General features: G+C 72.9%; 51 protein-coding genes and 1 tRNA gene. 29 read left to right on the top strand and 23 right to left on the bottom strand.

Features of this window, described 5'->3' with window-relative positions:
* From ACLBYG_RS28285 to ACLBYG_RS28270, 4 genes are all read left to right on the top strand, one after another.
* On the top strand, positions 1-520 hold a 520-nt coding region (locus ACLBYG_RS28285; RefSeq protein ID WP_447683667.1), incomplete at its 5' end, for a methyl-accepting chemotaxis protein.
* Positions 521-662: 142 nt separating this feature from the next.
* Complete coding sequence (locus ACLBYG_RS28280; protein WP_026605341.1) at positions 663-1,079, top strand: FKBP-type peptidyl-prolyl cis-trans isomerase; 417 nt, start codon at positions 663-665, stop codon at positions 1,077-1,079.
* Positions 1,080-1,115: 36 nt separating this feature from the next.
* Complete coding sequence (locus ACLBYG_RS28275; protein ID WP_447683666.1) at positions 1,116-2,486, top strand: Wadjet anti-phage system protein JetA family protein; 1,371 nt, start codon at positions 1,116-1,118, stop codon at positions 2,484-2,486.
* Entirely contained in the window at positions 2,479-3,105 is a 627-nt protein-coding gene (locus ACLBYG_RS28270) for a DUF4194 domain-containing protein (RefSeq protein WP_447683665.1), read from the top strand. The genes ACLBYG_RS28275 and ACLBYG_RS28270 overlap by 8 nt, the downstream gene beginning before the upstream one ends.
* Positions 3,106-3,274: 169 nt before the next feature.
* Here ACLBYG_RS28270 and ACLBYG_RS28265 read toward each other — a convergent pair whose 3' ends face one another.
* Positions 3,275-4,951, bottom strand: coding sequence for a methyl-accepting chemotaxis protein (locus ACLBYG_RS28265; RefSeq protein ID WP_447683664.1), 1,677 nt, complete (start codon positions 4,949-4,951; stop codon positions 3,275-3,277).
* Between the two features lie 171 nt (positions 4,952-5,122).
* On the opposite strand from ACLBYG_RS28265, the gene ACLBYG_RS28260 reads away from it, so the two are divergent.
* Positions 5,123-8,560, top strand: coding sequence for an SbcC/MukB-like Walker B domain-containing protein (locus ACLBYG_RS28260; RefSeq protein ID WP_447683663.1), 3,438 nt, complete (start codon positions 5,123-5,125; stop codon positions 8,558-8,560).
* A 70-nt stretch (positions 8,561-8,630) separates the two neighbouring features.
* Here the strand turns inward: ACLBYG_RS28260 and ACLBYG_RS28255 are convergent, their stop codons facing one another.
* Positions 8,631-8,846, bottom strand: a complete 216-nt coding sequence (locus ACLBYG_RS28255) for a hypothetical protein (RefSeq protein WP_042674010.1) — start codon at positions 8,844-8,846, stop codon at positions 8,631-8,633.
* 413 nt (positions 8,847-9,259) lie between these two features.
* Between ACLBYG_RS28255 and ACLBYG_RS28250 the strand changes: the two genes are divergently transcribed.
* Genes ACLBYG_RS28250 through ACLBYG_RS28240 form a run of 3 tightly spaced genes read left to right on the top strand, consistent with a single transcriptional unit; the run spans position 9,260 to position 11,400 of the window.
* Complete coding sequence (locus ACLBYG_RS28250) at positions 9,260-10,390, top strand: S1C family serine protease (RefSeq protein ID WP_447683662.1); 1,131 nt, start codon at positions 9,260-9,262, stop codon at positions 10,388-10,390.
* The gene (locus tag ACLBYG_RS28245) at positions 10,387-10,635 is read left to right on the top strand and encodes a hypothetical protein (RefSeq protein WP_020095812.1); all 249 of its coding nucleotides are present in this window, start codon (positions 10,387-10,389) and stop codon (positions 10,633-10,635) included. The genes ACLBYG_RS28250 and ACLBYG_RS28245 overlap by 4 nt, the downstream gene beginning before the upstream one ends.
* 3 nt (positions 10,636-10,638) lie before the next feature.
* A complete protein-coding gene (locus ACLBYG_RS28240; RefSeq protein WP_020095813.1) occupies positions 10,639-11,400 on the top strand; it encodes a J domain-containing protein in 762 nt (253 codons plus the stop codon).
* Positions 11,401-11,538: 138 nt separating this feature from the next.
* Here the strand turns inward: ACLBYG_RS28240 and ACLBYG_RS28235 are convergent, their stop codons facing one another.
* Positions 11,539-13,008, bottom strand: coding sequence for a D-alanyl-D-alanine carboxypeptidase (locus tag ACLBYG_RS28235; protein ID WP_091924950.1), 1,470 nt, complete (start codon positions 13,006-13,008; stop codon positions 11,539-11,541).
* A gap of 338 nt (positions 13,009-13,346) precedes the next feature.
* Between ACLBYG_RS28235 and ACLBYG_RS28230 the strand changes: the two genes are divergently transcribed.
* The 5 genes from ACLBYG_RS28230 (at position 13,347) to ACLBYG_RS28210 (ending at position 18,549) form a co-directional block, all read left to right on the top strand.
* Complete coding sequence (locus ACLBYG_RS28230; protein ID WP_447683661.1) at positions 13,347-13,691, top strand: phasin family protein; 345 nt, start codon at positions 13,347-13,349, stop codon at positions 13,689-13,691.
* A gap of 205 nt (positions 13,692-13,896) precedes the next feature.
* On the top strand, positions 13,897-14,283 hold the full coding sequence (clpS, locus tag ACLBYG_RS28225; protein WP_447683660.1) for an ATP-dependent Clp protease adapter ClpS: 387 nt from the start codon (positions 13,897-13,899) through the stop codon (positions 14,281-14,283).
* A gap of 38 nt (positions 14,284-14,321) precedes the next feature.
* A complete protein-coding gene (gene clpA / locus ACLBYG_RS28220; protein WP_447683659.1) occupies positions 14,322-16,808 on the top strand; it encodes an ATP-dependent Clp protease ATP-binding subunit ClpA in 2,487 nt (828 codons plus the stop codon).
* 92 nt (positions 16,809-16,900) lie between these two features.
* Complete coding sequence (locus tag ACLBYG_RS28215) at positions 16,901-17,185, top strand: hypothetical protein (protein WP_020095819.1); 285 nt, start codon at positions 16,901-16,903, stop codon at positions 17,183-17,185.
* Between the two features lie 65 nt (positions 17,186-17,250).
* Complete coding sequence (locus ACLBYG_RS28210) at positions 17,251-18,549, top strand: flavin monoamine oxidase family protein (RefSeq protein ID WP_447683658.1); 1,299 nt, start codon at positions 17,251-17,253, stop codon at positions 18,547-18,549.
* A gap of 61 nt (positions 18,550-18,610) precedes the next feature.
* Here the strand turns inward: ACLBYG_RS28210 and ACLBYG_RS28205 are convergent, their stop codons facing one another.
* The 3 genes from ACLBYG_RS28205 to egtB are packed head-to-tail and all read right to left on the bottom strand — an operon-like array spanning position 18,611 to position 21,964.
* A complete protein-coding gene (locus ACLBYG_RS28205) occupies positions 18,611-19,675 on the bottom strand; it encodes an adenylate/guanylate cyclase domain-containing protein (protein ID WP_447683657.1) in 1,065 nt (354 codons plus the stop codon).
* A 27-nt stretch (positions 19,676-19,702) separates the two neighbouring features.
* Positions 19,703-20,677: an L-histidine N(alpha)-methyltransferase gene (gene egtD / locus ACLBYG_RS28200; RefSeq protein ID WP_100253524.1), complete on the bottom strand. Its 975-nt coding sequence runs from the start codon at positions 20,675-20,677 to the stop codon at positions 19,703-19,705.
* A gap of 18 nt (positions 20,678-20,695) precedes the next feature.
* Positions 20,696-21,964, bottom strand: a complete 1,269-nt coding sequence (egtB, locus tag ACLBYG_RS28195) for an ergothioneine biosynthesis protein EgtB (RefSeq protein ID WP_447683656.1) — start codon at positions 21,962-21,964, stop codon at positions 20,696-20,698.
* 294 nt (positions 21,965-22,258) lie between these two features.
* Here egtB and murI point away from each other — a divergent pair, with 294 nt between their 5' ends.
* Entirely contained in the window at positions 22,259-23,134 is an 876-nt protein-coding gene (gene murI / locus ACLBYG_RS28190; protein ID WP_447683655.1) for a glutamate racemase, read from the top strand.
* 113 nt (positions 23,135-23,247) lie between these two features.
* Positions 23,248-23,979, top strand: a complete 732-nt coding sequence (locus tag ACLBYG_RS28185) for a cache domain-containing protein (RefSeq protein ID WP_447683654.1) — start codon at positions 23,248-23,250, stop codon at positions 23,977-23,979.
* A 59-nt stretch (positions 23,980-24,038) separates the two neighbouring features.
* Here ACLBYG_RS28185 and ACLBYG_RS28180 read toward each other — a convergent pair whose 3' ends face one another.
* Complete coding sequence (locus ACLBYG_RS28180) at positions 24,039-24,230, bottom strand: hypothetical protein (protein ID WP_020095826.1); 192 nt, start codon at positions 24,228-24,230, stop codon at positions 24,039-24,041.
* Between the two features lie 424 nt (positions 24,231-24,654).
* Positions 24,655-24,867: a hypothetical protein gene (locus ACLBYG_RS28175; protein ID WP_447683653.1), complete on the bottom strand. Its 213-nt coding sequence runs from the start codon at positions 24,865-24,867 to the stop codon at positions 24,655-24,657.
* A gap of 242 nt (positions 24,868-25,109) precedes the next feature.
* Between ACLBYG_RS28175 and ACLBYG_RS28170 the strand changes: the two genes are divergently transcribed.
* The 4 genes from ACLBYG_RS28170 (at position 25,110) to ACLBYG_RS28155 (ending at position 27,463) form a co-directional block, all read left to right on the top strand.
* Positions 25,110-25,322: a hypothetical protein gene (locus tag ACLBYG_RS28170; RefSeq protein ID WP_447683652.1), complete on the top strand. Its 213-nt coding sequence runs from the start codon at positions 25,110-25,112 to the stop codon at positions 25,320-25,322.
* A 106-nt stretch (positions 25,323-25,428) separates the two neighbouring features.
* On the top strand, positions 25,429-25,686 hold the full coding sequence (locus ACLBYG_RS28165; RefSeq protein ID WP_042673854.1) for a hypothetical protein: 258 nt from the start codon (positions 25,429-25,431) through the stop codon (positions 25,684-25,686).
* A gap of 133 nt (positions 25,687-25,819) precedes the next feature.
* On the top strand, positions 25,820-26,461 hold the full coding sequence (locus ACLBYG_RS28160) for a DUF47 domain-containing protein (RefSeq protein WP_042673855.1): 642 nt from the start codon (positions 25,820-25,822) through the stop codon (positions 26,459-26,461).
* A gap of 15 nt (positions 26,462-26,476) precedes the next feature.
* Positions 26,477-27,463: an inorganic phosphate transporter gene (locus tag ACLBYG_RS28155; protein WP_020095831.1), complete on the top strand. Its 987-nt coding sequence runs from the start codon at positions 26,477-26,479 to the stop codon at positions 27,461-27,463.
* Positions 27,464-27,493: 30 nt separating this feature from the next.
* Here ACLBYG_RS28155 and ACLBYG_RS28150 read toward each other — a convergent pair whose 3' ends face one another.
* The 4 genes from ACLBYG_RS28150 to ACLBYG_RS28135 form a co-directional block, all read right to left on the bottom strand.
* Positions 27,494-27,835 carry a GCG_CRPN prefix-to-repeats domain-containing protein gene (locus tag ACLBYG_RS28150; RefSeq protein WP_447683651.1) on the bottom strand — a complete coding sequence of 114 codons (342 nt, stop codon included), beginning with the start codon at positions 27,833-27,835 and terminating at the stop codon, positions 27,494-27,496.
* Positions 27,836-27,907: 72 nt separating this feature from the next.
* Complete coding sequence (locus ACLBYG_RS28145; protein ID WP_042673859.1) at positions 27,908-28,171, bottom strand: GCG_CRPN prefix-to-repeats domain-containing protein; 264 nt, start codon at positions 28,169-28,171, stop codon at positions 27,908-27,910.
* A gap of 181 nt (positions 28,172-28,352) precedes the next feature.
* Positions 28,353-29,726, bottom strand: coding sequence for a sensor histidine kinase (locus ACLBYG_RS28140; protein WP_447683650.1), 1,374 nt, complete (start codon positions 29,724-29,726; stop codon positions 28,353-28,355).
* Positions 29,726-30,460 (bottom strand): response regulator transcription factor, encoded by a 735-nt coding sequence (locus ACLBYG_RS28135; protein ID WP_354455823.1) that lies wholly within the window; start codon positions 30,458-30,460, stop codon positions 29,726-29,728. Before ACLBYG_RS28135 ends, ACLBYG_RS28140 begins: the two co-directional genes overlap by 1 nt.
* Positions 30,461-30,611: 151 nt before the next feature.
* Here ACLBYG_RS28135 and ACLBYG_RS28130 point away from each other — a divergent pair, with 151 nt between their 5' ends.
* Positions 30,612-31,691 carry a tartrate dehydrogenase gene (locus ACLBYG_RS28130; RefSeq protein ID WP_447683649.1) on the top strand — a complete coding sequence of 360 codons (1,080 nt, stop codon included), beginning with the start codon at positions 30,612-30,614 and terminating at the stop codon, positions 31,689-31,691.
* A 33-nt stretch (positions 31,692-31,724) separates the two neighbouring features.
* On the opposite strand, the gene ACLBYG_RS28125 is transcribed toward ACLBYG_RS28130, so the two are convergent.
* The gene (locus ACLBYG_RS28125) at positions 31,725-32,780 is read right to left on the bottom strand and encodes a zinc ribbon domain-containing protein (RefSeq protein WP_056525360.1); all 1,056 of its coding nucleotides are present in this window, start codon (positions 32,778-32,780) and stop codon (positions 31,725-31,727) included.
* A gap of 211 nt (positions 32,781-32,991) precedes the next feature.
* On the opposite strand from ACLBYG_RS28125, the gene ACLBYG_RS28120 reads away from it, so the two are divergent.
* The 4 genes from ACLBYG_RS28120 (at position 32,992) to ACLBYG_RS28105 (ending at position 34,390) form a co-directional block, all read left to right on the top strand.
* On the top strand, positions 32,992-33,453 hold the full coding sequence (locus ACLBYG_RS28120) for an anaerobic typically selenocysteine-containing protein (protein WP_020095838.1): 462 nt from the start codon (positions 32,992-32,994) through the stop codon (positions 33,451-33,453).
* Positions 33,454-33,475: 22 nt separating this feature from the next.
* Positions 33,476-33,877, top strand: a complete 402-nt coding sequence (locus ACLBYG_RS28115; protein ID WP_447683648.1) for a thiol-disulfide oxidoreductase DCC family protein — start codon at positions 33,476-33,478, stop codon at positions 33,875-33,877.
* 4 nt (positions 33,878-33,881) lie between these two features.
* On the top strand, positions 33,882-34,097 hold the full coding sequence (locus ACLBYG_RS28110) for a hypothetical protein (RefSeq protein ID WP_012317770.1): 216 nt from the start codon (positions 33,882-33,884) through the stop codon (positions 34,095-34,097).
* A 158-nt stretch (positions 34,098-34,255) separates the two neighbouring features.
* The gene (locus ACLBYG_RS28105) at positions 34,256-34,390 is read left to right on the top strand and encodes a hypothetical protein (protein WP_267965754.1); all 135 of its coding nucleotides are present in this window, start codon (positions 34,256-34,258) and stop codon (positions 34,388-34,390) included.
* Positions 34,391-34,857: 467 nt separating this feature from the next.
* Here ACLBYG_RS28105 and ACLBYG_RS28100 read toward each other — a convergent pair.
* Together ACLBYG_RS28100 and leuC are read right to left on the bottom strand one after the other, a co-directional pair.
* Positions 34,858-34,942: transfer RNA gene (locus ACLBYG_RS28100), tRNA-Leu, on the bottom strand.
* A gap of 67 nt (positions 34,943-35,009) precedes the next feature.
* Complete coding sequence (gene leuC / locus ACLBYG_RS28095; protein ID WP_020095841.1) at positions 35,010-36,422, bottom strand: 3-isopropylmalate dehydratase large subunit; 1,413 nt, start codon at positions 36,420-36,422, stop codon at positions 35,010-35,012.
* A gap of 244 nt (positions 36,423-36,666) precedes the next feature.
* On the opposite strand from leuC, the gene ACLBYG_RS28090 reads away from it, so the two are divergent.
* Both ACLBYG_RS28090 and ACLBYG_RS28085 read left to right on the top strand, forming a co-directional pair.
* Positions 36,667-37,632 carry a 2-hydroxyacid dehydrogenase gene (locus ACLBYG_RS28090; protein WP_447683647.1) on the top strand — a complete coding sequence of 322 codons (966 nt, stop codon included), beginning with the start codon at positions 36,667-36,669 and terminating at the stop codon, positions 37,630-37,632.
* Positions 37,629-38,540: an AprI/Inh family metalloprotease inhibitor gene (locus ACLBYG_RS28085; RefSeq protein WP_447683646.1), complete on the top strand. Its 912-nt coding sequence runs from the start codon at positions 37,629-37,631 to the stop codon at positions 38,538-38,540. The genes ACLBYG_RS28090 and ACLBYG_RS28085 overlap by 4 nt, the downstream gene beginning before the upstream one ends.
* A gap of 42 nt (positions 38,541-38,582) precedes the next feature.
* Here ACLBYG_RS28085 and ACLBYG_RS28080 read toward each other — a convergent pair whose 3' ends face one another.
* The 4 genes from ACLBYG_RS28080 to ACLBYG_RS28065 form a co-directional block, all read right to left on the bottom strand.
* The gene (locus ACLBYG_RS28080) at positions 38,583-39,197 is read right to left on the bottom strand and encodes a cytochrome b (protein WP_447683645.1); all 615 of its coding nucleotides are present in this window, start codon (positions 39,195-39,197) and stop codon (positions 38,583-38,585) included.
* 66 nt (positions 39,198-39,263) lie between these two features.
* A complete protein-coding gene (locus tag ACLBYG_RS28075; protein WP_020095845.1) occupies positions 39,264-39,830 on the bottom strand; it encodes an NAD(P)H-dependent oxidoreductase in 567 nt (188 codons plus the stop codon).
* A gap of 184 nt (positions 39,831-40,014) precedes the next feature.
* Positions 40,015-40,701 carry a class I SAM-dependent methyltransferase gene (locus ACLBYG_RS28070; protein WP_447683644.1) on the bottom strand — a complete coding sequence of 229 codons (687 nt, stop codon included), beginning with the start codon at positions 40,699-40,701 and terminating at the stop codon, positions 40,015-40,017.
* On the bottom strand, positions 40,677-41,840 hold the full coding sequence (locus tag ACLBYG_RS28065; protein WP_447683643.1) for a glycosyltransferase: 1,164 nt from the start codon (positions 41,838-41,840) through the stop codon (positions 40,677-40,679). The genes ACLBYG_RS28070 and ACLBYG_RS28065 overlap by 25 nt, the downstream gene beginning before the upstream one ends.
* A gap of 137 nt (positions 41,841-41,977) precedes the next feature.
* Between ACLBYG_RS28065 and ACLBYG_RS28060 the strand changes: the two genes are divergently transcribed.
* Positions 41,978-43,189 carry a DNA topoisomerase IB gene (locus tag ACLBYG_RS28060; protein ID WP_447683642.1) on the top strand — a complete coding sequence of 404 codons (1,212 nt, stop codon included), beginning with the start codon at positions 41,978-41,980 and terminating at the stop codon, positions 43,187-43,189.
* A 35-nt stretch (positions 43,190-43,224) separates the two neighbouring features.
* On the opposite strand, the gene ACLBYG_RS28055 is transcribed toward ACLBYG_RS28060, so the two are convergent.
* A complete protein-coding gene (locus ACLBYG_RS28055; RefSeq protein WP_020095849.1) occupies positions 43,225-43,911 on the bottom strand; it encodes a LuxR C-terminal-related transcriptional regulator in 687 nt (228 codons plus the stop codon).
* A gap of 212 nt (positions 43,912-44,123) precedes the next feature.
* Complete coding sequence (locus ACLBYG_RS28050; protein ID WP_447683641.1) at positions 44,124-45,020, bottom strand: GGDEF domain-containing protein; 897 nt, start codon at positions 45,018-45,020, stop codon at positions 44,124-44,126.
* A 74-nt stretch (positions 45,021-45,094) separates the two neighbouring features.
* On the opposite strand from ACLBYG_RS28050, the gene ACLBYG_RS28045 reads away from it, so the two are divergent.
* Positions 45,095-45,451 (top strand): hypothetical protein, encoded by a 357-nt coding sequence (locus tag ACLBYG_RS28045; RefSeq protein WP_447683640.1) that lies wholly within the window; start codon positions 45,095-45,097, stop codon positions 45,449-45,451.
* Here ACLBYG_RS28045 and ACLBYG_RS28040 read toward each other — a convergent pair.
* Both ACLBYG_RS28040 and ACLBYG_RS28035 read right to left on the bottom strand, forming a co-directional pair.
* Positions 45,423-45,812, bottom strand: coding sequence for a hypothetical protein (locus ACLBYG_RS28040; RefSeq protein WP_020095852.1), 390 nt, complete (start codon positions 45,810-45,812; stop codon positions 45,423-45,425). The two genes, ACLBYG_RS28045 and ACLBYG_RS28040, sit on opposite strands and share 29 nt — an antisense overlap.
* Positions 45,813-45,961: 149 nt before the next feature.
* A complete protein-coding gene (locus ACLBYG_RS28035) occupies positions 45,962-46,192 on the bottom strand; it encodes a hypothetical protein (protein WP_026605348.1) in 231 nt (76 codons plus the stop codon).
* Positions 46,193-46,511: 319 nt separating this feature from the next.
* Here ACLBYG_RS28035 and ACLBYG_RS28030 point away from each other — a divergent pair.
* On the top strand, positions 46,512-46,751 hold a 240-nt coding region (locus ACLBYG_RS28030), incomplete at its 3' end, for an AAA family ATPase (protein WP_447683639.1).

Genomic DNA, 46,751 nt, shown 5'->3' with positions numbered 1-46,751 from the left:
CGTGGCGCGGATCGGCGACGTGGTCGGGCTGATCTCGACCATCGCGGGCCAGACCAACCTGCTGGCGCTCAACGCCACGATCGAGGCGGCGCGCGCGGGCGCGGCCGGCCGCGGCTTCGCGGTGGTGGCCACCGAGGTGAAGGCGCTGGCCGAGCAGACCGCCCGGGCCACGGAGGAGATCGCGGGCCAGATCGGGCGGGTCCAGGCCTCGACCGGACAGGCCGTCGCGGCGATCGGGACGATCACGGCCCGGATCCGCGACATCGACGGCGTGGCGACCACGATCGCGGCGGCGGTGGAGCAGCAGGGCGCGGCAACCCGCGAGATCGTCCGCAACGTCGGCCAGGCGGCGCAGGGCGCGGCCGCGGTCACCGGCCACGTCGCCGGCGTCGCCGCGGCCTCCGGCGCGACCGAGGCGGCGGCGGGCGAGGTCCTGGGCGCGGCCGCCGCCCTGTCGGCCCAGGCCGCGCACCTGACCGAAGAGGTCGGCCGCTTCCTCGACGGCGTCCGGGCCGCCTGAGCGCGCCCCCAAGCGCGCCTCCAAGCGCGCCGTGGGGCGCCCTTTGGGGGCGCCGCGGCCGCCTCCCTGGCCTGGACGGGTCCGAGGCGATAGAAGGCCTCCCGACGGCCGGCGCGCACGGCGCCGGCTCCAGGGAGAAACCATGCCTCGCCTGTCCCCCCTCTTCGGAGCCGCGTTGATCGCCATGACCACAGCCGCCAATGCCGAGACCGTGACCACCCCGTCGGGCCTCAAGTATCAGGACGAGGTCGTCGGCACCGGGCCCGAGCCGAAGGCCGGCCAGACGGTCACCGTCCAGTACACCGGCTGGCTCGACGAGGGCGGCAAGAAGGGCAAGAAGTTCGACTCGTCCCGCGACCGCAACCAGCCCTTCAGCTTCCCCCTCGGCGCCGGCCAGGTGATCAAGGGCTGGGACGAGGGCGTCGCCACCATGAAGACCGGCGGCAAGCGCACCCTGATCATCCCGCCGCAGCTCGGCTACGGCGCCCGTGGCGCCGGCGGCGTGATCCCGCCGAACGCCACGCTGATCTTCGACGTCGAGCTCCTCGGCGCGAAGTAAGCGCCACGGCTGCGCGACGGCGGGAATTTCGAGACGATGCTGTTCGCGCAGCTGTCCGACGAGCTGTTCAAGCCGCTGGCCTCGCCGAGCCGCGGCTTCAACGCGGCCCTGCTCCTGCACCTGCACCGGCGCGTCCTCGGGGCCGAGCCGGTGCGCAAGGCCGAGCTCCTGGCCGAGATCGGCGACTTCGCCGCCGGCTGGAGTGACCCCGAGGTCAGCGGCGGCGAGCCGATCTCGGCCGACCCGGCCGAGCGCCGCACGGCGCTCTACCGGCGCCTCCTCGACACCGGCTGGCTGATCGAGCGCCGCGAGCGCTACGTCCCGGTCGCGGAGTTCGACCCCGAGGCCCGCCTCCTCCTGGAGGAGCTGTCGCGGCTGGAACGGGGCGAGACCCGCTCCTACGGCGGGGCCGTGCTGGAGGTGCTGGGCGGGCTCGAGAGCGCCCTGTCGGACCCGGCGAACCGCTCCGAGGCGCTGTCCAACGCCGCGCGGGGCGCGGCCGCCTTCCTGTCCCACGTGCGCGGCCTCGCGGCCGGCATGCGCAAGGTCGAGGAGCGCATCCTGCGCGAGCCCGACCGCGCCAAGACCTTCCGGCTGTTCTTCGAGGATTTCGTCGAGCGCCACCTGATCAGCGACTACCGGACGCTGCACACCCGCTTCAACCCGTTCCGCTTCCGCGCCAGCGTGGTGCGCGAGGCCGGCCGGGCGCTGCGCGACGCCCTCACGGTCCGGGCCCTGGCCGAGGGCCTGATCCGCGAGGGGCGGAGCGCCGATCTCGACACGGCGCAGCGGGCCGTCCGGGCGGATCTCGCCCAGATCCTCGCGGTGTTCGAGGGCCTCGACAACCACCTCGACGCCGTCGACGCCGTGGTGGCGCGCCTGGAGCGCCGGATCGCCTCCGCGCTGCACGTGATGGACCGCCCGGACCCGAGCGGCGTCGAGCGCGTCGCCGCGATGCTGCGCGCCGTCGGCGGGTCGGAGATCGCCCCCGAGGTGCCGGGCGACGTCTCGCTGCTGCGGCCGCCGATCGGGCACGCGCATCTCCAGGCGCCGCGCGCCCGCAAGTCGGCCATCGACATGGAGCCGCTGCCCGACATCGAGGACGACCCCGTGGTCGACGCCTTCGCGGCCGCCAAGGCGGAGTTCCGGCGCCGCACCACCGTGACGCCCGAGAGCATGAGCGCCTTCGTGGAGGCCCGGCTCGGCAAGGCGGTGCGGCTGCGCGGGTCGCAGATCGTCATCGCGGGCGTCGACGACTTCATCGTGTTCCAGCGCCTGCGCGAGATCGACGTGCTGTTCGACGCCAAGCTCGGCGCGCGCTACGCCCTGACCCGGCTGCCCGAGCGCGTGGTCAACGGCTGGCTGGACTGCCCGGATTTCCTGCTGGAGCGCCGTCCCCGTGCTTGAGGGCTTCCGCGCGATCATCGACGGCGACGAGCCGCCGCCGCCCGGCGCCCGGGCGCCGGACGCCGAGGAGCTGTGCCGCGCCCTCCAGGTGCTGCTGAAGGGGCAGGTGATCTACGCCGAGACGCAGGGCATCGGCCGCTCCTACGAGCTCGCCCGGCACTACGTGCCGTTCTTCACCGACTACTTCGCCTGCCTCGGCTACGCGCTGACCGTGTCGCACCGCGACCAGATGGTCTCGCTGAGCCCGGCCGCCGACGCCCCGCGCCACGACATCGTCTCGGAGCGCCTGCGCAAGGACGAGACCCTGGTGCTGCTGGCGCTCCGGCTCCTCTACGAGGAGGGCCTGCGCGACCACCGGGCCGGAACGGACGGGATCGTCGACTGCACCACCGACGAGATCGTCGAGAAGATCCGCGCCGTGGCGCGCAACGAGCCCCCCGAGGAGGGCCGGCTCGCCGACATCCTGCGCCTCTACGCCAAGCGCGGCGGCCTGCGCCTCGGCGAGCGCGACCGGGTCGAGCGGGTCACGCCGCTGTCGCTCCTGCCGGGGCTGACGGTGCTGGCCTCCGACGCCTGGATGGAGCGCCTGCGGGCTTGGTCCGAGGCCGGCGAGGCCTGATTTCGCCGTCCGGTCGACCAGTTCGGCGCCGTCTTTGCGAGCGGAGCGAAGCAATCCAGCCAGCGCCACGATTGCCGGCGTCGCGCTGCCCTGGGTCACTTCGCTGCGCTCGCGATGACGGAGTGAGATACGTCAACCGCGACGTGCGGCCGAACCCACGTGACCGAGCTCAGGCCGCCCGGACCGTCGCCAGGAAGTGCTCGACCTCGCTGCCGAGATGGGCCGCCTGGCGGGCCATCTCGGAGGCCGAGGCCAGGACCTGCGCGGCGGCCGCGCCGGTCTCCTCGGCGGCGCCGGCGACGCCGCTGACATTGACGGTCACCGACTCGGTCCCGGTCGCGGCCTCGGCGACGTTGCGGACGATCTCCTGCGTGGCCGCGCCCTGCTCCTCCACCGCCGCCGCGATGGAGTTGGCCATGCCGCTGATCTCGCGGATGCGGCCGGCGATGCCGTCGATGGCCTGGACGGCCTGGCCGGTCGAGCCCTGGATCTGCGCGATCTGGGCCGAGATCTCGGCCGTCGCCTTGGCGGTCTGGTCGGCCAGCGCCTTCACCTCGGTGGCGACGACCGCGAAGCCGCGGCCGGCGACGCCGGCCCGGGCCGCCTCGATCGTGGCGTTCAGCGCCAGCAGGTTGGTCTGGCTGGCGATCGCCGAGATCAGGTCGACCACTTCGCCGACCCGGCGCGCGCCGGTGCTCAGGGCCTGGACGAGGTCGGCCGTGGCGGCGGCCTCGCGGACGGCGGCCTGCGCCAGGTCCGCCGAGGAGCCGACCTGGCGGCCGATCTCGTTGACCGAGGAGCCGAGCTCCTCGGCGGCCGCCGCGACCGTGGTGACGTTGGAGGAGGCCTCCTCGGCGGCGGCCGCCGCGCTGGTCGACTGGCCGGCCGTCTGCGTCGCCGTCGCGGTGAGGCTCTGGGCCGTGGACTGGAGCTGCGTCGCCGCCGACGTCACCGAGCCGACGATGCCGCCGATCGCGGATTCGAACCGGTCGGCGAGTTCGCGCGTCGCCTGCCGGCGCTGCGCCTCGGCGCCGGCCCGGGCCTGCGCGGTCTCGGCCTCGAGGGCGCGGGCGTGCAGCAGGTTCTCCCGGAACACCGCGACGGTCGCCGACATGGCGCCGATCTCGTCCCGCCGCGCCGCGTAGGGGATCTCGGCCTGGGTGTCGCCGTCGGCGAGCCGCCGCATGGACAGCGTCATCCCGGAAAGCGGCCGCGACACGCCCGTGAAGGCGTACAGCATGGCGCCGAGCGCGATGACGAGGCTGACGAGCAGGCTCACGACGGTCGTCCGGACCGCGTCGGCCTGGCTGTCGCGGGCCGCGCGTCCGGCCGCCTCGCCGTTCCGGATGTTCAGGTCGGCGAGGGCGCGGGTCGCGCTGGAGGCCGCGAGGTAGTTGGCGTTCATCGGCCCGCGGAAATAGGCGAGCGCCTGGTCGTGCTGGTCGGCCGGGAAGGCGCGCAGACGCGTCCAGTCGGCCTGCTGCACCGCCAGCTTGGCGAGCAGGTCGTCGTAGATCCCCTGCTCCTCCTTCGACGCCACCAGGCTGCGGTACGCCTCGGCCTTCGCCTGGCGGTTCCGCATCATCTCGTCGGCGTTCTTCAGGCTGGTCTCGCGCTCGGCTTCGGTATCTGCCGTCACGTAGCGGAACTGCCACAGTCGCGAGCGCATCACGAGCGCGTTGATCGCCTGGGCCTCGTTGATCGACGGCACGGCGTTGTCGATCAGCTCCGCGAGCCGCTGGTCGACAGCCTGCATCTTGTAGAGGGTCACGCCGCCCTGAACGATCGCCGCCAGGAGCAGGAGGGCGAAGAGGCCGCTGAGCTTTGCTTTGAGACTGAGACGCATCGGTCGGTTCCGGTCGTGCAGGCGAGACCCGCAGGACATGAACAGTTTGTGCTAACAGGGTTATAACCTGAGGTAGGATCAGGCTTCACGGGTTCGCGTGTGTCGGCTTGCATACGCGGCTGAGTCCGGCCAACTGGGCCGCTCATTCCCCGCCACCGACCCACCGATACCGTGTACGTCCTCACCGACATCGCCATCTCGAACTGGTACCTGATCCGCCGCGAGCAGATCCGCCTGCGCGGCGCCGCGGCGCTGGTCGGGCCGACGGGGGCCGGGAAGTCGACGATCTTCGACGCGGTCGGCACGGTGCTGGCCGGCAACAACGCCAGCCGCCTCGCCCTCAACGCCTCGGCCTCCGGCCGCAGCGCCCGCACCGTGCGCGACTACTGCCTGGGCTGGATCAGCGACCCGGCGGAGGGCGGCCGCCCGACGCGGGAATCCTGCGAGACCGTGCTGGTGCTGGTCTTCGAGAACCCCGATTCCGGCCGCGTGGTCTCGGTCGGCCTCGCCCTGGCGGCCCGGGCCGCCGAGCCGAAGGAGACCGTGCTGTCGCGCTTCATCGCGGTCGGGCACCGGTTCGAGGTCTCCGACTACGCCCGCACCGCCCCCGGCGGCACTTACACGGCGCCCTGGAGCGAGATCGCCGCGGAGCTGCGCGCCCGCGCGTCGAGCTTCACCGAGTACCGCACCTCCGGCGAGCGCTTCACGGCCGACGTGCTGGCGACCCTGCGCGAGGGCGCGCCGGCGCCGGAGCCGCGCCACTTCCTGCGCAGCTTCGCCAACGCGGTGGCGTTCAAGCCGATCTTCGACACCAGCGCCTTCGTGCGCGCCTTCGTGCTCGAGCCGGAGCCCCTCGACGTCGAGCGCGTGCGCCACTCCATCGCCAACTGGCGGCGCCTCCGGGAGACCATCGCCGAGCTGGAGACCCGGCTCGGGCGCCTGCGGCGCCTGCGCGACCGCTACGAGGCCTGGGGCGAGGCGGTCCTCGCCGCCGCGACGCACGAGCTGCGGGCGGCCAGCGCCGATCTGCGACGCCGCAGCCTCGACCTCATCGCCGTCCGGGGCCGCCTCCGCGAGGGCGCCGACACCCTGCGCATCGCCCGCGAGCGCGTCGCGGCGAGCCGCGGCTACGTCCGCGAGATCGACGGCGAGATCGCCGAGAAGAAGGCGCTGGCCGCCGCGGGCGCCGCCGAGGGCCGGCTCGCGGCCTCGACGCTCGGCCTGTCCATGCTGGAGCGCGACCGCAAGGAACTGATCGGCCGGATCGGCGACCTCGTCGCCCTCGTCGGGCAGATGGCCAAGCTCCAGCCGGTCGCCCCGATCCTGCGCCAGAGCTGCCCGCAGGCGGCCCGCCTCGCCGAAGCCTGCGCCCGGGCGGGCCTGCGCCGGGACGCCTCGCCCGAGGAGATCCTGCGCCCCGACGGCCCGCTGGCCGAGCTGGCCGACGGGCTGGCGCGCCTGCCCAACTTCGACGAGGCCCTGGAGCGGGCCGCCGAGGACGCGGCGCTCAAGGCCCGCGCGCAGGAGAGCGAGGCCGAGCGCACGGCGCCGCGCACCGGCGGCGGCCCGGCGGCGCGGCTGTCCTCCGACACGGTGGCGTTCCGCGGCGAGCTAGAGCGGCGCGGCATCGACGCGCTGCCGATCTGCGAATTGGCCGAGATCGTCGACCCGACCTGGGGGCCGGCCCTCGAAGGGCTGCTCGGGCGCGCCCGCGAGGCCCTGGTGGTCGCCCCGGACCGGCTGAGCGAGGCGCTCGGCGTGCTGCAATCCGGCCGCGACCGCTTCAGCCGCTGCATCCTGGTCAAGACCACCGACACCGCCAAGCAGCGCGCCCGCCGCTACGACGACGGTCCGCTCACCGTGATCGAGACCAGCGACCCCCACGCCGAGGCGTTCCTCGGCGTGCGGCTCGGCGGCTACGACCTCGCCCGGGACGATGCCGAGCTGGCGCGCCTGTCCCGGGCCGTGGCGCCGAGCGGCCGGACCACGGCCGGCATGGCCTACACGGTCACCCGCAGCGTCGACCTGCTGATGACCCGCGGCCATCGCGGGCCGACCGCCGACAGCCGCCGCGCCCACGAGATCGCCGTCGCGGAGGCGCGGCGCCTGCGCGGCGAGGCCGCGGTCCTGCGCGAGGCCGCCCGGACGGCCGCCGCGATCCGGGCCCGCGTCGCCCGGGGCCTCGACGCGGTTGAGGCGCTGCGGGCCGAGCTCGACGGGCTGGAGGGGCGGCGGCGCACGCTCCAGACCGAGCGGGAGGGCATCGAGAAGCGCGACACGGCCGGGCTCGCCGCCGAGATCGCCGCGCTGACCACCGAGCGGGTCGGCTACCTGCGGGAATTGTCTGAGGAGCTGGAGCCGAAGCTCGACCGCCTGCTCGCCGACGAGGCGGCCCTGCGCGCCCGGATGGGGCCTATGCGCGAGGCCGTCCGCGCCGCCCTGTCGGCCCGCCGGGCGGCCCTGCGCCAGCTGAGCGCGGGCGACGCGGCGCGGGTGCGCCTCGCCCGCGCCGAGCCCTTCGACCTCGGCGCGGTCGCCGAGGCGCGGCGGGCGCTCGCCGGCCTCGACGGCAAGGCGGCCGGGGCGCGGGTGAGCGCCGAGCGCGGCCTCGCCCGGGATTCCGCCGAGGCCGCCCGCTCGCACGGGCGGATCGCCGAGCGCGAGCTTGCGGAGGCCTGCGCCGCCTGGCGGGTGGAGAACCCGCTGGCCTCGGGGGACGCCCCGGCGATCGACGGCTTCGCCTGGGTGCGCCGGGAATACGAGGCGGTCGAGGGGCACGAGCTGCGCCGCTACCGGGCGCAGGCCGAGCGGGCCGAGTCCGAGATGCGCCGCCTCATGACCGAGGACCTGCTGACGCGCCTCGCCGACCGGTTCGAGCGGGTCCATGCCCGGCTCGCGGCCCTGAACGAGCGGCTCTCGGCGCGCAGCTTCACCGGCCAGACCTACGCGTTCGAGGCGGCGGTGGACCGCCGCTACGCCGCCGTCCACGCGCTGGCCACCGAGACCGCCCGCTCGCCCGAGGCCGCGCAGGCGCTGCTCGCCGGCGAGGCGGAGGGGCCGATGGCGGCCGCGCTCGAGGAGATCACCGCGCTGATCGCCGGCGCGGACGACGCGGCGCGGCTCGCCGATTACCGCAACTACTTCGTCTACGAGATCGGCATGCGCGACCGGGCGGGCAACCGCACCACGATGTCGGCCCGGGCGCTGCGCGGCTCCGGCGGCGAGGCGCAGGCGCCGTTCTACGTGGCGATCGCCGCGTCGCTCGCCAGCGCGTACTACCCGGGCGACCGGCCGGGCGACGAGAATCCGGGGCTCGGCCTGTGCCTGCTCGACGAGGCGTTCTCGAAGCTCGACGTGCGCAACAGCCAGGCGCTGGTCGATCTCTACCGCGCCTGGGGGCTGCAGCTGCTGATCGCCGCGCCCGAGGACAAGCGCACGACGCTGACCGAGGTGATGGACACGATCGTGACGGTCTACAAGAGCCCGGATCTGACCTCGGTCCGGATCGAGGCCGAGCACCCGCTCGAGGCGGCCCGGCGGGCGCTGCACGCGATCAACCCCGACCAAGTCGGGATCGAGGGCTTCCGCCAGTCGGACGCCGCGGAGTGAGCCCGCGGGGCACCGGGGCGGGGCTTCGCGCCGCCGTCCCCGGTATCCCCGTTCTCCGGGAGATCGATCGTCAGTTCAGGTAGGTGCGGATCCAGTTCGGCGAGAGGATCTCGCCCTCTTCGGTGATGATCCAGGGCTGCTTGGCCGGGTCGGCCAGGGCGCCGGCCGCGGCGGCGATCGCCTCCCGCAGGGTCCGGTAGCGCTCGGGCTGCGCGAGCGGGGCGCTCGCCGGGGCCGTGCGCCAGATCGTCAGATCCGCGGGCCGTTCCAGAGCTTCGGTTTCCATGGGTACTCGTCCTTCCGAACCGTTTTGGACCGTTCAGATCGCCGCCGCCGGGCTCTGCCGAGGGGCTGCGGCGATCGATGGTCTGAGCGTCAATGCAAGCATCTCTGCGGCAGCTTTGCGATCAATTCGGGCGGTTCTCGAAACCAGCGTCCGGTGCCGAGGCACGAGTTCGGGCGCGGTTCGGTGTTCCATGTCCGTATTGAGCGCGACTGAGCTGCCCTGGACTTGCGAGAATTGTGGCTCCTGAATGATGACCATTCCGTTAGCCAGTCTGCGCCGGTCGCCGACGTGCGCCAGAACACGTCAGGGGCCTGTCGGCGGCGGCGCCTCTCTGTGTTGACGCCCCGATCCTGAACGCGCACTTAAGGCTCGGCCCGTCGGGGCCCGCCTACGCGCTTCTCTCGGAGTCACCCGTGCCGGATCGTACCGTGCGCATCGTCCTCGCCGCGGTCCTGGTCCTGCTGGCGCTCTACGTCGCCCAGCCCTACCTGCAGCCGCTGCTCTACGCGGCCGACACGCCCCGGGCGATCACGGCCCGCGGCGATCTGGCGCCGGCCGAGTCCTCGACGGTCGCGCTGTTCGAGCGCGCGAGCCCGTCCGTCGTTCACGTTTTCGCGCAGGGCGCCGCGCAGAACCGCGACCTGCTCGACCTCGACGACCAGGGCGGCGATCAGGGCGGGACGCAGACCGGCACCGGCTTCGTGTGGGACGGCGCCGGTCACATCGTCACCAACACCCACGTCGTGCAGAACGCCGCGCGGAGCGGCGGCTCGGTCTCGGTCCGGATGAGCGACGGCGAGGTCGTGCCCGCCACCCTCGTCGGGATGGCGCCGTCCTACGACCTCGCGGTCCTGCAATTGGGGCGGGTGCGGACCATGCCGCCGCCGCTGGCGATCGGCACCTCGGCCGATCTCAAGGTCGGGCAGTCGGCCTTCGCCATCGGCAACCCGTTCGGCCTCGACCACACGCTGACCACCGGCGTCATCAGCGCCGTGCGCCGCCGCATGCCGACGAGCGAGGGCCGCGAAGTGTCCGGCGTCATCCAGACGGACGCGGCGATCAACCCGGGCAATTCCGGCGGCCCGCTCCTCGATTCCGCCGGCCGGCTGATCGGCGTCAACACCGCCATCGTCTCGCCCTCCGGCGCCAGCGCCGGCATCGGCTTCGCGATCCCCGTCGACGTGGTGAACCGGATCGTGCCGGAGCTGATCAAGGCCGGCCGCGTGCGCAATCCTGGCATCGGCATCATCGCCGCCCAGGAGGCGGCCACCGCCCGGCTCGGCATCGACGGCGTGGTCATCGTGCGGGTGCTGCCCGGCTCCCCGGCCGCGCAGGCCGGTCTGCGCGGCGTCGACCCGCAGACCGGCGACCTCGGCGACGTGATCGTCGAGGCCAACGATCGCCCGGTCCACCGCCTCGCGGACCTGACCGCGGCCATCGAGGAGGCCGGTCTCGGCGCCGGCGTGACCCTCAAGGTGGAGCGCGACGGCCGGATCCGGCAGGTCCGCGTCACCACCGCCGAGGTCGCGGAGAACCGGCGATGACGCGCGCGGCCCTCCTCCTGACCCTGATCCTCCTGGCCGCCGCCGCGCGCGCCGGCGAGGCGCCGACGCGCGCGCGCCTCTGCCCGGAGAACCTGCCCGAGGGCGTGCGCCTCCCGCCGCAGCCCGGCTGCGACGCGAGTGTCCGCCCGCCGACGCCGCGCCGGCCGGGCCACTTCGATCTCGGGGACGGGACGAGCATCCAGATCGGCGGGAGCGCGTCCGCCCTCTACGGCGTGCGGCGCTGAGCGATGGTGCTGTTCGCCGGCCTGCTCGCCTGCCTGACCCTGTGGTGGCTGTCGAAGAACTCGGGCGGCCTCGGCCGGAGGCTCCGCGGCGGTCTCCGGGCTGGCCTCGGCGCCGCCCTCGGGCGGGCGCGTCTGCCGACCTTCGGCGCCTTCGCGCTGCTCGCGGCCGGGTTCCTGCTCCTGCGCGGGAACTTCGTCCTCGCGGCACTGCTCGGGCTGAGCGGCGTCTGGATGATCGAGGGTCAGGCCGCCATGACCGCGCGGCTGCGCCGGCTGATCCGGCCGGGATCCGGCGAGCGCCCGCGCGACCCGGAGGACCGCCGCTTCCGCACGGTCCTGATCGACGCCCTCGTGCGCCCGGACGGCAGCCTGCGCACGGGCCGCGTCATCGCGGGGCCGGGCGCCGGCGCGTGGCTCGACAGCATGCCCACCGGGGCTGTGGTCGAGCTGCTGCGACTCTGCCGGATCCGCGACGCCGCGGGCGCCGCCCTGCTAGAGCCGTATCTCGACCGCCGGTCGCCCGGATGGCGTGTAGACGCTGAGGGCGATCGCGACCCGCGGCCGCGCCGTCCGCCGCATCCAGGGGCGATGACGCAGGAGCAGGCGTACGAGATCCTGGGGCTTCAGCGCGGGGCGACCGCTGAGGAGATCCGGTCGGCCCACCGGTCTCTCATGAAGCGCGCCCACCCCGACCAGGGGGGCAGCGCCGAGGGCGCGGCGCGCGTCAACGCGGCCCGGGACAGGCTTCTGAACCGACATCGCTGAACTCCACGCGCGTTGTCAGAGAGTTACCGATCGTCGGCCGCGGACGAACTCGGTCGCGGCCGTTCCGTATCCGGCGCGCGGGCGCGCCGGTGGCTCGCGAAACGCGGCGCGCGGGCGCGCCGGCGGGTCTCGCGGGTCTCAGCTCCGGGTGGCGAAGCAGCTGAAGCCGCTGCGCTTCAGGGCCGAGCAGGCCTCCTGGGCGGAATCCTGCTCGGCGAAGCCCGAGAAGCGAGCGCGGAACAGCGTGGTGCCGCCGTGCTCGACCTTGACCGTGTAAGGCGCGGCCTTCGACAGGCTGCCGCCGACCTTGGCGCGCGCCTCCGAGAGCATCGTCCGGGCCTTGGACTCGTCGTCCATGGCGCCGAGCTGGATCACCCAGGCGGTCGGGACGACGCGGGCGCCGGAGACCGCCTTCGGCGGCTCGTCGCGCTCGAGGGAGGCCACCCGGGCCGTGGACTTGGACGCGCCCGGGAAGGGCGGCTGGGCGTTGCCGCCGCCGGCATAGGCCTGGGCCGCCTTCGGGATGCCCTGCGGGCCGGGCTTCCAGGTGCCGCCCGGCGTCGTCGTCTTGGCGGGGGACAGGTCGAGGGGCTCGCCGGTGGTGCCGGTCGTCTCGACGTCCTCGTCGTCCGCCGAGGCGACCTGCGTGCGGGTCCGCGAGACCGCGTCGGCGACGACCGCCGGGCGGGCGCGCTCGGCGACCTCGGTAACCGGCGCCGAGATCCGGGCGCCGGCATAGGCGCGCGGCAGGCTGGCGCGGACGAGGTCGGCCATGATCCGGTCGCGGCTCGCGCCGGACTTGCCGCCCAGCACGATCGCCACGATCTGGCGCCCCTCGGACTTCGCCGCGGTCATCAGGTTGAAGCCGGAATCTCGGGTGTAGCCGGTCTTGATCCCGTCGACGCCCTGGACGTTGCCCAGGAGGCGGTTGTGGTTGCCGATCACCCGGCCGCGGAACGCGAAGGACCGGGTCTGGAAGTAGCGGTAGTAGTGCGGGAACCGGTCCTGGATCGCCCGCGCCAGCACGGTCAGGTCGCGCGCGGTGGTCAGCTGGTCCGGATCGGGCAGGCCCGAGGCGTTGGCGTAGTGCGTGCGGCTCATGCCGAGGGCGTGGGCCTTCGCGGTCATCATCTGGGCGAAGCGCTCCTCGGAGCCGGCGATGTTCTCGCCGATGGCGCAGGCCACGTCGTTCGCCGACTTCGTCACGATCGCCTTGATGGCGTCCTCGACCGAGATGGTCTGGCCGGGGCGCAGGCCGAGCTTGGACGGCGCCTGGGCGGCGGCGTGGGCCGAGATGGTCAGGTCGGAATCGAGGGCGAACTTGCCCCGCTCCATCTGCTCGAACAGCATGTAGAGCGTCATCACCTTGGTGATCGAGGCCGGGTGCCGCAGGGCGTCCTCGTTCACCGCGTGCAAGGTCTTGCCGCTCTTCACGTCCACGACCATCGCCGCGTAGGGCGGGTTGTAGCCGCCGCCGGCGCGGGCATGGTGGTGGTGCCGACCGCGCCGGGCGTCGGCCGGTGAGGCCATGGCCGTCAGGACGGCGGCGGCCAGGATCGCGGCCGGGAGCGCTGGAATCGTCCGGGAGCGGCCTACTACGCTACGCATCACGCCTGATTGCCTCGCGAGACCGGATCTGGCCGGTCGTATCCCCTGCAGAGCCTTCCGCCGATCACGTGGCCCCGCTGCATCAGTGGAGAGTTAGGCAAGTGCAGTTACAGGCCCGTTAATGCGATCGCGGCGAGTGCCGGATCGTGCCGGTCCGGCATCCGCTTACCGGCCGTTCCCGACCCGCTGTTGCCGGTCGGCCATGCCGTGCCGGTTGCGGCCGGCCGCTCTTACAGGCCCGAGCTTGACGCTGGCTGTCGTGCCGCACACTCTCGCGGCGATCCGAAACTGTCGGTCGCGGATGGCGGGCCGGCTCGGCGGCGGACCGGAGATCGGCGATGCAGAGACCCCTTGCCCTCCCCCTGAGCCCGGTCGCCTCCGGCTTCGGGACGCCCCTGCGGCGGTTCGGGATCGCGAGCCGCGCGGCCCAGACCCTCGGCATCGAGTATCTCGACTCGGTCAAGAAGGCCCTCGACGATCTCGGGGCGACCTGGGGGGCGCTGGCGGCGGCCCGCAGCCCGACCGAGATCCTGGCGGTGCAGGCCGCGTACCTGCAGCGGGCCGGGGAGCGCGCCGCGGCCCGCTCGGCCGCCGCCGGCGACGCGATGCTGGGCCTGACCGGCGCGTTCCTGCGGCCGAAGGCGGTGGCGCCGGCCGCGGCCCGTCCCGGCCCGGCGCGCTAGCGGGTCGGCCATCATGCATCGGGGACGCGCGGTGCAGGGCGGACAAGTGCGCACAGGCGTCTGGCGAAGTCGGCTCACCGTCTGTAGATTAACCGGCGTGGAGCTGAGCGCTGCTCCCGGCAGGCCAGGATCAGGATCGGCCGTGAGGGCCGGCGGCGCCCGCTCCGAGCAAGGGATCGGTTCGACGCACATGAGACAGGTCCCCATGCAGGGCACCGCGAGTTCGACCAGGGAGCACCGGCCGGCGCGTATCGCGGTCACGGCATCCGGTTCGCGCACGCCCGGGGGCGACGACCGGTCCAACACCGCGATCATCACGCGCACGAAGCCGCGGACCAAGCGGCCGAGTCTGTACCGGGTACTCCTTCTGAACGACGACTATACGCCGATGGAGTTCGTGGTCCTGGTGGTCGAGCGGTTCTTCAACAAGAGCCACGAGGACGCCTACCACATCATGATGCACGTGCATCAGAACGGGGTCGGCGAGTGCGGGGTCTTCACCTACGAGGTGGCGGAGACCAAGGTGACGCAGGTCATGGACTTCGCACGCAAACACCAACATCCTCTCCAGTGCGTTATGGAAAAGAAATAGGCGCCGCTCGCGGTAGGCACGAAGGACAGAGGCCAGCTTTGCCAAGCTTCTCACGCAGCCTAGAACAAGCCCTCCACCGCGCCCTGGCGCTCGCCGGGGAGCGCCGGCACGAATACGCGACGCTGGAGCATCTCCTGCTCGCCCTGGTGGATGACCAAGATGCGGCCGCGGTCATGCGCGCCTGCAACGTCGAGATCGACACGCTCAAGCGCAGCTTGGTCGACTACGTCGATACCGAGCTGTCCAACCTCACCGGCGACGGCCGGCAGGACGCCAAGCCCACGGCCGGGTTCCAGCGCGTGATCCAGCGCGCCGTGATCCATGTCCAGTCGTCGGGCCGCGAGGAGGTGACCGGCGCCAACGTGCTGGTGGCGATCTTCGCCGAGCGCGAGAGCCACGCCGCCTACTTCCTGCAGGAGCAGGACATGACCCGCTACGACGCGGTCAACTACATCAGCCACGGCATCGCCAAGCGGCCCGGCGCCTCCGAGGCGAAGCCCGTGCGCGGCGCCGACGAGGAGGGCGCGTCCGAGCGTCCGAGCGACGAGGGCGATCCCCGCGGTGCCAAGAAGAAGGGCGACGCGCTCGACGCCTACTGCGTCAACCTCAACAAGAAGGCGCGCGACGGCAAGATCGACCCGCTGATCGGCCGCCATTCCGAGGTCGAGCGCACGATCCAGGTCCTCTGCCGCCGGCAGAAGAACAACCCGCTGCTGGTCGGCGATCCCGGCGTCGGCAAGACCGCGATCGCCGAGGGTCTGGCGCGCAAGATCATCCAGCACGAGGTGCCGGAGGTGCTCGCCGACGCGACCGTCTTCTCCCTCGACATGGGCACGCTGCTCGCTGGCACCCGCTACCGGGGCGACTTCGAGGAGCGCCTCAAGCAGGTGATGAAGGAGATCGAGGCGCACCCGAACGCCATCATGTTCATCGACGAGATCCACACGGTGATCGGCGCCGGTGCGACCTCGGGCGGGGCCATGGACGCGTCGAACCTGCTCAAGCCCGCCCTGGCGTCCGGCACGCTGCGCTGCATCGGCTCGACCACCTACAAGGAGTACCGCCAGTACTTCGAGAAGGACCGCGCCCTGGTCCGCCGGTTCCAGAAGATCGACGTCAACGAGCCGTCGATCCCCGACACGATCGAGATCGTGAAGGGCCTGCGGCCGTACTTCGAGGAGTTCCACAAGCTCAAGTACACGACCGAGGCCGTGAAGGCCGCGGTGGAGCTGTCGGCCCGCTACATCAACGACCGCAAGCTGCCCGACAAGGCGATCGACGTGATCGACGAGACCGGCGCCTCGCAGATGCTGGTGCCGGAGGCGCGCCGCAAGCGCACCATCGGCATCAAGGAGATCGAGGCGACCATCGCCACGATGGCCCGGATCCCGCCGAAGACCGTCTCCAAGGACGACGCGGTGGTGCTCCAGCACCTGACCGAGAACCTGAAGCGCGTGGTCTACGGACAGCCGAACGCCATCGAGGCCCTGACCTCGGCGATCAAGCTGGCCCGGGCCGGCCTGCGCGACCCGGACAAGCCGATCGGCTCGTACCTGTTCGCGGGCCCGACCGGCGTCGGCAAGACCGAGGCCGCCAAGCAGCTCGCCGCCTCGCTCGGCGTCGAGATGCTGCGCTTCGACATGTCGGAGTACATGGAGCGCCACACGGTGAGCCGCCTGATCGGCGCGCCCCCCGGTTACGTGGGCTTCGACCAGGGCGGCCTGCTCACCGACGGGATCGACCAGCACCCGCACTGCGTGCTGCTCCTCGACGAGATCGAGAAGGCGCATCCGGACCTGTTCAACATCCTGCTGCAGGTGATGGATCACGGGAAGCTGACCGACCACAACGGCAAGCAGGTCGATTTCCGCAACGTCATCATCATCATGACGTCGAACGCGGGCGCCTCGGACCTGGCCAAGGCGGCCTACGGCTTCACCCAGTCGAAGCGCTCCGGCGACGACGTCGAGGCGATCAACCGGCTGTTCGCGCCGGAATTCCGCAACCGGCTCGACGCGATCATCTCGTTCGGCCATCTGCCGAAGGACGTGGTGGCGAAGGTGGTGGACAAGTTCGTCCTCCAGCTCGAGGCGCAGCTCGCCGACCGCAACGTCACGATCGAGCTCTCCGACGAGGCCCGGGACTGGCTGGTGGAGCACGGCTACGACGACGCGATGGGCGCGCGCCCGATGGCCCGGCTGATCCAGTCGACCATCAAGACGCCGCTCGCCGACGAGGTGCTGTTCGGCAAGCTCAAGGACGGCGGCGCGGTCCGCGTGGTCGTCCGCAAGCCGGAGGACGGCGAGGCCAAGGCCGGCGCCAAGGACAGCCTGGGCTTCGACTTCCCGGCGGGTCCCGTGACGCCCAAGCCCGAGAAGGACGTGACCAACGCCGCCAAGCGCCACAAGCGCGCCAAGCCCCGCACCGCGGCCCGGAAGAAGACGCCGAAGGACAACAAGGGCGGCGGCGGCAGCTCGGGCGGCGGCGTCCGGACCGTGCCGAAGGTGCCACTCGTGCGCGCCTAATGGTGTGCAGGCCGGCCGGCGGCCTTCCGGACTCGGGGGCCGCCGGTCTATGACCGCCGCGACGCGCATGCGCCGCGGCGAGGAGGCGCCCGATGACTGACAACCTGCACGAGGGACCTCTGTCCCCCGTCGCGCAGCCGGCGCCCCCCAAGAAGCTCACCCGGCGCGAGGAGCGGCGCCGGCGTCGCCAGCGGCGCCGCCGCGGCGAGGAGGTGCTGGCCTGGGTGCTCGTGCCGTTCATCTGCTTCGGCATCTACTGGGGCATCGCCGCCGGCTTCGACTTCTTCGGCACCTCGCCGGGCCAGGTCTGGGACCAGCTGATGCAGGTCAAGGCCATGATGGAGAAGCGTTCGGGTCCCCAGGGCGCGCGCGGCTAGCGCGCCGCCGCGGGTCCCGGCGCGCGGGAGGCGACGCCTCCGGACGGTTCCGAGCGGGCGCGCCCATGACACCGACCCGTCGATCGCTGCTCGCCGCCCCCCTCCTGGCGATGCCGGCCCTCCGGGCCCGCGCCGGCGGCGGATCCGTGGTCGTCGTCGGCGCCGGGGCCGCGGGGCTCGCGGCCGCCGCCCTCCTGCGGGCGGCCGGGCAGAGTTTCACCCTCGTCGAGGCCCGGGACCGGATCGGCGGCCGCGCCTTCACCGACCGGGCGCTCGGCGCCGCGTGCCGGTTCGACGCCGGCGCCGAGTACATCCACTGGGCCGAGCGCAATCCCTGGGCGCCCATCGCCCGGGCGGCCGGGGCGCACGTCGCCCGCGAGGACGGCTGGGCGCGGCGGCTCGTCGTCGACGGCCGTCCCGCCACCGTCGCCGAGGCGGCGCAGCGGCGCGCCGGCTTCTCCGGCCTCGACGCGCTGCTCGCCCCGAAGGGCGGCGACCCGTCCCTGGCGGACGCGGCCCGGGCCGGCGGCCCCGACGCCGCCCTGGCGGCGGCCGGCCTGAGCCGGCTCTCCCTCGGCGAGGATCCCGAGCGGGTCTCGGCCGTGGACTACGACCGGCTCTGGTCCGGCTCCGACCTCTGGATCGACGGCTACGGCGACCTCGTGGCGCGGCACTTCGCCGACATGCCGGTCAGCCTCGGCTGCCCCGTGCGGGCGATCGACTGGTCGGGCCGCGGGGTCCGGGTCGAGACGGCGCGGGGCACGATCGCGGCCGCCGCCGCCATCGTCACGGTGCCGGTCGGTGTGCTGAAGGCCGGGGCCGTGGCGTTCGCGCCGGACCTGCCGGACGCCGCCCGGACGGCGCTCGACGGCCTGTCGATGGGCGCCTACACCAAGATCGGCCTGCGCCTCGACCCCGCGCGCCTCGACGGCGCCGACCTCGGCGACGCGGTCTCGGTGGCGACGGGCGGCCCGACGATCTACTTCGAGATGCAGCCCTTCGGCCGGTCCCTGGCGGTGGCCAATCTCGGCGGCGACCTCGCACGCGACCTGTGCCGGGCCGGCGAGGCGGAGGCGGTGGCGCTCGCCACCGAGCGCCTGGTCGCGGTCCTCGGCGGCGGCGCCCGCAGCGCCGTCCAGGCCGGGCGCCTCGCCGGCTGGTGGACGGACCCGCACGCCCGGGGCTCCTACTCGATCGCCGCCCCCGGCCACGCGGAGGCCCGCGACCGCCTGCGCGCGCCGGTCGGCGGGCGCGTGTTCTTCGCCGGGGAGGCACTGGCGGGCGGCGGCGCCATGACGGTGGGCGGGGCGACGCTCGACGGCGAGCGCGCGGCCCGCGCGGTGCTGAAGGCGCTGGGCGCCTGAGCGGCCCGTCTCGGCCATCCGTGTTGGCCATCCGTGTTGGCCATCCGTCTTGGCGGCCCGCTCAGGCGGTCGCGGCGCGGCTCGGCAGCGGTCGCGCGGGTGCCGCGACGGTGGCCCGGCGCCGGATCGCCGCCACCTCCAAGGGCTCGGCGCGGCCGCGCAGGGCGTGGGCTCCGAGATCCTCCGCCACGAGGTCGTCCGGCAAAGGGCCGAGCCGGGCGAGGAGGTCGGCCGAGACGAGGACGTCGACGCCCAAGGTCTTCGACAGGGCCTCCAGCCGGGCCGTCGTGTTCACGACGTCGCCGAAATACGCGATCTTGTGCCGCTCCAGCCCGATCTCGGCGGTCACGACCGGACCGCAATGCAGCGCGGCGCGGAACTGCGGCACCTGCCCGAAGCGGCCGCGCCAGCTCTCCGCCTCGGCGGCGAGGCGCTCCTGGAACGCGAAGACGCAGCGCAGGCAGGCGGCGTCGCGCAGGCCCCGCTCCATCGTCCAGGTCACCAGCGCCAGGTCGCCGACGTAGTCGTCGATGGAGCCGCGGGCGCGCGCCACCGGCAGCGCCAGGGCGTTGAACACCTGCCCGAGATAGGCCTGCGCCGCCCGGTCGCCGTGGCGGTCGGCGAAGCGCGTCGATCCGGTCACGTCGAGGAAGAGGAAGATCCGCTCCTCGCTGATCGGCCGGTGGTAGCGCCCGATCAGCAGGTTGGCGAAGACGCCGGGGCCGATCAGGTCGCGGACCCGGAACACGAATACCACCAGGGCCGAGATGCCGAGCGCGTAGAGCAGGCCGGACTGCGACATCAGCATCGCGTTCCGCTCGCTGTACATGAAGCGGAACAGCTGGTTCAGCACCGTGCTGGCGACCGCGTTCCCGACCACGATCAGCGCGATGTAGAGCGCCACGGTGGCGAGCAGGAACAGCGGCGTCGCGAGGCCGCGGATGCGGTCGCGCAGGCGCGGCGCCAGCAGCTGGCGCTCGTAGAGCAGGATCGGCGTGCCGATGATCGCGCCGCGGATCGCCGTCCCGGTCAGCGGGGCGATCCCGAAGATCACCCCGTAGAGGAGCCCCGCCAGGGCCCCCAGGGCGGGCGCCACCAGCAGGAACCAGCGCGGGCCGAAGCGCATGGGTTCGCGTGCCCCGCCCGGCCCCGCTCAGTCCAGCCGGAGCGCGTGGACCGAGAACAGCTGGTCCGGGTCGGTCCAGACCGTCAGCCACGTCCAGCCCGCCCGCTCGGTCAGCGCGCGGAACGTGGCCGGCGTGTATTTGTAGCTGCTCTCGGTGTGGATCGTCTCGCCCGCTGCGAACGCGAAGGTGTCGGCGCCGACCCGCACCGCCTGGGCGTCGCGGGCGACGAGATGCATCTCGATCCGCGAGGCGTCGGTGTTGAACACCGCCCGGTGGCTGAACGCGCCGGGCTCGAAGCGGCCGGCGAGTTCCCGGTTGATCCGGGTCAGGAGGTTGAGGTTGAAGGCCGCCGTCACGCCCTGCGCGTCGTCGTAGGCGGTCTCCAGCACCGCCGGGTCCTTCACGAGGTCGACGCCGACGATCATGTGGGCGCCCGGCCCCAGGATCCGCCCGAACCGGCGCAGCAGCGCCTCGGCCTCGTGCGGGTCGAAGTTGCCGATGGTCGAGCCCGGGAAGAACCCGGCGCGCGGCAGGCCGTTCAGGCTGTCCGGCAGGTCGAAGTCTCGGGTGAAGTCGGCCACGACCGGCTCGACCCGCAGGTCCGGGAAGTCGCCCCGCAGGACCTCCGCCTGCCCGCGCAGGAACTCGCCGGAGACGTCCACCGGCACGTAGGCCGCGAGGGTGTCGAGGTGGCGCAGGAGACGGCGCAGCTTCACGGTCGAGCCGCTGCCGAACTCCACCAGCGCCGCGTGGGCCGGCAGAAGCGCGGCGATCTCGGGCCCGCAGGCGTCGAGGATGCCGATCTCGGTCCGGGTCGGGTAGTACTCCGGGAGCCGGGTGATCGCCTCGAACAGCGCGGACCCGGCCTCGTCGTAGAAGTATTTCGGCGACAGGGCCTTCTGGGGCTTGGACAGGCCCGCGCGGACGTCGTCGAGGAAGCTCAGCGGCGGCGCGTCCAGCGTGACCGGCGTCGCGTCGGCGAAGGTGGGCTTGATGGTCAAGGGCGGCTCCGGGGCGCGTCAGGCGGCGTCGGCGAGGCGCAGGCCGGTGAACTGCCAGCGCTGGTGCGGATAGAAGAAGTTGCGGTACGGCAGCCGGGCATGGCCCTCTGGGGTCGCCACCGACGAGCCCCGCAGCACGAACTGGTTGGCCATGAACTTGCCGTTGTACTCGCCAAGAGCCCCCGGGAGCGGCCGGTACCCCGGGTAGGGGACGTAGGCGCTGCGGGTCCATTGCCAGACGAGGCCGAAGGCGTCCGGCAGGCCGCCGTCGCGGGCCGCGACCTCCCACTCGAACTCGGTCGGCAGGAAGCGGCCGGCCCAGCGGGCGTAGGCGTCGGCCTCGTAGTAGCTGACGTGGGTGACGGGGGCGTCGAGGTCCACCGGGCGCTCGCCGCCCAGCGTCATGGTCGCCCACCCCTCCCCGTCCCGGCGCCAGTAGCCGGGGGCCTCCCAGCCCTCCGCCGGCCCGGCATACCAGCCGTCGGAGAGCCACAGCTCCGGCTTGGCGTAGCCGCCATCCTCCATGAAGGCGAGCCACTGGCGGTTCGTCACCAGCGCCCGGTCGAGGCGGCCGGCCGGGATCAGCGTCTCGTGGCGGGGCGACTCGTTGTCGAACGAGAACCCCTCGCCCGCATGCCCGATCCACGCGATCGCGCGGTCGAGGGTGACCTGGCCGGCCTGCGCCGCCGCCTTCGGGAAGCGCCAGTCCAGGTCGTAGGCCGGGTTCAGTGGGTTCTGCGCGAAGGCGTGCAGGATGTCGGTGAGGAGGAGCTCCTGGTGCTGCTGCTCGTGGTAGAGGCCGATCTCCAGGATCGGCAGCACCGCCTCGAGCGCGCGCTCGGAGGCCTGGCCCAGCAGAGCCTCGACCGCCCGGTCGATATGGGCGCGGTAGGCCGCGACCTCCGCCATGGTCGGGCGGGTGATCATGCCGCGCTGGATGCGCGGCTGACGGGGACCGGCCGCCACGTAGTACGAGTTGAACAGGTAGTGCAGCCGCGCGTCGTAGATCGCGTAGCCCGGCAGGTGCTCCCGCAGCAGGAACTGCTCGAAGAACCACGTGACGTGCGCCCGGTGCCACTTGGTCGGGCTGGCATCGGCCATCGATTGGACCTGCTGGTCTTCCGGCGAGAGCGGAGCGGCGCGGCGCTCGGTCTCGCTCCGGACCTGCCGGTAGGCGGCGATCCAGGCGGCCCGGTCGATCGGCCGGGCCGTGACGTGCGGCGGCGGGAAGGCCGGTGCCGCGGGGTCGCGTCTCTCGTCCGGGCGCAGTGCGGCTGTCGCTGCCATGACGATGATCCCTTTTTTCGGGCCTGACCGAGAACCGTCTTCTCGACCCCGGCCGGCGCGCAGAAGATATGTTCCGGCCGTGTTCCGACAACCTCTGCAAGAGCGGACGCGGCGGCTTCGCGTGCGCCTGGTCGGCGCGCGGTCGCCGCTCGGCCCACCGGGCCTCTTCGCCGCGTCGGCGCGCCGGTTAACGGAACGGGTTGGGGATCACGGGTCTTTCTCTCACCGCAGTGACACCGCCTTAACCCTCGCTGCCGAGATTTTGGGACGCTCTTCGAGGAGTCCGGGGTTCTCATGCGGATCGATCTGATGGCCGGGGCCAGCCTGTCCGCCGCCGCTCTGCGCTGCGCCGCAGAGCCGACCATCCTGGTGTTCGATTCCGGCCTCGGCGGCCTGACCGTCCTCGACGCGGTGCGGCGCGCCCGCCCGGATGCCCGCTACGTCTATGTCGGCGACGACGCCGCCTTCCCGTACGGCCGACTCTCGGAGGCGACCCTCGTCGCCCGCGTCCTCGCCGTGATGGAGCGGCTCGTCGCGACCCACCGGCCCGACCTCGTGGTCATCGCCTGCAACACCGCCTCGACGCTGGTGCTCCCGGCGCTGCGCCAGCGCTTCACGACGCCCTTCGTGGGGGTGGTCCCGCCGATCAAGCCCGCCGCCGCGGCGACGCGCTCGCGGCTCGTGACCCTGCTGGCGACGCCCGGCACGGTGGCGCGCTCCTACACCCACGACCTGATCGCGACCTACGCGGGCTCCTGCGCGGTGACGCTGGTCGGCTCGCAGAACCTCGCCGGCTTCGCGGAGACCGAGCTCGCGGGCGCGCCGGTGGACGACGCCACCCTCGCCGCCGAGATCGCCCCCTGCTTCGTCACCGAGGCGGACGGGCGGCGCACCGACGTGGTCTGCCTCGCCTGCACCCACTATCCGCTGCTGCTGCCGCGCCTCCAGGCGGTCGCGCCCTGGCCGGTGACCTGGATCGACCCGGCGCCCGCCATCGCCCGGCGCGTCGTGCAGCTGATCGGCCCCGTCCCCCGCGAGGCGGACCGGCACGGCTCGGCGCTCGGCGCCTTCACGGCCGGCACCTGCCTGACCGACGCCCTGCGCGCGGCCCTCGCCGCCCGGGGCATCGGCGACGTCGCCGTCGAGGCGGTGCCGCTGCCGATGCAGTGAGGCAGTGCGGCGTCTCTCGCCCTGTCATCCCTTGTTCGGGTGATGACCGGTTCAGGCTGACAGGTCTCTCATTCCACCGGTTCGACACGTCATGTTGAAAGCGGGAGAGGCCGATGGCGTCCAGGGCTTCGAGACTGGCGATCCTCGCGCTGCTCGGACTGGGACCGGTCGCGCCGGCCCGGGCCTGCGGTGACGGTGAGGCTCCGGTATCCTGCGACGATCCGAGCCCGAATGGCTTCGCCTCCTGGATGCTCGGCCGCGTCGATCGGGCCCTGAAAGCCGACCGGACCCGGGCGCTCCAGGACTTCACCGACGGCACGCGCGGGTTCCGCACCGCCGACTCCTACGTGTTCTGTATCGATGCGGACGGCGTCATGACCGCCCACCCGAACCCGATCCTGAAGGGGCACGACGTCCGCGACCTGCACGACCGGACCGGCCACCACTTCATCCGCACGATGCTGGACACGGCCAGGCCCGGCCAGATCTCAGTGATCCGCTACCTGTTCCCCAAGCCGGGCAGCACCGTCGAGGAGCCCAAGACCACCTACTACACCCAGGCCGGGGACCAGACCTGCGCGGTCGGCGTGTACGACGCCGACGCCGCGGCCCCGACGGTCGCGACGCCCGAGGGCCGCGTCGCCCTGCTGCGCCAGAAGCTCGACGGCCAGATCCCGAGCAGTGCCCGCGCGGACTGGACCGCCTTCCTGGAGGCCCTGAACGCGCAGGGCGACGAGAAGGCGACGGCGATCGCCGAAGCCCGGCGCGAGCTGAGGGCGGCCGCGAGTGCGCTGGATCAGGCCGGGCTCGGCGCGGCGCGCGGCGGCGCGGCGCGCGGCGAGTAGGCGGGGCGGCCGGGGGCGGCTCGGGCGCCGCGTCGGGGTCGCCTGTCAGGCCGTGCCCGTCACCGCAGGATCTGGGCGCCCGCGATCTGCGCCGTGGCGACCGGGGCCGCGTCGGCCTCGGCGGGCACGACCAGATGGACGAACAGCATGCCGGCCGCGACGATGAGCGCCAGGGCGAGGATGCGCCACAGTTCCAGGATCGGCTCCTGCGCCGGGGCATCCTGAATCGCTCGGTTCGTCTCGCTCGGCATCGCTTTCGCTTTCCCGCCTGTGACCCTCCGGATCGGACACCCGGAGGATGAACGCTTGGTAAAATCCGCCCCGATCGGCCCGGCCCGCCGAGGCGGGCTCGGCGGGGAGCGGGGTCCGGCGTCGGGATCGTCGCCGCCACCGCGAGGCAGAGGGAGCGGGCGCTGGCGATCGCCTCGCCGACCGGGGCCGTGTCGCAGCGGAATGGGGCCGCAGCGGGACGGGCCCGGTCCCGCGGCGTGCGGTGCCGCACCCGCTGACGTTGCGGCCGGGGCGCGGTCCCGGTCACGAGGCCGAGCGCGGAGGCCGCACCCCGTCGTCTCGGATCCACCCGCACGTCCAGGAAGCGAGTGGGACGGGCTCGGGTGAGACGTCGATGGCCGGCGCGGATCCGGGCCGGTCCCGGCGCCCGCAGGTCCGGTCGACCTAGGCGACGGCCGGCAGGGCCGCGACCTCGCAGCTGTCGGCGCGCAGGCGCCAGTCGACCACCCGGGCCCCCGCGCAGAGCAGCGCCTTGGCCTGCCAGACGGCCGACACCTCCGACTGTGCCCGGACCAGGATCGCGCGCTGCCGCACCCGGTGCTCGTGGCCGGTATCGTCCGCGACGGTCTTGTAGAAGGTGACGCGATAGAGGCGCATGGTCCGGGCTCCGGTTGGGCGCGGGGATCGTGGGAGACCGGGGCCGGGCGCGCATTGATCCCGCGCAAGGACGGGACGCCCGCCACGAGCGCGGGCGTCGCGGGTGGGCGCAATCAGTTGTCGACAGTTGAATACCCAGCGATACAGGGCGTTGATTACATTCGCGGGAATGGTCTAGCTTCATCAGCAATCGTCCGCAGTCCGGAAAGGTCCGCGGCGGGGCTCCAGACCGGGAGTGCCTGATGTTCGAGAGCGTGTTCTGGGGTGCGGTACTCGTCGCGCTGATCGGTTCGGCCGCGCTGGTGGCGATCGGCGCCAGCGTCCAGCCGCGGTTGGGTCGCAAGATGGAGATGGACGCGCGCCTCGCCGATCCGCGCCGCACCTTCGGGCGCAAGCGGCGCTGGGCGCGTCCGCCGGGGACGATGCGGCGACCCGGCCTGCTCCCCATGCGGTGACTAGCGCTGCACCAAAGACGTACATCTCCCGCCGCCGGCGCGCGTGATAGCTACCTGTTCACTGCGGAAATGCAGTGTTCACGCCGGGCTGGAGGGATCGGTACTGATGAGCGTGCGTCAGATTTGTGATCAGGTTCGGATCGCCGAGCAGGCCTTCACCGCCGCGCTCGGCAACATGAAGGCCGCAGGCCTGCGCGAGTCGCTGACCCGCGAGCTCCAGGAGATGGAGAGCGCCGAGATCGACGCCGGGCAGGACGCGGCCGCGGCGCGGTCGGCCTCCTGGAAGCGGGTCAAGATGCTGCACGGGCTCGGCTACCCGGTGGATTTCGGCTGGCTCCACGCCGCCGCCAGCCCGGTCCGCTGAGCGGCGCCGGCCGGCGCCGCCCCGCCGGCAGATTGTTTGCCGGCTCCCGGATCGGGTCGGCGCTCTCGCCCGTTGTGCCTGCCGGGTGCCGTCGCACCCGGCCGCCGCGCCGACCTCTCGATCCGGACACGCCATGCTGGCTTGGTTTCGCGCCCTGATGCCGCGGGAGGACCGGTTCTTCGATCTCTTCGAGCGTCACGCGCGGACGCTCGAGGACGGCGCGGCCGCCCTGCGAGGACTTCTCGACGGGACTCAGGCCGTCCCGGCGGCCTACGCGGCGATCGCGGCCCACGAGGACGCGGCCGACGGGATCACCCGCGAGGCGCTGCTGGCGGTCCGCCGGACCTTCATCACGCCGTTCGACCGCGGCGACATCCAGGCCCTGGTCGGCTCCCTCGACGACGCCATCGACCAGATGCTCAAGACCGCCAAGGCGGTCCAGCTCTTCGAGGTGACCACCTTCGAGCCGGCGATGCGCGAGATGGGCGCGGTCATCCAGGAGGCCGCGCAGGTCACCGCCGAGGCGCTGCCGAAGCTGCGGGCCCTCGGCGAGAACGCCGCCGCGCTGAACAGCCTGACCGAGCGCGTCATCGAGCTGGAGGGGCGGGCCGACGACCTGCACAATGACGGGCTGAAGGCCCTGTTCAAGGCCTCGGGGCGGGACCCCATGGCCTTCCTCGTCGGGTCCGAGCTGTACGGCCACCTGGAGAAGGTCATGGACCGGTTCGAGGACGTGGCGAACCAGATCAGCAGCATCGTCGTCGAACATGTCTGAGCCGCAGGTCGCCGCGTGACGCTCCTCGTCGTCCTCATCGTCCTGGCCCTGGTCTTCGACTTCCTGAACGGGCTGCACGACGCCGCGAACTCCATCGCCACGATCGTGTCGACGCGGGTGCTGGCGCCCCGCTACGCCGTGTTCTGGGCGGCGTTCTTCAACTTCGTGGCCTTCCTGGTCTTCGGCCTGCACGTCGCCGGCACGGTCGGCTCGGGCATCATCGACGTCGCGACGGTGGACGACCGGGTCATCATGGGCGCGCTCGGCGGCGCCATCACGTGGAACCTGGTCACGTGGTACGCCGGCATCCCGTCCTCCAGCTCCCACGCCCTGATCGGGGGCCTGCTCGGCGCCGGCATCGCCAAGGCGGGGGTCGGCGTGATCGTCTGGCCCGGCGTCATCGCCACCAGCGCCGCCATCGTCCTCTCGCCGGCCCTGGGCTTCGCCCTCGGGCTGCTGCTGATGCTGGCGGTCTCGTGGATCTTCGTCCGCTCGACGCCGCACGCCGTGGACCGCGTGTTCCGGGGCCTGCAGTTCGTCTCGGCCTCGCTCTACTCCCTCGGCCACGGCGGCAACGACGCCCAGAAGACCATGGGCATCATCGCGGCCCTGCTCTACGCCCACGGCGAGAGCGGGGCGTTCCACGTGCCCCTCTGGGTGGTGCTGTCCTGCCAGACCGCCATGGCCCTCGGCACCCTGATGGGCGGCTGGCGCATCGTCCACACGATGGGGTCGAAGATCACGCGGCTGTCGCCCATGCAGGGGTTCTGCGCCGAGACCGGCGGCGCCGCGACGCTGTTCGCCGCGACGGCCTTCGGCATCCCGGTCTCGACCACCCACACGATCACGGGCGCCATCGTCGGCGTCGGCGCCGCGCGCCGGGTCTCGGCGGTCCGCTGGAACGTCGCGCAGGGCATCGTGATCGCCTGGGTGATCACGATGCCGGCCGCGGCCCTTGTCGCGGCCCTGACCTACGCGGCCTCCGGCCTGGTCCTGCCGTAGCCAACGGGCGCGGCCGGATCCGCCCCGGACTCACCAGCGATGGTGCCAGCCGCCGTGGTGCCAGCCCCCGTGCCAGCCTCCATGCCATCCCCCATGCCATCCCCCATGCCAGCCGGCATGGCGGAAGCCGCCCCAGTTATAGCCGCCGCCCCACGCGAAGCGTCGGTGCCAGCGGTAGCCGTAGTGCCACCGGTAGCCGACGCGCGGATAGACCGGGACGTAGACGAACGGCCTGTAGCCCAGATTCGGCCGGCACCAGCCGTAGACGTTGCGGTGGAAGCCGGGCCCGCAGCCGTCGCGCGCCTCGGCGCTCGAGCCGGCCAACAGGACCCCCGCGGCGAGCGCCACGGGCAGGACGAGAGTGCGGATCATGACTCGACTCCGGGAGTGTCTCCACGGGGGGCCGGACACGGAACGGGGGACGCGATCGGGCGTCCCGGCGTCTCAGTTCGGCCAGCAGCGGCGGCCGTAGGGGCCGATGTGGAAGCCCGCCGGGCACGAGCGGCCGCGGATGTAGCCGCCCCACTGGCCGCCGGTGCGGCAGCCGCCGTACGGGCCGCGATGGCCGTAGGGACCGCAGCCGCCGTAGACCTGGATGATCCGGGCGCCGTCGGCGCCGTCGGAGACGGCGTCCTGCACCAGCGGCAGCGCCGAGGCGGGCACCGCGAGGCTCACGAGGAGGGCGGCGGGAGCGAGAACCTTCAGCATCGGTGATCTCCTTCTGCTCGATCGGGCAGCGCGGCCCGGGGCCGGCTGCCGCCGCCGGGACGGAGGATCCGCCGCGGCGTGTGAGCGAAGGTTCGTCCGCGCGCGCTGCCCGGATGTGACCGGGGAGCGCCGTCCTGTAACGATGTGTAACGGCCGGTTGCGGGCCCGTTGCGGCCCGCCGTCAGGACAGGCTCGGCAGGGTCACGACGAGCCGCGCGCCGCCGTCCGCGCCGGCCTCCGCCACCACCGTGCCGCCGTGGGCCTCGGCGATCTGCCGGCTGATGGCGAGGCCCAGACCGGTCCCGCCGGTCTGCCGGCTGCGCGAGCGCTCGACTCGGTAGTACGGGCTGAACACCGCCGTCCGCTCCGCCTCGGGAATGCCAGGCCCGTCATCCTCGACGACGATCCGGCACACCGTCCCGGCCCGGCTCACCGCCACCGCAACCGAGGAGCGTCCGAACTTGACGGCGTTCCCGATCAGGTTGGCCACGACCCGGCGCAGGGCGACCGCGTCGCCGGCCACGGTGGCGTCCCGCACCTCCTCGCCGGTCAGGCTGATCGTGGCGCCCTGGGCGGCGTGCTCGGCCACCTCGACGGCGACGAGATCGGCGAGATCCACCGGCGCCCGGGTCGCCTCGACGGCGGTGCCGCGGGCGAACCCCAGGGACGCCTCGATCAGCTCGGTCATGGCGTCGAGATCCGCCACGAGCTTGTCCCGGAGCAGCGGCTCCGCCACCACCTCGGCGCGGAGGCGCAGCCGCGTCAGATAGGTCTTGAGGTCGTGCGAGATGGCGCCGATCAGCAGCGAGCGCTCGGCCATGAGGCCGGCGATCCGCTCCTGCATGCCCTGCACTGCCTGGGCGAGACGCCGGATCTCGGGCGCCCCCCGGGGCGCGCTCACCCGCTCCGGGGCGCGGCCGTCGAACCGGGAGACCGCGTCGGTCAGGCGGCGCAGCGGCGCGAGTTCGTGGCGCGTGCCGACCAGGACGAGACCGGCCGCCGCGGCGCCGAGCACAGCCACCCAGAGGCTCAGCGGCTGGCCGAACAGCCACGGCATGAGCGAGCGATGATGCTCGGCCGCGCTGATCACCGCGTACCGGCCGTCGGGCAGCCGGTAGGTCGCCAGCGCGAGGCGTCCGACCGGCCCGGCGCGCTCGGCCTGCGCGATGTTGGCCGGATCGACGCCGCGGCGCAGCAGGGCGGCGTCGGTGTAGGCCTGGACGCGGTCGGCCGGCTCGGCCGTCATCCGCCGGATCCGCGCTTCCAGGCGGGGCTCGCGGATCAGGTCGACGGTGTCGGGCGGCGCGTCGACGATCTCGGCCCGCAGCACCTCGCCGCTGACCGCCTTCAGGATGGCCGGCCTCTGGGCGGGATCCGCGTCGCGCAGCAGCATCATGATGCCGGCGGCCTGGTCGACCCGCGGGAAGCGCGAGCCCGCGGGCAGCCGCTCCTCCCGGCGCTGCCAGTGATCCAGGGCCACGGTGGCGAGGACGAGCAGGGAGAGGGCGCCGAGCAGGAGCAGCATGATGCGCCCGAGGAGCCCGACGCGGCCCATCACGGTGTTCCGGAGCGGACCGGGGCGGCCAGGATGTAGCCGGCATTGCGCACGGTCTTGAGCAGGGACGCGGCCTGACTGCCCGAGGCGTCGAGCTTGTGCCGCAGGCGGCTGACCTGGACGTCGATGGTGCGGTCGAAGGCGTCGGCGGTCCGGCCCCGGGTCCAGTCGAGGAGCTGGTCGCGCGAGAGCACCCTCTGCGGCCGGGTGACGAAGCAGTGGAGCAGGTCGTACTCGGCGCTGGTCAGCGGGATCTCGGCGGCGGGATCGCCGGTGATCACCGTGCGGGCCGCGAGATCGACGACGAGGTCGGCGACACTGAGACGCTCGGAGGCGGCCGCGGCGGGCTGGCCGCCGACGCCGTGGGCCCGTCGCAGGACCGCGCGGATCCGGGCCAGCAGGACCCGCGGGTTGAACGGCTTCGAGACGTAGTCGTCGGCGCCCATCTCCAGGCCGAGGACACGGTCGATGTCCTCGTCCTTGGCGGTCAGCATCACGACGGGCGGGCCACCGGCGTCGCGGAGGCGGCGGCAGATGGAGAGGCCGTCCTCGCCGGGCAGCATCCAGTCGAGGACGACGAGGTCGGGCGCGGGGCCCGCCGCGATCAGGCGGTCGAGGGCCGCGCCGCCGTCGAGGGCGACGGCGCGGAACCCCTCGCCCTCCAGGTAGCCGGCGAGCAGGGCGCGGATGTCGGGATCGTCCTCGACGATGGCGATGGTGGTGCCCTCGTGCATGGGGCGAGCATAGGGGCGGCCGGCGGCACGGCAACGCGAAACTGCACAGTGTCACAAAACGTTACACGTCCCGATCCGGACACCGAGCCCGCGCCCACCGTCACGCGCTCGCTTTCTCGTCTCGCCCCTGAAGACACACGAGAAGACACCCATGACGAAGACCTACACCATCGCGGCCATTCCGGCGGACGGCATCGGCGTCGAGGTCATCGCCGCCGGCATCGAGGTGCTCGACGCGCTGGCCGAGAAGACCGGCGCCTTCGCTTTCCAGTTCGACCATTTCGATTGGGGCTCGGACTACTACAAGAGGCACGGCGCGATGATGCCGGCCGACGGCCGTGACCAGATCCGGAACCACGACGCGATCTTCTTCGGCGCGGTTGGGGCGCCGGACGTGCCCGACCACATCACCCTCTGGGGCCTGCGGCTCGCGATCTGCCAGCCCTTCGACCAGTACGCCAACGTCCGCCCGACCCGGATCCTGCCGGGCATCACCAGCCCGCTGCGCAACGTCTCGGGTCCGGAACTCGACTGGGTGATCGTGCGGGAGAACTCGGAGGGCGAGTACGCCGGCGTCGGCGGCCGGGTCCACCAGGGCCATCCCAACGAGGTCGCCACCGACGTCTCGATGATGACCCGCTCGGGGGTCGACCGGATCATCCGCTACGCGTTCGAGCTCGCCCGCTCCCGTCCGCGCAAGCTGCTCACCGTGGTCACCAAGTCCAACGCCCAGCGCCACGCCATGGTGATGTGGGACGAGATCGCCGCCGCGGTCGCGAAGGACTTCCCGGACGTGACCTGGGACAAGATGCTGGTCGACGCCATGACGATGCGCATGGTGACGAAGCCCGAGACCCTCGACACGATCGTGGCGACGAACCTGCACGCGGACATCCTGTCGGACCTCGCGGCGGCGCTCGCCGGCTCGCTCGGCATCGCGCCGACCGCCAACATCAACCCGGAGCGGACCTACCCGTCGATGTTCGAGCCGATCCACGGCTCGGCCTTCGACATCGTCGGCAAGGGCATCGCCAACCCGGTCGCGACCTTCTGGACGGCGTGCCAGATGCTGGAGCACCTCGGCGAGAAACCGGCCGCCGACCGGCTGATGCGCGCGGTCGAGCGGGTCACCGCGGATCCGAACCTGCACACGCCGGACCTCGGCGGCACGGCGACGACCCGTCAGGTCACCGACGCGGTCATCGCGGCGATCTGGGGCGACAACGCCTGAGGCGTGCCCGGGTGCCCGGGTGCCCGGGCGGCCTCAGGGCGCCTCGCTCGCGAGATCCGGGCTCCGGGTGCCGCAGGCCCGGCAGAAGCGCTCGAAGGTGCTCTTGCGCTGTGCGCAGGATGGGCAGTGCGCGAAGATGCCGAGCCCGCAATGGGGGCAGAAATTCGTGCTCGCGTCGTCGAGGGCGATCGGCCGCTCGCAGCCCGGGCACGCCTTCTTGGCGAGGCGCGCCAGGGCCTGGTCGGTGGCGATCTCGGTCCGCCGCTCGGCGTCCGGGCGCGCCTCCACCACGGCCTGCCGGGCGCGGTAGGCGTGCAGCGCGTTGATCGCCGCCCGGCCCGCGACCAGGGTGACGATCACGCCGACGCCGTACTGCACGTAGCCGCCGTAGCTCGGCATGTAGGGCACGAGCTCGACGAAGAACGCGAAGGCCGCCGCAAAGGCGAAGCCCCACACGAAGGGCCAGTTGCGGGTGCGGCGGCGCTTGAGCAGGAGCCATCCGGCGAGGGCCAGCAGCGGCAGCGTCAGGGCGAGGCGATAGCCGAAGACGCGCAGCTCCTGGCCGCGCTCGGCCGCGTCGAGGCGCGTCTGCGCGGCGGCCCGCAGATCGGTGTCCACGCGCAGCTGCGCCGCCTCGCGCTCCGACAGGTCGAGTCCCGTCCGCGCCAGGGCCGCGAGCCGCTCCTCGATGGTGCGCTCGGCGGCCTTCAGCGCGTCGAGCTGCTGCGTGCGCGCGATGAGCCCGGGATCCTGGTCGACCCGCTGCGTGGCGTCGCGGGTCTTCAGCCAGTTGGCGAAGGTCTCGCGCGCGCCCTCGGAGGCGGCCTGCGCAGCCTCGAGGGCGAGCTGGTCCTGCTCGACCGTCCGGCGGTTGTCGTCCTGCTCCCGGCGGATCTGCTTGAGGGCCTCGGCCGACGCCGTGCCCTGGTCGGTGTCGAGGAACTGGTCGAGAGTGTAGCGGTGCTCAACCTGCGGCAGATCGCCGACGACCAGCGAGCCGAGCCCGATCAGGAACCACGCGAAGACCAGCGCGACGAGCCAGAGCGCCAGCGTGAACCAGCGCTCGGAGAGCCTTGAACCGGACCGCACGCGAATCGACCTCACTCAAAACCGAAGCGGGTCCTTATACCGCGTGACGCCCCCGGGATATGCCGGCTGATCCGGCGGCGGGACCCGCGGGCGCGATCGCTGGCATCCGCCCGGGTGCGGCGTTGCGCCCGGGAACGTCGCGGACCGCGCCGCCTTTCCCGCCGGTGTGCTCGGCGGAGCGCGCTGCCTCTCCAATCGGGACTGAACCCACATGCTGACACTCGCGCGCGGATCGGCGACGCTCCTGGCTCTCTCCGCTGTCCTGGCCGCAGGGCCGGCCCTGGCTCAGGGCAAGCCCCTGCCGCCGCCCGCCACAGACGCGATGCCGCCCGTGGAGCTGACGATCAGCCTGAAGGACGGCAAGCCGGTCTGCGACCCGGCCGAGCTCAAGCTTCCGGCCGACACCAACGTCGCGCTGAAGATCGTGAGCAGCGCCGACGCGCCGGTGACGATCACCGCGCCCGGGCAGTTCGAGAACGGCCTCGTGCTGCACGCCGACGGAGACCTCGTGCATGTCGCCAGCGAGAAGGGCTACACGGTCAAGCAGAACGGCAAGGGCACGCTGCGCCTGCGGACGATGAAGGCCGGCCAGGAGGAGTACGCCTGCACCAGCACGCGCAACGCCGACGCGCCCTTCAAGGGCAAGCTTGTCCTGAGCCCGCCCGCGAACTGAGCCCCTGAGCAACGGCGCGGCCATGGCCGAGGATCGCTCCGACGGGCGGCTCAGCGTCTACTACGACGGCGGCTGCCCACTGTGCCGGGCCGAGATCGGCCAGTATCGCCGGTGCGCCGGCGCGGACCGGCTCGCCTTCGTCGATGTCGGCTCCGGGGCGCCCGAGCCGGCGCTCGGCGCGGATCTCGACCGAGCCCGGGCCCTGCGCCGCTTCCATGTCCGGACCGCGGACGGGCAGCTGATCTCCGGCGCCGCCGCGTTCGCGCGCCTCTGGCAGACACTGCCCGGCTGGCGCTGGCTCGGCCGCCTGGTCGACCTGCGCGTCCTCGGTGTCCGGCCGATTCTGCCGGTCGCCGAACTGGCCTACCGGCTGTCGCTGCCGCTGCGGCCGCGCCTGGCCCGGCTGATGGCCCGCCTCCGGTGAGCCGATGGCGACCCGCTGCGTCCACTATGTCGGCTTCCGGGACGACCGGTACTGGAACGCCTACCGGATCTTCGGCGGTCCGCGCGTGATCCACCGGCGCTGGGATTTCTACGCGACCCGCGACGTCGGACCGGACGACGTGGTGGTGTTCGCCGAGGGTGACGAGACGCAGCCCGTCGCGGACAGGAACGCCACGGACCTCGACGAGCGCTGGCTGTAGCGGTCACGCGGGGCGTGCCCCTGCCGGGAAATGGGCTCCCGCGGATGCCGCCGCGTCTCCGTGCCGGAGGAAACCCCAGCACCTTAAGAGGTATTGCGCCCCCACAACAATTCGCGAGAGTAGCGGTGAGCTTCCACTCGCAATCGAGGAGGTCCGCGGTGGTCGAGATCCGTATATCGGAGGACAACGACGGCCGCTGGACGGTCTACGCGCCGGGGCTGGTGGTCACCGATCTGACGCACGAGGAAGCCCAGGCGTTCGCGGCGAGCTACCGGCGCGTCACCGCAGCGTGATCGGGAGAAGCCGGCGCGGCCGTGCCGGCGGGTTTGCGTGGATCCCCGGAGGGACGTCACGCCGCCGCGCGCACGGCGCTGTCGCAGCGCGGGGCACGAAAAAACCGCCGCGGCCGGAGCCGGGCGGTTCGAGGTGATCTCGCTGGGGGAATGTCGAGACCTCGTCTACGCGCGGGGAGGCAGCGCGGTTCCGGTCTCCAGGTCGAACGGTGCCCCCTGAGGCCCGGACGACCACTCCTACCGCCGTGCCTCCTCGCCGCCCCGTGATCGCATGGCTCGCCACAGCCGAGGAAACGGCGGCACAGCGCCGGGGCCGGTCGGTCGAACGGGGCGACCGATACGCGGACAGTGGGTCGGGCTTTGACGGCCCGAGAGGCGGGACGGGCGCCCGCATCCTCGGTCCGCAGATCCCGCACCCCAGAAACAACAAAGCCCGCCATTGCGTTGGCGGGCTGCTGTCAGGCATTTGGTGCCCAGGAAAGGACTCGAACCTTCACCTCTCGCGAGACTGGTACCTGAAACCAGCGCGTCTACCAATTCCGCCACCTGGGCTCGCCGTCGGCCATCGGCCGGCGACGGCTCCGTTTAGGCAACGGAGCCGCCGGCGTCAATCGCGATTTCAGCCCTGCGGCCACTCCCGGATGTCGACGAAGTGTCCGGTGACCGCTGCGGCCGCCGCCATGGCCGGAGAGACGAGGTGCGTGCGTCCGCGGGGACCCTGGCGGCCCTCGAAGTTGCGGTTCGACGTCGAGGCGCAGCGCTCGCCCGGACGCAGCTTGTCCGGGTTCATGCCGAGACACATCGAGCAGCCCGGCTCGCGCCAGTCGAAGCCCGCCGCCTTCAGGATCTTGTCGAGACCCTCGGCCTCGGCCTGCGCCTTCACGAGGCCGGAGCCCGGCACGATCATCGCCGAGACGCCCTCGTGCACCTTCCGGTCGCCGACGACCCGCGCGACCTCGCGCAGATCCTCGATGCGGCCGTTGGTGCAGGAGCCGATGAAGATCCGGTCCAGGGTGATGTCGGTGATCCGGGTGCCCGGCGTCAGGCCCATGTAGGCGAGCGCCTTCTCCTTCGACTGCCGCTTGTTCTCGTCGGCGATCTCGGACGGGTCCGGGATGCGGCCCTGGATCGAGATCACGTCCTCGGGGCTCGTGCCCCAGCTGACGATCGGCGGCAGGTTGGCCGCGTCGAGGCGCACCTCGCGGTCGAAATGCGCGCCCGCGTCGGTGACGAGGCTCTCCCAGTAGCGGCGGGCCGCGTCGAAGGCCGCGCCCTTCGGCGCCTTCGGGCGGTCCTTCACGTAGGCGAAGGTCGTCGCGTCGGGGGCGACCATGCCGGCGCGGGCACCGCCCTCGATCGACATGTTGCAGATCGTCATCCGGCCCTCCATCGAGAGCGCGCGGATCGCCTCGCCGGCATACTCGATGACGTGGCCGGTGCCGCCGGCAGTACCGATCTCGCCGATGATCGCCAGGATGATGTCCTTCGCGGTCACGCCGGGCGGCAGCGTGCCATCGACGGAGACGCGCATGTTCCGGGCCTTGCGCTGCACCAGGGTCTGGGTGGCGAGCACGTGCTCGACCTCCGAGGTGCCGATGCCGTGGGCCAGCGCGCCGAAGGCGCCGTGCGTCGAGGTGTGCGAATCGCCGCACACGATCGTCTGGCCGGGCAGCGTGAAGCCCTGCTCCGGGCCGATGATGTGGACGATGCCCTGGCGCCGGTCGAGGGCGTCGTAGAACTCGATGCCGAAGTCTCGCACGTTCTCGGCGAGCGCCTCGAGCTGCGTGCGGCTCTCGGGATCCTCGATGCCCTGCGAGCGGTCCGAGGTCTGGACGTTGTGGTCCACGACGGCCAACGTCTTCTCCGGATGGCGCACCTTGCGGCCGGCCACGCGAAGACCCTCGAAGGCCTGCGGGCTCGTCACTTCGTGGACGAGGTGCCGGTCGATGTAGAGGAGGCTGGAGCCGTCCGGCTGGACATCGACGACGTGGTCGTCCCAGATCTTGTCGTAGAGGGTGCGCGGGCTGGTCATCGGTCTTCGTCTTCGGCGATTGGGGTCGGTGCAGAACTCTCGCGATGATGCGTGGTCCTTAGTAGGCATCGCGCGCGGTTTTCGAAAGAGGCGAGCCCTGTGCCGGCCGAACGGCCGCCCGGCTGATCCGCGCGGTTGTCACCGCCGGCCACTCCTGCGCGCTGGCGCCCCACCCCGCACAGGCTCTATGCCGGGACGGGGGAGGCGGCCGACACCGACGCGCGGCCGAACGTGGGAGTGAACGATGGCTGAGGCCCCGGTCGAGATCCTGTTGCTCCGGAAGATGCACCCGTTGGTGGAGAAGGCCTTCGCGGGGCGGTACGGGGTCCACCGGCTGGCGGAGGCCGCGAACCCGGAGGCCCTGCTCGCCGAGATCGGCCCGCGGATCCGGGCGCTCTGCGTCGGCGGCGGGGTGGACGGGGCGCTGATGGACCGGCTGCCGAACCTCGAGCTGATCGCGAATTTCGGCGTGGGCTACGACGCCGTCGACGCCGCCGGGGCGCAGCGGCGCGGGATCGTCGTCACCAACACGCCGGACGTCCTCACCGACGAGGTCGCCGACCTCGCCCTCGGCCTCACCCTCGCCACCCTGCGGCGGATCCCCCAGGCCGACCGCTACCTGCGGGACGGCCACTGGCCCAAGGCGCCCTTCCCGCTCACGGCATCGCTGCGCGGGCGACGGGTCGGCATCCTCGGTCTCGGCCGGATCGGGCGGGCGATCGCCCACCGCCTGGAGAGCTTCGGCGTCGCGATCGACTACCACGGCCGCAGCCGGCAGGCCGACATACCCTACACGTATCACGATACGTTGATCGGCCTCGCCCGCGCGGTCCACATCCTCATCGTGGTGGCGCCCGGCGGCGCCGACACGCGCAACCTCGTGGACGCGGCCGTGCTGGAGGCGCTCGGTCCCGAGGGCATCCTGATCAACGTCGCCCGGGGCACCCTGGTCGACGAGGCGGCGCTGACCGCGGCGCTGAAGGCGGGCACGATCCTCGGCGCCGGCCTCGACGTCTTCGAGAACGAGCCGCACGTGCCCGCGGATCTCGCCGCCCTCGACAACACGGTGCTGCTGCCGCATGTCGGGTCGGCCTCCGAGCACACCCGCGCGGCGATGGCCCAGCTCGTGGTCGACAACGTCGTCTCGTGGTTCGAGGGACGGGGTCCGCTGACGCCCGTCGCCGAGACACCCTGGAGACCGACCGCGTGAGACAGGCTAAGGCCGCCCTGCTGGCCGCATCGGCGCTGATCGCGACCGCCGCGATCGTCCGGCCGGCCGCCGCCCAGGACGTGCCCGCCGCTACCGACGAGGCCGCACCGCCGTCCCCTCCGCCGGCCGTGGAGACGCTCGCGGTGCCCCCGGCTCCGACCGCGCCGCCGAGCCTCCCCGAGAAGCTCGGGCAGGTGCCTGGAACCTGGGACCTGTCGCGGGACGGCACCAACCGCCGCTGCGTCATGACGCTGGTGCTCGACAGCGGCGAGGCGGGGCAGCGGCTGCGCTTCCCGGCCGGATGCCGACGGGCCCTGCCGGTCCTGAACAGCGTCGCCGGCTGGCTCTTCGTCGACGGGGCCGTCCGCCTCGTCGATCGCAACGTCCGCCCGGTCCTCGATTTCGCCAAGCGGCCGGACCAGCGCAGCCTCGTCGCTCAGGCCGAGGGCGGCGAGCGCTACAGTCTCGTTCCCCTCGACATCGTCGCGATGCGGCCGGCCGACGCGGCCGCCGCGCCCGAGACCGCGCCGACGGATCCGGCGAGCCCGGCCCCCTCCCCGCTCCAGACCGCGGCCCCGGTGCCGGCCGAGCTGCAGCCGCCGGCGACCGCCTCGGCCGCGACCGCCTCGGCGGGGCCGGCGCCGGGCCTCTACGCCCTCGACCGCTTCCAGCAGCGCGATACCTGCCGGATCAACCTCGACGGGGTCGGCGGCGGCGTGCACATCGTCCCCGGCTGCCACGACAGCGGCCTGGAGGTGTTCGATCCGGTGCGCTGGCGCTACGCGAAGGGCCGGATGACGCTGACCGCCAAGCGCGGCCACAGCATCGACCTCGTGCCGAGCGGCGACGGCCGGTGGCGGCGCGATCCCGAGGTCGGCACCACCTTCGTCCTGCGCCGCGTCGATTGAGCGCACCGAGCGACGACGGCCGCGCGCTCGATGACGGGCGCGTCAGCGCGACGAGCCGCGCCCGTCCTGGACCGGCAGCATCCGCTCCAGCAGACCGTCGCGGCGGATCACCAAGTGCCACGCCGTGCCGGCGACGTGCAGCAGGACCAGGGCGTAGACGAGCCACTGGCCGAACACGTGGATCGACTCGAAGATCTTCTGCGTCGCGTCGTCCTTCGGCAGTCCCGGGATCGTGAACAGCCAGAAGTACGGCGTGTCGCGCCCGGACAGCGCGCTCAGCAGGTAGCCGCTGATCGGCATGATCAGGAAGATCGCGTAGAGCAGGAAGTGGTTGACGCGCCCGATCAGCGTCAGGAGCCGGGGCGCCTGCGGGTCCGGCGGCGCAGGCCGGATCATCCGCCAGAGGATGCGCACGACCACGATCGCCAGGATCGTCAGGCCGACCGACTTGTGCAGCACGAACATGCTGCCCTTGGCGGGTGTCGGCGGCATGCTGATCGCGACCCAGGCGAGCGGCAGCACCGCCAGGACGAGGGCGGCGTTCAGCCAGTGCAGCGCCTGCGAGACCGGATGGTAGCGCGGCAGTCCGGATGCCGTGACGTAGGTGGCGGGCAGCGCGGTCGGCGCCTTGCCGGCCGTGAGCGGAGAGCCTGACATGATCCCTCACGGAAGAGCGTGGTCCCCTCCGATCTAGGGCCCGCCTCAGGCCGGGGGAGTCTCCCGTCAGCCGGATGCGCCGGACGAGGCCGTCCGCGACACGTCGAGCAGGGCTGCGAGTTCCGCGGCCGCGGCGCGCAGCCGGATCGCCACGGTCTCGTCGACGATGCGGCCATCCACCAGGTCGTCGGACCCGGCATAGACCGAGGTCGGCGCGACGTGGGCCGCGAAGAAGCCGAACAGGGGTCGGAGCCCGTGCTCGACCACCAGGGCGTGGCGCAGGCCCCCGCCCGTCGCGGTCAGCGCCACCGGCATGCCGATCATCCGGGCCGGGTCGACGAAGTCGAAGACGTGTTTGAACAGCCCGGCATAGCCGCCCTGGTAGACAGGCGTCCCGACGATCAGCGCGTCCGCCGCCTCGATCGCCTCGACGAGGCGCGCGGCGGGCGCCGAGAGGTCGTCCCGCTGCGTCGCGCCGAGGCCCGGGCCGGCATCCATCAGGTCGTACACGGCGAGGTCGATCCCGCGCAGGCGACCGAGTTCGGCGCCGAGGGCCTCGACCAGGATGCGGGTGCGCGAGGGTCGCTTGGCGCTGCCCGAGAAGGCGACGACGCGGGCACGGCTGGGCTTCACACTCGACTCGACACTCACCACGAAACCTTCCGCCGCAGCACGCCCTGATCCGGGACTCCGAACACCCTGGCGCATGCGCGGCACGCGACGCGGGTCGATTCGACGGTAACGCATTCCCGCGCCGGATAAAGCCTTGGCGCGGCCGCGCGGGCGGCGGTCCGGCGGGAGCGTCTCGGCGGATCCGTCATCCGCGGAGCCGCCAGACGTGGCTGCGCTTGATCTCGGAATCCTCCAGCGCGCGCGAGACCGGAACCTCGTAGGTCGCGAGGCAGTCGAGGCGGTCCCGCGGAAGGTAGGTGCGGCCCGGATCGCCGATCAGCACGGTGACGCCGCGCGCCTGCAGGTGAACGAGCCAAGCGGTCACGGCCTCGGCGAGGTCGCGCTCGTAGAACACGTCGGCCGCCAGGACGAGGTCGGCCCGGGGATCCGTGGCGAGGAGATCGTCGGCGATCGCGGCGACGCGGTCGCCGACGCCGTTGGCCGCGGCGTTCAGCCCGATCGCCGCGACGGCGAAGGGGTCGAGGTCGCTGGCGACGACGTGGCGCGCCCCGGCGCGGGCCGCCGCGATCGCGACGAGGCCGGACCCCGAGGCGAAATCCACCGCGCGCGCGCCGTCCGCGACGTCCGGGTTGTCGAGGACGTAGCGGGCGAGCGCCTGGCCGCCCGCCCAGGCGAACGCCCAGAACGGCGGCGGCAGCCCGATCGCCTGCAACTCCTCCTCGGTCCGCTGCCAGAGATCGGTCGCCTCGTCGGCGACGTGCAGGCGGATCTCGGGCGCGTGGGGGACGGGCAGCAGGCGGGTGTTGGCGCGGATGAAGCCGGCGGGATCGTCCGGTGCGCGCACGGTCAGGCCTCCAGCAGGTCGCGCCATACGGCGCGGACTTGGTCGGTCACCGCGGTCTCGGTGAAGCCCCCGGTCTCGATCCGCGCCCGCGCGGCCGCGCCCAGGCCGGCGACGAGACTGGCATCGCCGCTCAGGCGCGCCAGCGCGGCGGCCAGAGCCGGCGCGTCGTCCGGGGGAACGAGCAGGCCCTCGACGCCGTCGCGCACGAGGCTGCGGCAGCCCGGGACGTCGGACGCGACCAGCGCCCGGCCGCAGGCGGCGGCCTCCAGCAGCGTCCGCGGCAGGCCCTCCCCGCCGCGCGAGGGCAGGCAGGCGACGTGGTGGCCGGCCCAGACCCCCGCGACGTCGGTCGTCGGCCCGTGCCAGACGATGCCGTCGCGGCTCCAGGCGCGCAGGGTGTCGGCGCCGATCGCCCGCCGGTTCGACGGGTCCGGCGCGCCGTACAGCGCCAGCTCCACCGGCGCGCCCTGGCTCCGGGCGAGGCGGACGGCCTCGACGGCGACGTCGATCCCCTTCGACCACAGCATCCGGGCGACGACGGCCACCCGTAGCGGCGGCATCGGCGGCAGCGGCTGCGGGACGAGGATCGCGGGATCGACGCCGGCGCCGCCCACCACGGTCACCGACCGGTCGAGCGGGTCCAGGCCGAGGGCCAGGGCGTCGTCGGGGTTCTCGAAGAGGAAGCGCGTCCGCGACGAGGCCAGCGGCCCCCGGATCAGCGCCCGCAGGGCGAGGCGCGCCGCCCGGCCGAGGCGGTCGCTCCGGGCGCCGACGAGGCCGAGGCCGGTCAGGGCGAAGACGCGGGACGGGATTCCCGCCATGGCGGCGGCCGTGCCGCCGACCAGGATGCCGCGCAGGGCGATGCAGTGGACGATGTCGGCCTTCAGCGCCTTCAGGATCGCGGCGAGCTGCCCGGCCGCGTAGCCCGCGGCCATCGGGTTGAGGCTCGCCCGCTCGGCCTCCAGGTTGACGACCTGCGCGCCGGTCGCCTCGATGGCGGCCCGGTGGAGGCGGACCCGCGTCACCACCGCGACCGAGAGACCCATGCCGACGGCGGCGCGGGCCATCGGCAGGAAATGCGAGGCGAAGAACCAGTCCTCGGTCACCACGAAGACCAGGCGGCGCATCGGAACGGGCAGGTTCCCGGGTTCGGCATCGGACTGCATCCGTCCCCTCTAGCACGGCGGCGGGGCCCGTCCTGCGACGGATGTGCAGGCCCGGAACGGCGATCCCGTGCCGCCGGTTGTCCAAGGCCTTCTCGCCGGGCGAGGCAGCCCGGCGGCGTCGATGGGAGGGGCTGTTCATGGCGTGCGTCGAGACGGCGGAGAGCGGCGGAGACCTCCGCGCCGCGGCCGAGGAGGCCGGGCTCGTCTACGTCGATGACGGCCGGCCCGGGCTGACCCGCCGCCGCAGCGGCGCCGGCTTCCGCTACCTCGACGCGAAGGGCGCGCCGGTGCGCGACAGGGCCGTGCTGGCCCGCATCCGCGGCCTCGCGATCCCGCCGGCCTACACGGATGTCTGGATCTGCCCCCGCCGCAACGGCCATATCCAGGCGACGGGCCGCGACGCCAAGGGGCGCAAGCAGTACCGCTACCACCCGGATTTCCGGCAGGCGCGGGAGGCCAACAAGTTCTCGCGGATCATGGCCTTCGCGGACGCGCTGCCGGGCATTCGCCGGCGCGTCGACGCCGACATGAGGCGGCCGGGCCTGCCCCGCGACAAGGTGCTGGCCACCGTGGTCCACCTGCTCGAGACCACGCTGATCCGCGTCGGCAACGACGATTATGCGCGGACCAACAAGAGCTACGGCCTGACGACCCTGCGCGATCCCCATGTCCGGATCGAGGGTTCGGCCCTGTCGTTCCGCTTCAAGGGCAAGAGCGGCAAGACCTGGGACGTGTCGCTGAAGGACCGGCGGGTCGCCCGGATCGTCAAGGCCTGCCAGGACCTGCCCGGCCAGGAGCTGTTCCAGTATCTCGACCCGGACGGCACCCAGCGCGACGTCACCTCCTCGGACGTGAACGCGTACCTGCGTGAGATCACCGGCGAGGACTTCACCGCCAAGGATTTCCGGACCTGGGCCGGCACGGTGCTGGCGGCGCTGGCGCTGCGGGAGTTCGAGAGCTTCGACAGCGAGGCCGGGGCCAAGCGCAACATCCGCGCGGCCATCGAGAACGTCGCGGGCCGCCTCGGCAACACGCCGACGATCTGCCGCAAGTGCTACATCCACCCGCAGATCCTCGACTGCTACCTGGAGGGCGGCCTGCTCCTGCAGGTGAAGGACGCGGTCGAATCGGAGCTGAGCGAGGACCTGTCGAGCCTGCGGCCCGAGGAGGCGGCGGTGCTGGGACTCCTGCAGGCGCGCCTCTCTGCCGCCGAGGACGCCGTCAAGGCCGGAGGTCGGGTCAAGCCGGCGGGCGCGCGGAAACGCGGGGCGAAGGCACCAGAGCGGTCCAAGAGCGGGACGACGGCCAAGCGCGCGTCCGGAGCCCGGAAGGCGGCCGCGGCCGCTTAGGGGGGCGGTCTCGCCGAGACCGCCCGATCCCCCTCTCAGTGCCGGGACTGGTTGTCGTTGCCCGAGGACCGGTTGTCGGTGCCGCGCCGAACCTGATCGCTGGAATCGACCACGGGGGCCAGGCCGAGCTGGCGGGCCAGCGAGACGAGGTCCTTGAGCCGGCCGGTCTGGGTCTTGCGCCGCAGGTTGAGCCGGTGGGTCTCCACCGTGCGCACGCTGAGCGCCAGCCGCCGCGCGACCTCCTTGTTGCTGAACCCGGAACTCAGAAAGCGCAGCACCTCGGCCTCGCGGGGCGTCAGCCCGAGGCTCTCGCCGGCCTCCGGCGGCATCGCCACCGGCTGCTCCGGCGGGACCAGCACGTCCGAGCCTTCCGCCAGGGCGAGCAGCGCCGCGCCGAGGTCCCGCGGCGACTTGGAGCGCGCCACGAAGGCGTCGGCGCCCGCCGCCAGCAGGGCGCGGAGGTCGTCCGCCGTCAGCGCGCCGAAGGCGACCAGCGTGCGCAGCGCCGGCTGGCGCTCCTTCAGGGCGACGATGCGGGCGATCCCGTCGGCCAGCCGGATCTCGTCGAGGAAGACCAGGGCGACGCTGCTGCCGGCGTCGGCGCGGTCGAGATCGGCCTCGCCGATGGTGTGGAATTCGGGCATGTGCTCGAGGGTGGCGCGAACCGTCGCGCTCAGGTCCTCCGGCTCATCCAGGATCAGGACGCCAACGGCCGTACTCATGACCTCGCACCTCTCTCTCCCGGCTTGATACAGGCGGCCGGGATCGAAGGCGAAGTTCCAAGATCCGTTCCAGCAACAACTCGCGAATATTAAGCTTTATATTGGCCGAATCGCTCCCCAGAAACGGATACTCGGCGAATCAATGCGCCGATCTGGGACGACGGTGGGACACCGCTCGACGGACTGTGCCGATCTGGGACGGGCGGTCCGGCTCAGCCCGCGACGGCGCGGATACCCTCGCTGTGATCCGGCACCACCCGGTTCCGGCCGCCGCCCTTCGCCGCGTAGAGCGCGACATCGGCCCGCTTGACCATGGCCTCGACGCTGTCGCCGTCGCGCCACGTGCTGACGCCGAAGCTGCAGCTCAGCGCGATCGGACCCCGCGTCCCGTGGATCCGCAGGGCCTCGACGTCGGCGCGCAGGCGCTCGGCCTGCGCCACGGCCTCCGCGAGCCCGCGGCCGGGCAGGATGACGGCGAATTCCTCGCCGCCGAGGCGTCCCGCGATCCCGGCACCGGCGATCAGCTCGGCCACGGCCTTGATCGCCACGTCGCCGACATCGTGCCCGTGCTCGTCGTTGATGCGCTTGAAGTGATCGATGTCGAGGAGGATCGCCGAGACGGCGCCCGGCCTCGGGTCCCGTGCCGCGGCGGCCCGCGCGCGCTTGAAGAAGGCACGCCGGTTGTAGGAGCCGGTCAGCGGGTCCGTCTCGGCGAGGCGGATCAGCTCCTCCTGCATGGTGGTCAGGCGCTCGGCCGCGCGCAGGCGCGCGTTCAGCTCCTCGGCGCTCGGCGGCTTCTCGATGAAGTCGTCGGCGCCGCTGTCGAGGGCCTCGGCCAGGCTGCGGACGTTGCGGGCCGACGACATGGTGATGACGTGCAGCGGCCCGCGGGATTCGGCGAGGAGCCGGGCCGACCAGCAGAGCTCGAGCCCGCAGAGCGGCCGCACCTCCAGGCTGGTGATGAGGACCCGGACCGCGGGCGTCGCCGCCAGGAACTCCAGCGCCCGCTCCGAATCCGTGAACGGGTGCACCGCGTGGCCGCGCGGCTCGATCAGGGACGCGATGATCTGCAGCACGACGCGGCTCGAGTCGACGATGACGATCTGCATGGCGTGACCCGTACCCGATATCCGCGGTGTAAGCTGGAAGGCTTAACCGCCCCCCAACGGAGCTGAACCCCGTTATGAGCGTGGCCATTACCACTCCGGATCGGCGCTATATCGTTGTCCGGGCGCGTCTGTGGCGCCGCGCGAATCCCGACCTGTCGGAAACCTGTCGGGTCGCGCTGGTGCAGCGCCTGATGGCGGCGCGCCGGGGCGTGAAGGAGGCCAAGCGGGCCGAGCGCGCGGGCGAGCCGGGCGCCGCGGAGGCGCTCGCCGCCGCCAGGGCCGAGGTCGATGCGGCGAAGGTCGGACTCGGCGAGCGCGGGCCGGTCTGGTGGACGGACGGCGCGCCCGACCTCAACCGGCACCTCGTCCGCAACACGCCCTACGCGGCGTGGTTCGCGGCGCTCAGCGCCGGGGAACCTGAACCGCGATGACCCGGGCCCCCGCGACCGGGTCGGCCCCGACGGCGCGCGCGCCGCGGCGGCCGTAGGGGGCGGCGTTGATCACCGTCAGGGTCGGCTCGGCCGCCGGAGCGGCCTGGATGCCGGTCACCGTCGGGACGCCGTAGGTGCCGTAGCTCCAGGGCGTGGGCACGATCTGGGTCGGGCGCGGCACGCGGGTCAGCGGGGCGCCGATATAGGTGCCCCGCACGAACTCGCCGGCAAAGCCCGGATCGGCGGCGTAGCCGGGCGCGTAGGCGACCGGAGCGTAGGGATCGGCACTCCGGAAGGTCTGCGCCGACGCGGGCGCCGCCGCCGCCAGAGCGAGCAGGGTCACGATCGTCCGGTTGGCCATGGGTCCGGCTCCGAGGGGTGTCGGCGGGCGCGGGGCGCGCCGGGTGCGGGGCCAACAGACCGGATCATTGGCCGTTCCGCGTCTCCAGTCGCGCAGAGTGCGTAACGGTCCCGTCATGCCCAGCCGATCGGCCCCCTGGTGCGCACCGGTCAGCGGCAGGTGGTGATCCGCCGGACCACCCAGCCCTCGCCCTCGATCCACAGACGGCGGCGCGCCCGGCTGCATGTGACGTCGTCCTCCCGCTCCGCCGAGACGGGATGAACCTGCGGGTTGGCCTCGGCGACCTTGGTCTCGGCCGGGCCGTTGGCGGCCTGGGCCGCGAGCGGAACGGCGAGCATGACGGTGCCGGCTGCGGCGGCAGCGATCGTACGGAGTTTCATCGGGGAGAAGCGCCCTGCGGCCATGCTTGGAGGTTTGGTCCAGGAATGCGCGGGCCGGCGGTTCGGTTGCATCCCGGTTGCGTCGATCGCGACGGCCCGTGCGCTCGCTCACATCGCCGGTGGCGCCACACGGGCTGACGCCCGGCCACGACACCTGGCCACGACACCTGGCCACGACACTTGGCCACCTTGCCCGGCCGCGGCGCTTAGACTTCCCGGCTTTCACGGGTAAGGAAGAACAAAACCGGACGCGCCGGTGCCCAGCCGTCCTGCGAGACCGCCCATCGCGGGCCGCGGCACGGTCCACGAAGCAGGGTTCATGAGCAAGTCGAAGCCTCCGACCAACGCGCTCCTGACACCGGAGAAGCGCACCGAGGACGTCGATCAGACGATCCGCCCCCTGAGCCTTGCCGAGTTCATCGGTCAGCGCGCGGCGCGGGCGAACATGCAGGTGTTCATCGAGGCGGCGCGGAAGACCGGGCAGGCGCTCGACCACGTGCTGTTCGTCGGGCCGCCGGGCCTGGGCAAGACCACGCTGGCGCAGATCGTGGCGCGCGAA

Source organism: Methylobacterium sp. D53M (genome assembly GCF_053345625.1).
Note: the sequence above shows the minus strand (reverse complement) of the source record. Positions and strands in the feature narration are given on the sequence as shown.

Bases quoted from the DNA above. Each gene is read 5' to 3' on its own strand.
- ACLBYG_RS28205 (WP_447683657.1), bottom strand. From the start codon at position 19,675: ATGCGCTTCGGCCCGCGCTGGTTCCTGCTGGTGGCGCCCGCCCTGGGG.
- ACLBYG_RS28165 (WP_042673854.1), top strand. From the start codon at position 25,429: ATGAGCGTGCGTCAGATTTGTGATCAGGTTCGGATCGCCGAGCAGGCC.
- ACLBYG_RS28035 (WP_026605348.1), bottom strand. From the start codon at position 46,192: ATGAAACTCCGTACGATCGCTGCCGCCGCAGCCGGCACCGTCATGCTC.
- ACLBYG_RS28090 (WP_447683647.1), top strand. From the start codon at position 36,667: ATGGCTGAGGCCCCGGTCGAGATCCTGTTGCTCCGGAAGATGCACCCG.
- ACLBYG_RS28275 (WP_447683666.1), top strand. From the start codon at position 1,116: ATGCTGTTCGCGCAGCTGTCCGACGAGCTGTTCAAGCCGCTGGCCTCG.
- ACLBYG_RS28180 (WP_020095826.1), bottom strand. From the start codon at position 24,230: ATGCCGAGCGAGACGAACCGAGCGATTCAGGATGCCCCGGCGCAGGAG.
- ACLBYG_RS28150 (WP_447683651.1), bottom strand. From the start codon at position 27,835: ATGATCCGCACTCTCGTCCTGCCCGTGGCGCTCGCCGCGGGGGTCCTG.
- clpS (WP_447683660.1), top strand. From the start codon at position 13,897: ATGCAGGGCACCGCGAGTTCGACCAGGGAGCACCGGCCGGCGCGTATC.
- ACLBYG_RS28245 (WP_020095812.1), top strand. From the start codon at position 10,387: ATGACGCGCGCGGCCCTCCTCCTGACCCTGATCCTCCTGGCCGCCGCC.
- ACLBYG_RS28235 (WP_091924950.1), bottom strand. From the start codon at position 13,008: ATGCGTAGCGTAGTAGGCCGCTCCCGGACGATTCCAGCGCTCCCGGCC.
- ACLBYG_RS28140 (WP_447683650.1), bottom strand. From the start codon at position 29,726: ATGGGCCGCGTCGGGCTCCTCGGGCGCATCATGCTGCTCCTGCTCGGC.
- ACLBYG_RS28055 (WP_020095849.1), bottom strand. From the start codon at position 43,911: ATGAGTACGGCCGTTGGCGTCCTGATCCTGGATGAGCCGGAGGACCTG.
- ACLBYG_RS28080 (WP_447683645.1), bottom strand. From the start codon at position 39,197: ATGTCAGGCTCTCCGCTCACGGCCGGCAAGGCGCCGACCGCGCTGCCC.
- ACLBYG_RS28215 (WP_020095819.1), top strand. From the start codon at position 16,901: ATGACTGACAACCTGCACGAGGGACCTCTGTCCCCCGTCGCGCAGCCG.
- ACLBYG_RS28230 (WP_447683661.1), top strand. From the start codon at position 13,347: ATGCAGAGACCCCTTGCCCTCCCCCTGAGCCCGGTCGCCTCCGGCTTC.
- leuC (WP_020095841.1), bottom strand. From the start codon at position 36,422: ATGACCAGCCCGCGCACCCTCTACGACAAGATCTGGGACGACCACGTC.
- ACLBYG_RS28185 (WP_447683654.1), top strand. From the start codon at position 23,248: ATGGCGTCCAGGGCTTCGAGACTGGCGATCCTCGCGCTGCTCGGACTG.
- ACLBYG_RS28145 (WP_042673859.1), bottom strand. From the start codon at position 28,171: ATGCTGAAGGTTCTCGCTCCCGCCGCCCTCCTCGTGAGCCTCGCGGTG.
- ACLBYG_RS28045 (WP_447683640.1), top strand. From the start codon at position 45,095: ATGAGCGTGGCCATTACCACTCCGGATCGGCGCTATATCGTTGTCCGG.
- ACLBYG_RS28115 (WP_447683648.1), top strand. From the start codon at position 33,476: ATGGCCGAGGATCGCTCCGACGGGCGGCTCAGCGTCTACTACGACGGC.
- ACLBYG_RS28070 (WP_447683644.1), bottom strand. From the start codon at position 40,701: ATGGCGCGACCTGCTGGAGGCCTGACCGTGCGCGCACCGGACGATCCC.
- ACLBYG_RS28175 (WP_447683653.1), bottom strand. From the start codon at position 24,867: ATGCGCCTCTATCGCGTCACCTTCTACAAGACCGTCGCGGACGATACC.
- ACLBYG_RS28265 (WP_447683664.1), bottom strand. From the start codon at position 4,951: ATGCGTCTCAGTCTCAAAGCAAAGCTCAGCGGCCTCTTCGCCCTCCTG.
- ACLBYG_RS28110 (WP_012317770.1), top strand. From the start codon at position 33,882: ATGGCGACCCGCTGCGTCCACTATGTCGGCTTCCGGGACGACCGGTAC.
- ACLBYG_RS28050 (WP_447683641.1), bottom strand. From the start codon at position 45,020: ATGCAGATCGTCATCGTCGACTCGAGCCGCGTCGTGCTGCAGATCATC.
- murI (WP_447683655.1), top strand. From the start codon at position 22,259: ATGCGGATCGATCTGATGGCCGGGGCCAGCCTGTCCGCCGCCGCTCTG.
- ACLBYG_RS28130 (WP_447683649.1), top strand. From the start codon at position 30,612: ATGACGAAGACCTACACCATCGCGGCCATTCCGGCGGACGGCATCGGC.
- egtB (WP_447683656.1), bottom strand. From the start codon at position 21,964: ATGGCAGCGACAGCCGCACTGCGCCCGGACGAGAGACGCGACCCCGCG.
- ACLBYG_RS28135 (WP_354455823.1), bottom strand. From the start codon at position 30,460: ATGCACGAGGGCACCACCATCGCCATCGTCGAGGACGATCCCGACATC.
- ACLBYG_RS28210 (WP_447683658.1), top strand. From the start codon at position 17,251: ATGACACCGACCCGTCGATCGCTGCTCGCCGCCCCCCTCCTGGCGATG.
- ACLBYG_RS28120 (WP_020095838.1), top strand. From the start codon at position 32,992: ATGCTGACACTCGCGCGCGGATCGGCGACGCTCCTGGCTCTCTCCGCT.
- ACLBYG_RS28280 (WP_026605341.1), top strand. From the start codon at position 663: ATGCCTCGCCTGTCCCCCCTCTTCGGAGCCGCGTTGATCGCCATGACC.
- ACLBYG_RS28060 (WP_447683642.1), top strand. From the start codon at position 41,978: ATGGCGTGCGTCGAGACGGCGGAGAGCGGCGGAGACCTCCGCGCCGCG.
- ACLBYG_RS28255 (WP_042674010.1), bottom strand. From the start codon at position 8,846: ATGGAAACCGAAGCTCTGGAACGGCCCGCGGATCTGACGATCTGGCGC.
- ACLBYG_RS28170 (WP_447683652.1), top strand. From the start codon at position 25,110: ATGTTCGAGAGCGTGTTCTGGGGTGCGGTACTCGTCGCGCTGATCGGT.
- ACLBYG_RS28040 (WP_020095852.1), bottom strand. From the start codon at position 45,812: ATGGCCAACCGGACGATCGTGACCCTGCTCGCTCTGGCGGCGGCGGCG.
- ACLBYG_RS28065 (WP_447683643.1), bottom strand. From the start codon at position 41,840: ATGCAGTCCGATGCCGAACCCGGGAACCTGCCCGTTCCGATGCGCCGC.
- ACLBYG_RS28160 (WP_042673855.1), top strand. From the start codon at position 25,820: ATGCTGGCTTGGTTTCGCGCCCTGATGCCGCGGGAGGACCGGTTCTTC.
- ACLBYG_RS28240 (WP_020095813.1), top strand. From the start codon at position 10,639: ATGGTGCTGTTCGCCGGCCTGCTCGCCTGCCTGACCCTGTGGTGGCTG.